A 56121-nucleotide genomic window follows, 5' to 3' on the forward strand; every position below is an offset into this window, starting at 1 on the left:
GCAGAATGCTGTTTTTACAGGTTCAGGCACGCGCCATTCGCACCCCGTCACGAAAGTTGATGCCAAGGAGTGCAAGGTTTACGGCTCCTGCCAGAAGTTCGAGTAATTGCACACCATAAAACAGTCCGTCGAATGTTTGTGCAGATGCGCGCAAGGCGAGAAAAAACGCGCAGGGAACCAGCACACAAAGACCATTGGCCCCAATGACCCGCATGCGCCTGAATTTGGCCAGTGCCAGCCCGCGCGGTGCCCCGCCTGCCATCTGGTAGCCAGAAAAATTAGTGAGTGCGAGGCAGGGAGCCAGCACAAGCAGCCCCCACAGAATGGCCAATCCCCCCGCCAGAGGGTGGATGTGGCGGAGAACCGTCTGCATGCTATCGTCCTTGCATGAATGAAGCTGAGAGATCAAATATAGCTAGCCATGAACATAGATAGCAAGCCATATAAATGGCAGCCCCGGGAACAGTCCCTTGGTTATATGATCAATTGGGCCGCACGGCTTTTTGCGCGGGAGATGGATGATGCTCTGCGGCCGTTCGGGCTTATGTCGGGGCAGTTGCCGGTATTTTTTGCTCTGGCGGATGGCAAACCACTGGCACAGCGCGACCTGGTACAGCTTGCCGCAGTAGAGCAGTCCACCATGGCCAAGACCCTCGCCCGTATGGAACGGGATGGGCTGATCCAACGCACACCAGACCCGAAGGACCGGCGCAGTGCGTTTATATCGTTATCGCCTTTGGCGGAGGAAAGACTGCCAGATATTGCGGCGGCCGTTGCGGCAATCAATGCCAGAAGTCACGCGGCTCTGGCGGGGGAAGACAGCGCACATCTGCTGGAACTGCTACGCCGCGTGATTAATGGGCTAACAGATGCCGCATGAGTCATGCGGGCAAGGGTAAAAGCAGCCCGCCCGGCGTTGATGCCTTAATTTTTTGTGGTGTATTGGCTCTGCCCCCGGGCTGCCTGCGCAAAAGGCGGGGGCAGAGTGGTCTGACTTAAGTGGTCTTGTTGCTTTTTCTGTAGTGTGCACGGCGGGATTTGGCCCATGCCGTCATCAATGGCAGGCAAAGGCGCAGGAAGCCAGGCGACCAGAGGAAAAGACTGCAAAACAGCCTGTCAAAGCTGGACGGAAAGTTCTCAACATGTTTGCGCACATGGGGGGAAAGAATCCAGGCCGCAATGGCTTCTGGCTCCTGCGGGGCAGACATGAAGTTGAGGACCGACCCGCCACGCTCCATTTCCGTCGCCAGCATGGACGTATTGACGCTGCCGGGGAATACGGAGGACACCCGGATATGGCGTGGCTTGAGCTCCTGCTCCAGTGCCAGTGCAAAACCGCGCAGGCCAAATTTGGAGGCCGTATAGGCGCTGCTGCCCGCCAGAGGAAAAATGCCCGCCATGGAGTTGGCGTAAATAATGTGGGAGTCTTTTGCCATTATTGGCAGAATGGCATTGGTCAGCAGCATAACGCCGAGCAGATTGGTCTGGATCTGCTCAATAACCGGAGCATGCTCCAAGGTCGCCACAGACTGTGGGGAAATAACACCGGCACAGAATATAAAGAGATCAACGCTGGCACTGGTCTGCCCGATTGTGCGGGCAGTTTCATTGATGGAGTGTGAATCGGTCAGGTCGCATGCCAGCATGCAGTCAACATAAGCTGTATCGGCTGCCGCAGCGTTCTGGCGTGACAGGCCAATGACCCGGTACCCACGCTGGCGCAACTGAAGGCACAAAGCACGCCCAATGCCGCCGGATGCACCGCTGACGACAGCTACTTTCTGAGGAGTTTCCTTGTTTTTTCTAAACAAAACAATTGCCTATCTCAACAATTCCCAATCCGACTTACATGCGGCAGGCCATGATGATGCCGCCAGCAATTGTGTTTTTCGTCTAACATACCTTATCAGCCTTGTCTTGCATGATCGCACGTCGCGCTAATCCAACATAGATTAGAATAACGCATGATTTATGCCCTCATAAGCGTGACAAAGTTAAGGCTAAAGGGCTTTTATCTTCAATACTGCAAAGCGTTCTGGCGCAAAGCGGAAATTATTTTTTAATTCTTTAACATTTAATCGCCATTGCGGCGGATGTCATAACCCACATCTGAGCAGGGCTTGGAGGCATGACGAGTGCCAAAGGCGGAAGGCGGCTCCCGTGTTGGGGGAGGAAGGCGTGATAAGCACTATAAGAGCACGCGCCCCCGTGGTGGAGGGCGCGTGTGCCTGTGTACTGTATGGCTTAAAAGCCGATCACTGCGTCACCACCAAAGGTGAACATGCCGTTGTTGCGGCCACCGTTAAAGGGTGAGGTGCTGTTGAGAGCGCGGTCAAACCGGATTTCAGGACGTAGCTGGAAAACGCGGATATGGTGGCCCAGATCAGGGCGATAGGCAACGTTAAGCGAGAGGTCGCCATAGGTGGTACCGTGCCCGCTTGCGCCGGTCATGGTGGTGTAGGAGCGCCCTGCAATGGCATTCATGTAAGAGTTGTTGCCGGTAAAGGTTGCCACCATCGAGTTATTGTTGTCGCGGTAGATTTCGCCACGATAGTTGAAGGTGAAGTCCTTGTTGATCTTGTAGCTGAGGAAGCTGACAAAGCTTTCGGCATCCGTGCCGGCAAACTGCCCGCGTGCACCAATACCGCGTATGCCCTCGTCATGCAGGTAGTTGAATTCGGCTGTCAGGCTTAGCTTGTCGTTAACCTGATAGGTCGCGTTAATATCGTTCCAGAAGCGCTGTGCGTGGTCTGCCTCGTAATGCCCGACACTCTGCCAGACATTCTCCGGCCCTACGCGGCTGAGTTCCACAATACGGAGTTTACCACCCAGCAGGTTGTTCAGGTTAAAGCCAAAATACCCGGCGGGACGGCTGTTGTTGTCCGATGCGCCAAAGGTGGTCTGGTTACCCGTATCAATCCCGAATGTTACGTCCAGAATAGGCGTAACATGCCAGTTGAACATGGCGCCCATATGCTGGAATGGTACGGAATATTCAGATGTATAGGCCAGCGTGTAGAATGCGCGGGAGGCGGGGTCCAGCCCCTCCACACCCATGGGGGCCTGTAGAATACCGGCCTGCATGTCCAGCCCGCCAGAGGTCAGCCAGGGCAGGTGTACATCCACATGGGCCTGTGCGGGAATAAGCTGGTAGCGGGCCTTCCATTCCTGATCGGAGATGCCGACCAGATGGTAGTAACGGGCATCCGAGCCATAAAGACCTTCCAGCGTAAAGCCGACCTGATAGGTGTTTTTGCTGGGGTCGATAGCTTTGGAGAGAGTAAACTCCGCCTGATTCAACTGGACCTGGTTGGCATGGTCGGCCAGAAAGTCGCCAAAGTTGTAACCGGAGTTGGGGCGGGCCGGGTTGGCCATGATGCCGCCTTCAATCTGACCGATCAGGGTAACGTCCGACAGCCAGTGCGACAGGTCGGAACTACCACTGGAAAAAGCTGAAAAAGGGTGAACCTGCGCCTTTGCCGATTTAAGGGGAACGGCTGCCAGAACCGATGCGACACTTAGGGCAACGGCAAGACCTGTTTTTTTTCCGGACAGATTCATTACTCAGATTCCCGCACTTTAAGTATTATATTTATATGTGCTGCTAAGGTGATTGACTACTCCGATAGGTAACATTCCGGTTTCATAATGAAACTGGAAAAACGACAAGCGGGTATCACTCTTCCGTGATACCCGCTGACCATGCGGCAGTTTTATTTATCTTTTTTAAGAATAGACTGCCTGCGCACAACTTTGTGCCGCATGAATGGATTTTTCATGCAAATTGTTCTGTAATTTCGGCAATGCGCGCACCAAATGCTGCGGCTGTGTCCAGCCCACCTTGGGGGATTTCGTCCACGCTGGCATCAGACGGGCTTTGGACGAGCAGGCCAGTGGAACCGCCCAGAGCGTTCAGGTCCGTGTTCTTGGCGGCTTTTGTGTTGGAAGGCAGCATGCCAAGGCTGATCCATATGCCGCCGTGCTGGCCTGCTAGGGTTTGCAGCCATGCCAGTGTCAGCCCTTTGTCCCCCACAGGGCTTGCGCTGTTGGTAAAGCCCGCAAACAGCTTGTTCTGCCAGCCGCGCATGAACCAGATTTTGGAAGTGGCATCGGCGAATTTTTTAAACTGCCAGCTTGCGTTGCCCATATAGGTCGGTGCGCCAAAGACAATGGTTTTGGCTTCGGCCAGCTTGTCCCAGGCGCTTTCGGGCAGCTCCCCATTGTCATCAATGGCAATCAGTTCGGCCTTGGCGCCGCGCGCAAGGTATTCGGCCACTTTGCGGGTGTGGCCATAACCTGAGTGATAAACAACAACAATTCCCGACATATCAGCAACTCCCTGTGGGTTGGGCCGGGCTGGAGCAGACCGGCTTTGAGCAAGCCGAGCATGGCGCAGTCCGCTATGGCTGATAAGTTGCTTTTGGGCAAAAGCATCTCACACTACGGGTGTGAGGCTTGCCGGGGGTATGCCCGGTAAAAACCCCGCCAGACACAGGCTGGCGGGGGAGAAGGTCAGATCTGTTCTATGGTGGAAAAGTCGAAATTTTCCCCCTTGGGGTTTTCCCCCAGCCTGATCACGGTGGCGGAAGGCATGACATAAGGTGGCACGGGCAGGTTGTACGGAGCGGGAGCACCTTTTTGCACCCGCCCTGCCAGATCAAACTTGGAGCCATGGCAGGGGCAGCCGTACCCGCCAGATGCCTCCGGCCCGGACCCCTGTGGAGGAGTGTAGGCAGGTACGCAGCCCAGATGCGTGCAGATGCCCACATAAACCCCGTATTCGGGCACAATGGAGCGGTGCCAGTTGCGGGCATAACCGGGCTGCTGGTTGGCTGTGGAGTTGGCATCCTTGAGCAGGGCACTCAATTCCGCATTCTGCAGGCTTGCCAGTTCTTCGGGTGTGCGGCGGATAATAAAGATGGGCTTGCCCTGCCATACAGCCACTATCTGCTGGCCGGGGGCCAGATGGGCAATATCCACATCAACCGGCAGGTGTGCGGCGGCGCTGTCCTGTGGTTGCAGGCTTTCCACAAACGGAATGGCGCAGGCCGCAATGCCTGTGACCGTGCCAGCCGTGGTGACCATGCCCAGAAAGTCACGGCGGCCGGGGGCCTGTTCGGGAGCTGGGGTGGTGTCAGTCTCGCGTGTCATGGTTCTTGCGTGCTTTCTGTTCTTCACTGCGTTTTCAGGCGTTTCCAGATTTTGCGCTTCCATGCAATGGCCAGCACAAGCAGCACAGCCAGATAGGCCATAACGGCCTTGCCAATGCTGTGGCGGTCATTGCGGTGCGGATCGGATGCCCAGACCAGAAAAGTGGTTATATCGCGGGCCTGCTGTTCCACCGTGGCAGGGGTGCCATCGGGGTACTGGATCATGCCGTTCATGAGCGGAGGGGGCATGCCAATCATGTGGCCTGCGGCCCAGTCATTATAAAACTTGCCGGGGACCATGGGCGCATCGGCTGGCGGGGGCATGCGGTAGCCGGTCAGGAACGCGTACAGCCAGTCCGGCCCGCCCGGATGGGTCATGGCAAGGCGGGACTGATCAGGCGGGGCTACGCCGCCCATCATGGCCGCAGCCGCCGCATCGCTGGGGAAAGGGGAGTTCAGGTGGTCATCGGGCAGCCCCGGGCGCGTGGTGGGCTGGCCCATGGCGTCCGGTGTGCCGGGCTGCGGTTTGGCTTTTGCGGTTTCTTCAATCTGCTGGCGGGTCAGGCCAATGCCTGCCAGGTCGTTATAGGTCAGGTTGCGCATGCCGTGGCATGTGGAACACACGCGCTGGAATACCAGAAAACCACGTTGCAGGCTGGGCTGGTCATACTGGCCCAATGGCCCTTCAAAGCTCCATGCCTGATGGGGTGGTGCTTTGTCTGGTTCGTGTGCCAGTGCAACACCGGACAGGCCGAGCGCCAGCAGCAGGCCAGCGGCAGGACGGGAAAAAGAACCCTGCATTACTGATCTCCTTCCGCAGCGGCTATGGAGGTGGGGAGGGGGCGTGTTTTTTCCTTGCGTGAGGCAAGGGGAAGCAGCACTACAAAGTAGCTGAAGTAATAAATACCCGCCAGACGCGCCACAATCAGCCAGCCGCCCTGTGCGTGGTGCTTGCCTGCAACCGCCAGCAGAATAAATGCGGCTACCAGCCCGAACAGGCCAATACGGCAGAGCGGGCGGAAGCGCATGGAGCGCACGGGGGAGCGGTCCAGCCATGGCAGGGCAAACAGGATCAGCAGCGATGCGGCGGAAGCCAGCAGGCCGCCAAATTTGGAGGGCACGGACTGGAGCAGGCCGTAAAATGGCAGAAAATACCATTCCGGCTCAATATCAGCCGGTGTGTGCATGGGGTCGGCGGGGGTGTAGTTGTCCGCCTCGATCAGCAGATTGGGCCAGAAGAACATGAGCGCGGCAAACACCATGGCGAACACAATAAGCCCCACCAGATCCTTGCTGATATAGTAGGGGTAGAACGGTACGGTGTCGCGCGGAGTGCGCGGTTCAATGCCCAGCGGGTTGTTGGAACCATTGACGTGCACAATGGTCACATGCAGCCCCACAACCCCAACGACCAGAAAAGCAAGCAGGAAGTGCAGCACAAAAAAGCGGTGCACAAAAACATCGCCCAGATGGTCGCCCCCGGCCATAATATGTTCAAGGCTCGGACCAATGCCCGGTACGGCACCCACGGCCTTGGTAATCACGTCCGCACCCCAGTAGGACATCTGGCCCCACGGTAGCATGTAACCGGCAAAGGCCGTGGCCATGACCATAACCAGCAGCACAAGCCCGCTCAGCCACAGCAGTTCACGCGGGGTTTTGTAGGAGCCGTAATACAATCCACGGAAAAGATGCACATAGAGTGCGGCCAAAAACAGGTTGGCCCCGGTCATATGCATGGCCCGCAGCAGCCACCCGCCGGCAAGCTGGCGGTCTATTGCCTCGACCGACAAAAAAGCCCCTGCATTGGTCGGGGTGTAGTTCATGGCCAGAAAAATGCCGGTAGCCAGCATAAGCAGCAGAACAACGGTCAGGATGGCCCCAAAATTCCACAGCCCGTTCAGGTTACGGGGCAGGCGGAAGTCTATGTATTCTGCCCGGAAGGCAGAAATAACAGGCAGGCGTGCTTCTACCCATCCGGCAAGGCCGGTCATGGCTGCGGGAGGGGGCGTGGTCTGGGGTGCCGGGTCTGGCTGGGTCATGGCTGGTCCATGGGGGTTAAAAAAACTCCAATATACAGTGCATATGCACCCGCAGGGCAGGCACTACAGGGTGCGTAAGCGTGCACCAACTGCTCCCGCAGGTTGCAAAAAGCGGCCCGGCTGGTCCGTGTCCGGGGCCAAGGCTGCCTGTCCTCTCTCATAACAGTAACGGAATGTTAGGCAAGGGGGGCGGCTTTTGGGGCCGGTCCGGAGCAAACATTAAGCAGATGTGAAAAGTTTTATCCTTGCAACACACGGGGGTTGGGGCCATCATATTAACAGAGCACCCGTTTTGTGCGGGTGTGACGTTCTCAGGGCAGGGTGTAATTCCCTACCGGCGGTAAAGGGGTGGTGCGCTACCCCAAGCCCGCGAGCGCCTGCTTCGGCAGGGTCAGCAGATCCGGTGTAACTCCGGAGCCGACGGTTATAGTCCGGATGAAAGAGAACGAGAAAGAGAGACTCGTTTTTTGTCCGTTAAGCCGGAGTCCGGCTTGCGTGCATAAAGCGTGTAACCCTTTTTGACGCCCTGGGTCCGTCTGTCATGAGCAGGTATGGACTAAAAGAGACACCAGGGTGAACAGTATTTCTCAACCTTTCCCCCACACTATGCCAGAGCATGTTGGTGCGGCCTTTGATATGGCTGTGTCCGAAGCATGGCGTTTTGCCGGGCAGACCGCGCCAAACCCCGCTGTGGGGTGTGTGCTGCTGGATGCACGGGGGGAAGTGCTGGTTATTGCCGCCCACCACAAGGCAGGCGCATTGCATGCCGAGCGTCTGGCCGTGGAGCAGGCGCTCGCACTGGGTGTGGTGGAGCGGATTCATACCGCTGTGGTTACGCTGGAGCCGTGCAATCACACCGGCCGCACCCCGCCATGCACGGAAGCGCTTTTATCCACGCCCGTACAGACGGTGTGGATTGGCTGCGCGGACCCCAACCCCCATGTGCCCGGTGGCGGTGCTGCATATTTGCAGGCCAAAGGGCTGGATGTGCGGTGGCTGGCCCATGCCGCCAACGGTGGTGCCTGTCTGGCGCGCTGCAAGGCTCTGCTGGCCCCGTTTGCATGGCGCATGGTGCATGGGCGGCCGTGGATTACGGTCAAACAGGCGGTTAATGCACAGGGCAACATGGTGCCGCCGGTTGGCAGCACAACGTTTACAACCCGGCAATCGCTCGAGTTTGCCCACGCGCTGCGGCGCGTAACCGATGGTATTGTCACAGGCACAGGCACAATACAGGCCGACCTGCCCGCCTTTACCGTGCGGCATGTGCCAGACCACGCCAACAGGCGGCGGGTGCTGGTGGTGTGTGGTGCGCCCAACAAGGTGCCCGCACACTGGCAGGAGCAGGCACAGGCACGCTTTGATGTTCTGTTCTGCCCCGACTGCGCCGATCTGCCCGCAGTGCTGGCCAGCACGCCCGCCTTGTGGGTCATGGTCGAGGCTGGTCCCACCCTGCTGCGTGCGATCAGCGCGCAGGGGTTGTGGGATGACTGGCTGCATATCCGGCAGGATGCGCAGGGCTGCGACCACTTTTCTGTTTCAACCCGACACGACATCTCCCCCCTTTCCCTTTTTCCGCAATGGGCGCGATGCACGCAGGAGCAGGCATGTTTTCCGGTATTATAGAATCTCTCGGTCAGGTCCTTGCAGTCGAGCAGGGTGCGCGCTCCCTTATGCTGGAAGTGCAGACCGGCCTGACCGACGTGGCCGAGGGCGAGAGCATTGCCGTCAATGGTGTCTGCCTGACAGCCGTGGCCCCGGCGCAGAATATGCCCGTACGCTTTTTTGTCAGCAGTGAAACACTGGACCGCACCATGCTGGGCTCCCTTGCGGCCGGGTCGCGGGTTAATCTGGAACGTGCGGTAACGCCGTCCACCCGCCTGTCCGGCCATATTGTGCAGGGGCATGTGGATGGGCTGGGCAGGTTTGTCGGGGCTACACCTTCGGGCGATGCCCGGCGCGTGGAGTTTGATATTCCCGCAGAACTGCGCCGCTACATGGTGGAAAAAGGCTCGGTCGCGCTGGACGGGATCAGCCTGACCCTGAACGAAGTGGGGCCGGTGCAGGACGGTAAGTTCCGCATCGCCCTCATGATCATTCCGCACACATGGGACCACACCACACTGGGTACGCTCAGGGTGGGGGATGCCGTGAATGTGGAAGTGGATATCATTGCAAAATATGTGGAGGCACAATGTCAGGCAAAATGACACAGGGGCAGACCGCACCGCTCCAGCCTTCCGAGCGTCTGCTGCGTGCGCTGGATGCCGTGCGGGCGGGCCGCATGGTTGTGATGGTGGATGATGAGGACCGCGAAAACGAGGGCGACCTTGTTATGGCGGCACAGTTCATGACCCCGCAGGCCATGAACTTCATGATCACCCATGCCCGTGGGCTGGTTTGCCTGCCCCTGACCGCCGAGCGCGTAGAGCAGCTTGAACTGCCCATGATGGTGCGGCAGAGCGACAACACCGCGCAGTATGGCACGGCGTTTACCGTGTCGATCGAGGCGCGTGAGGGGGTCAGTACCGGTATTTCCGCCGCCGATCGTGCCCAGACCGTGCTGGTTGCCACGGCAGATGAGGCGACGCCGGCAGATATTGCCTCTCCGGGGCATATCTTCCCCCTGCGGGCCGAACCCGGTGGCGTGCTGGCGCGTATTGGCCATACCGAAGGCTCGATTGACCTGCTGCGCCTTGCCGGGCTCAAGCCCGCCGCCGTGATCTGCGAAATTCTGAACGAGGACGGCACAATGGCCCGCCGCCCTCAGCTGGATGTGTTTGCCCGGCAGCATGACATGCCCATTATTTCCATTGCCGAACTGGTGGCATGGATTGGCGCGCATGGTCTGGCACCGCTGGAGCCACAGCCCGCACAGGCCGCAGCCCCCGCGGCGGAAGACGTTGTGCCCGATCTGGCCAAGGCCGCCCTGCCTAGCGTGTATGGTGGGAATGAGCTGGTTATTCACGCCTTCCGGGACGAAAAAGGTGTGGAGCATGTTGCGCTGGTTAAGGGGGATGTCCGCCCCAACGGCCCGGTGCCGGTGGTGCGCCTGCATTCCGAATGTGTGACCGGCGATGCGCTCGGCTCCCTGCGGTGCGATTGCGGGTCCCAGCTTCAGGCAGCGTTGCAGGCCATCGGGCAGGCCGAGTGCGGCGTGCTGGTTTACGTGCGTGGGCATGAAGGGCGCGGCATTGGCCTTGTGAACAAGATACGCGCCTACGAATTGCAAGATGCCGGGCTGGATACGGTTGAAGCCAACCACAGGCTCGGTTTTGCAACCGATGCGCGCGACTGGCGTGCAGCGGCAGGCATACTGCGCAGCCTTGGTGTGGGCCAGCTCGACCTGCTGACCAACAACCCCGAGAAGGTCCGGGCACTGGAAAGCCGGGGCTTTGTGGTGCGTAAAAGACTGGGGCTGGAAATTCCGGCCAACATGTTCAACCGTGCCTACCTGCATGCCAAACGCAAACGCATGGGCCACCACCTGAGCTGCGATGCACCGTCCCCCGTTGTGCACAAGGTTCCTGCCTGAGCTGTCTGTATTCAAGACGCAGTGATTCAAAAGGATAATACGACTTATGGGTACACGTTCCCCCGTTACTCTGCCTGACCTCAAGGCCCTTTCCCCCGCACCCCGTCTGGCACTGGTTGTCAGCCGGTTTAATGAGACGGTGACAGGTGGCCTGCGGGATGGCGCCATTGCATGGCTGGGCGAACACGGCATTGCCGTGGCTGAAGGCGATGTGTTTGCAGCCCCCGGCGCGTTTGAAATGCCGCTGCTGGCGCAGGCACTGGCCAAGACCGGGCGGTATGAAGGGGTGATCTGCCTTGGCTGCGTGGTCAAGGGCGATACCGCGCATTTTGAATTTATCAGCCTTGGGGCCACTCTGGGCATTGTGCAGGCCAGCCTTGCAACCGAGGTGCCGGTGGCCTTTGGTATTCTCACAACCTACACAGAAGAACAGGCAACTGTGCGTTCTGCGGATGATGTGCATAATAAAGGGCGTGAAGCCGCCGCCGCCTGTGTGGAATCTCTTGCCCTCCTGCGTCAGATCAGGGAGGGATAAAAGGAGCGGCATGCCGGAGTAAGCGCCAGCTCTGGCATGAAATGGGGAGACTGCATGAAGCGCATCACTCTTGTGGCCGGCATTCTGGGGCTTGGCCTGACATTATGGATGCTCTCGCGCTTTGGCGCGCAGGCCATTTTTGCGCTTGTCATGACTGGCGGCTGGGGAATCCTTGCCGCCATTGTCTTTCATGCCGTTCAGGTGTCTCTCTCCGCTCAGGCATGGCGCATTATTGCGCGCCGTGACCTGCCGCCCCATCTGCCCCTGCGTGATTTTTTCATGCTCCGCTGTGTGCGGGAGGGGGTAAACAACCTGCTCCCCGTGGCGCAGGTTGGTGGGGAGGTGGTGGCCAGCCGCCTGTTATCCCGGCGGGGGCTGGGTTTGCGCCGCGCGGCAGCGGCGACAATCTGTGACCTTACGATTGAACTGCTCAGTCAGGTTCTGTTTACGGTAGCGGGGCTGCTTTTGCTGCTTGTTCTGGTCCAGCGTTCGGCTGTGACCGACAGGCTGCTTGAAAGTGCCCTTGTTCTTGCCGTGATTGGCATAGCCGTATTTGCCAGCCAGTGGCTTGGTGCCGTTGCTCTGGTGGAAAAACTGCTGGAGCGGATTGCCGCCCATCTGGGTTGGGGCGGGGTTGAGGGTATTCGCGGGATTCATCAGGAAGTACTGGGCCTGTACAAGACCCGCAACAATGCCGTGACCAGCCTGATCCTCCAGTTTGCCGCATGGGCGCTGGGGGCGGTGGAGGTCTGCCTGATCCTGCATTTTATGGGCCATGACTGCTCTTTGGCGACCGGCTTTGTTATTGAAGGTGTGGGGGAAGCCGCCAAATCCGCAGGGTTTGCTGTGCCCGGAGCACTGGGTGTGTCGGAAGGGGGCTATATGGTGGTCGGCGGGCTGTTTGGTATTGCCCCACCCGTTGCCATTGCGCTCTCGCTGATCAAGCGCCTGCGCGAAATTGCTTGGGGCGTGCCTGCACTGGTGCTGTGGCAATGGCTGGAACACACATGGTCGGACCACCGGAATGGCCCGGAAAAATCCCATTTTCCGCATTCCGGGCGGTAAAAGAAGGGTGGCTTGCGTAGATAGTCACTTGCATCGTGCGAAGCGGTTAGGCAAACCAAGGCGGTTTTGTGCCTGACGCCATGACTTTTCTAGGATCCTGTCGTTTATCATGCTCTTTGCACCCATAGGTCGTTTTATCACCCTTTGTGCGCGCCATGCGTGGCTGGTCGTGGCACTCTTTTGCGTGCTGTCAGGCGCTGGCGTTTATGCGGGCATGACCCAGCTTGGCGTGACCACGGATACGAGCAAAATGCTCTCCCCCCGTTTGCAGTGGAAGCAGCGCTCGGATGAAATGGCCCGCCTGTTCCCGCAAAAAGAGAATCTTCTGGTCGCGGTGGTGGAAGCCGACCTGCCAGAAGAAGGGCAGGAAACAGCACGCAAACTGGCCGAAGCGCTGGCAGCGGATCACAAACACTTTGCCTTTGCCAACCGGCCGGATGCCAACCCGTACCTTGAGCGCAACGGGCTTATGTTTCTGGAGCCCAAACCGCTTGCGGGCATCCTGAACGACACGATTGCCGCGCAGCCCTTCCTGTCCGCCCTTGCGCAGGACCCTTCCGCTCGTGGGCTTTTTGGTGCGCTCTCCCTGATTGCAGAAGGGGTCAAGACCGGGCAGGCCAATCTGGCCGGTTTTCAGACACCGCTGACCGGCTTTGCCAATACGCTGGAAAAAGCGGTGGATGGTCAGGCATCCCCCCTCTCGTGGCAGCGTCTGCTTGGGGGGCAGTTGTCTGACCTTGCCGGGCGCTACCAGTTTGTCATGACCCAGCCCATTCTGGACTATGGCTCCTTCCAGCCCGGGGGGGAGGCCACGGACGCCATGCGTGCCGTAATCAAGGACCTTGAGTTCGTACGCAGCGGCCATGCCAAGGTCCACCTGACCGGGCAGGTCCAGCTGGATGATGAAGAGTTCGCAACCGTGGCCGAGGGCATGGTGGCCGGGCTTGTGGGCTCTTTGCTGCTGGTAACGCTGTGGCTTACGCTTGCCGTGCGCTCCTGGCGTGTGGTGCTGCCTATTGTGGTTACGCTGGTTGTGGGGCTGCTGCTGACCACGGGCTTTGCCGCCGTGGCGGTTGGCACGCTTAACCTGATTTCGGTCGCATTCGCCATTCTGTTTGTGGGGATTGCGGTGGATTTTGCCATCCAGTTTTCTGTCCGTTTCCGTGCACAGATCCCCACGGCCACCGGCAAGGAAGGCATGTACGAAGCCCTGCGCATGACAGGGGAGGAAACGGGGCATCAGATTCTGGTTGCTTCCCTTGCGACCTCCGCAGGCTTTCTGGCGTTTACGCCCACCGCTTTTCTGGGTGTGGCCCAGCTGGGGCTTATTGCGGGTATTGGCATGCTGGTGGCTTTTGTCTGCACCACCACCTTGCTGCCTGCGCTGCTTTGCATCTGCCACCCGCCGCTTAACTGCCCCAGCATGGGGTATGTGTGGATGAAGCCGGTGGACACCAAAATCCGCCAGCATCGCAAATGGCTGCTGGCCTTTTTTGGTGTGGTGGCCGTTATCGGGTTGGCGCTGGTGCCGGCCCTGCAGTTTGATGGCGACCCGCTGCACACCAAAAACCCCAATTCCGAAGGGATGCGCGCCCTCAGCCTGCTGATTGATAACCCGCAGACATCCCCCTACAGCGCGGAACTGCTGGTGAAGTCTCTGGATGACGCCGCAAAACAGGCCGATCGTCTGGATGAACTGCCCGATGTGCATGATGTCATGTGGCTCGGCTCATATGTGCCTACGCAACAGCCTGAAAAACTGGCCCTTATTCAGGATGCCGCATCCCTGCTGCTGCCAACGCTGATTGTGCCAAACCCCAAACCTGCGCCAGATGCCGCCGCCCTGCGTGCAGCAGCGGCCAGCACTGCAAAAGCCTTGGCCGAAGTGCAGGACAAGCTGCCTGGCAATGACCCGCTGCGCAGGATTCAGGCAGCTCTGGCCCGTCTGGCGACTGCCCCCGATGCCACGGTGGAGGCCGCCAATACTGCTCTGGTGCGGTTTTTGCCACCGGAGCTGGACCAATTGCGGACCATGCTACAGGCCGGGCCTGTTACCATGCATGACGTGCCCCCAAGCATTGCGAACGACTATCTGCTCCCCGATGGTCGCGCTCTTGTGGAAGTACACCCCAAAGGGGTGATGAGCAGCTCAGGCGCATTGCGCAAGTTTGTCGGGTCCTTGCAGAAGGTTGAGCCCGATATGGCCGGTACGGCGGTGGATATTGTGGAAAGCGCGCGCTCCATTGTGCGTGCGTTCGAACAGGCCGCCGGGGCAGCCGTGGTCATGATCGCCATTATCCTCATGATCGCTCTGCGCCGGATCAAGGATATGGCGCTTGTGCTGGCCCCGCTGCTGCTGTCTGCGCTGATGACGGTTATTCTGGTCGTGCTGCTGCCAGAAACACTCAACTTCGCCAACATTATTGCATTGCCGCTGCTGCTGGGTGTGGGCGTATCCTTCAACATCTATTTTGTCATGAACTGGCGCGATGGAGTTAAATTCCCGCTGGCATCCCCCACCGCACGAGCCGTGCTGTTTTCTGCCCTGACCACGGGCACGGCCTTTGGCTCGCTTGCCCTCTCGCACCATCCGGGCACGGCCAGCATGGGGCGCTTGCTGCTGCTCTCTCTGGCCTGCACGCTTCTGGGGACTTTGGTGTTTGTGCCAGCTCTGCTCCCCAAACGCGCTATTGATGAGGAGTGAGCCGGAAGCATTTCGGCCACATATGGCAGTTGCCCCTAGGGCATAAAAAAACCTCCCCGTAACTGGGGAGGTTTTTTTTATGGGCTTATTCACACTCTCTGCCCCACGGGTTGGAACCCGGTGGGGCAGGGGGAGATAAGTATTCAGTCCTTGGACCATTCCGGGTGGTGCGGCATTTCAATGTCGCGGCCCTTGAGCATCATGTCCCAGTAAACATGGGGGAACACGGTGGTTTTGAGGAACCATGCAAACCGGCTGGGCTTGCGCTGGTCGTAGGGGAAGCTCGGAGCAGGTTTGCCACCGTACAGGAACTCGGCCAGCACGATCTTGCCGTAAGCCACGGTCAGCGGGCATGCGCCGTACCCGTCATATTGCCCGCTCAGTGGGCGACCATCCAGAGAAGCCAGAACGTTGCGGACGACCACAGGGGTCTGTGCACGTGCGGCTGCCATGGTTTTGGCGTTGGAGGTGTTCATGACATCCCCAATACCAAAGATGGTGGGGTATTTGGCGTGCTGGAGTGTTGTGGCGTTCACATCCAGCCAGCCGGCAGCATCGGCCAGCGGGCTTTTTTTAACGAAGTCAGGCGCGCTCTGGGGCGGGGTGACGTGGAGCATGTCAAACTCACGCACCACTTTTGTCACCTTGCCATCGGGGCCGGTAACCGCAAAGGTTGCCTTGCGCTCGGGGCCGTTTACGGCAATCAGATTATGTTTGTACTGCAGGTTGATGCCGTAATAATCCACCGCCTGCTGTAGCGCGGGGCGGAAATAGGCCACGCCAAACAGCGCATCGCCCGCAAGGCAGAAGTCCACGTTTGTGCGGTTCAGTGTACCCTGCTTGCGCCAGTGATCTGCGGCCAGATAGGCAATTTTCTGCGGAGCACCAGCGCATTTGATCGGCATGGGGGGCTGGGTGAACAGGGCGGTGCCCCCGGCAAGGGACTGGATGCAGGTCCAGGTATATTCCACCGTGTCTTTGGAATAGTTGGAGCATACGCCATTGCGGCCCAGTGTTTCGCTCAGGCCTTCAATCTTGTCCCAGTCAAGCTGCAGGCCGGGGCAGACAACCAGACGGCCATAGGCAACGGTGCGTCCGTCGGCCAGGGTCAGGGTGTTGCTCTCGGGCTCAAAGGTGCTTACGGCAGCACGCAGCCATGTGCAGCCTTTGGGAATAAGCCCGCCTTCCTGCTCCAGCGTGTCGCGCAGCTTCATGACCCCGGCACCAACCAGTGTCCAGCCGGGCTGGTAGGCGTGGGTTGTCGCGGGGTCAATAATGGCCACGTCCAGCGCGGGGCGCTCACGCAGCAGCTTGGCTGCAACGGCAATGCCAGCGGACCCGCCGCCAACAATAACAATGGTGTGCCGGAGATCGGCTTCCGTGCTGGGTGCTGTCTGGGTCATGGCATGGTGTTCCTTCTGGTCTGCCTTGAACTATGCGTGACACTATTCCAAACACTGACAATTAAATAAAGTATTTAATTGTCAGTGTGCCATGTGCTGGCGGAAGGTCAGTCCTTAAGCCAGACCTCAACCGGGCCATTCAGCTTCATGGTCAGGGCGTTGCCACGGCGGTCCACGGTTTTGCCAACGGCAACGCGTACCCAGCCTTCGCTCACGCAGTATTCTTCAACATTGGTTTTTTCCACGCCTTTGAACCGCACGCCAACGCCGCGCTCAAGCAGGGCTTCGTTATAGAACTCGCTGTTGGGGTTGACGGAAAGACGGTCAGGCATTGCATCGGACATAATGGACACTTCCTTGGTAAAACGGTTGTTCAAACGGTGTTTTAAAAGCTTTTGAGCAGAAAGGCCATGCAATGCCCGCCGTGTTATGGCGCAGTATTGGGGCGGGTGCCTGCCCAGCCAGCCAGTTTGCGCTGGAGCCATGTTGCGGCTCTGCGGACAAAAGCTGCCAGCCGGTGCATGAGCAGATACACAACAGGGGTGGAATACAGGGTAAGCAACTGGCTGGTTGCCAGCCCGCCCAGAATGGCAACGCCAAGGGGCAGGCGCAGTTCCGCCCCATAACCGCGCCCTATAATCATGGGTATGGCGGCAAAGGCTGCGGCCATGGTGGTCATGAGAATGGGGCGGAAGCGGGTCAGGCAGGCTGTTTTTATGGCCTCATGCGGGGGCAGGTTCTGGGTTCGCTCGGCATGCAGGGCAAAGTCGATCATTAAGATGGCATTTTTTTTAACAATGCCTACGAGCATGATCACCGCAATCATGCTGATGAGCGAGAACGGTTGCCCGCACAGCCAGAGCGTAAGCACAGCCCCAAAGGCGGCCGAAGGCAGGGTGGAAAGAATGGTCAGGGGCTGAATGTAGCTTTCGTACAGAATACCCAGTGTGATGTACATGGTGGCAATGGCGGCAACAAACACCAGAGCTTCGTTGACCAGGTCTTTGTGCAGATCGCCCGCCTCGCCTGAAAAATCACCTTTCAGGCTTTCGGGGGCATGCAGGTTGCGCATGGTCTGGCGGATTTCGGCCTCTGCCTCGCTCAGCGAGTGGCCGGCAGCAAGGTCGAAGGAGAGTGCACCAGAGACAAAACCGTTTTCGTGGCTGACCTGTAGCGGTGTGGGGGCGCTGGCTATGCGTGCAACCGTGGGCAGGGGCACCATGGTTTCGGATGTTGCGGAAACGGCCGAACCGTTGGAAGCCCCGGCCCCACCCCCTGCCAGCCTGTTGGCAATGGCGTTGCGGAAGGACTGTTCGGAAAGGCTGTCGCTGCGGGCGGCAGGGGCATCGGCAGGTTTGCGTACCCGAATGGTGTTGGAGGCCACAGCGCCCGATGCCGTGCCACCAGCGGTGGATACCCACAAGGTTTTCAGCATTTCCGGGTTGTCACGGAACTGCTTCTGCACCTCCATGATCACGTAATAAGTGGTGAGCGGGGTGGAAATGCTGGATGCCGTGCGTTGGCCATACGCATCGTACAGGGCATTGCCAATAAGCTGGGGGGTAATCTGGTAGCGGGCGGCATTGTCGCGGTTGATCAGCACATGCAGTGCCATGCCATGCCCCACCGTATGGCTGCTAACCCCGCTTAAAACCGCACTGTTGCGCAGGGCTTCGGTTACGCGGGGCACCCACTGGTCAATATCGGCCTCGTTTTCGCTGCGGAAGACAAAGCTGTATGCGCCTTCATGCACGCGCTGGCCGCCGCCGTTAATATCACCCGCATTGGAAATGCTGGCCGTAAGCCCCGGTATGGTGCGCACGGCCTGCTGTATGGCGTCGGCAATAGCTTCTGGCGTTTGCGTCCGCTGGTTTTTGGGCTTGAGCTGGGCATAGACCTCTGCTTCGTTTGCGGCGTCTTCGCCCGTAAAGCCGATGACACCCTCCACGCCCGGAGCTGCCTGCATGGCATCAAGCACCGTGCGGGTCTTGTGCGACATGGCGGAAAAGGAGGAGGTCTGGTCCACGCTCAGATACCCCTGCAAAAGAGCAATATCCTCCGCAGGCAGAACGGTTTTGGGGATGATGAAGATCAGCCCGATGGTTGCCACAAAGCTGAGCGGGAGCGAGAGCAGCGTCAGCCACGGGTGGCGCAGGGCAACGTCCAGCGTGGAGCGGTAGAGCCGCATCATCCATGCCATGGCGTGGTCCGTGGCGTCGGCCAGCAGATGGGCGGCCCGCACAAACGGGTTGGCAGAACGCTGCGCTGGAGCCTGTGGGCCGGGGGCCACGTCCAGAAACCGCGCACACATCATGGGGGTGAGCGAGACCGCCAGAAAAAACGAGACCGAGACAGCAATGGTCAGGGTCATGGCGAATTCAAAAAATATCTTGCCCGCAATGCCTCCCATCAGCAGCAGGGGCAGAAACACCGCGATAAGGGAAATGGTGATGGACAGAATGGTAAAACCGATTTCCTGCGCACCTTGTAAGGTGGCCTGCATGCGGTCCATGCCCTCTTCCATGTGGCGGGCAATGTTTTCCACCACCACAATGGCATCATCCACCACAAAGCCGGTGGCAATGGTCAGCGCCATGAGTGAGAGCGTATCGAGTGAGAAGCCCAGCAGGTGCATGAAGGCCAGAGACCCCGCGAGCGAGACCGGCACTGTAACGGCGGGAATAAAAGTGGAGCGCCAGCTCCGCAAAAATGCCAGCACGACCAGAACTACCAGCAGGACGGAACCAAGCAGGGTTTCCTGCGTGTCCTCCAGAGCGCCACGGATGGATACGGAGCGGTCCGAGACCAGTGTAAACGCAACATCCGCAGGCAGGGCATTGCGCAGCAGGACCGCGCGCGCGCGAATGGCGTCGGTGACTTCAATAACATTTGTGCCCGGCTGTGCGCGGATAATGGCCAGCACGGCAGGCTGCTTGTTGTACCAGCCCGCCGTGCGTTCATTCTGCGGGCCGGAGCGCACTGTTGCCACGCTGCTCAGCCGCACGGGTCGGTTATTGCGGTAGCCGATTACCAGATCACGGTACTGCTCGGGGCTGTGGGCCTGATCATTGGTCTGGAGTGTTAGCCGCTGGCCCCCGGTTTCTATGAACCCTTTGGGTGTATTGGCGTTGGCTGATGCAAGGGCCGAGCGCACATCCTCAAACCCGATCCCATACTGGTAGAGGAGCTGGGGGTTAACTTCCACACGGATGGCGGGCTTGTCCGAGCCCACAACATCGACCCAGCCAACCCCCTTAACCCCGGCCAGCATGGGTTTGAGGTGTGTCTCCCCCAGATCCCGCAGGGCCGTGGCGTTGCGTGTGGCCGATGTAAGGGCCGCAACCATGATCGGGCTATCCGATGGATTGGCTTTGTAATACTGCGGCTGGTCGAGCAGCGTGTGGGGCATGTCCGCCCTTGCCGCGCGCAGGGCGGCCTCCACGTCCCGCGCGGCACCATTGATGTCACGGTTATTGTCAAAGAACAGCAGGATAAATGCGCTGGAATCCGTTGTGTCCGAGCGCATGCTGCTTACGCCCGCAATCTGGCCAAGCCTGCGCTCCAGCGGGGTGGTTACCGCACTGGCCAACTGCTGGGGAGAACTGCCGGGCTGGGAGGCAATAACGTATATGACCGGAACGGAAATATTGGGCAGGTCCGCTACCGGCATGGCGCGGTAGGCAAAAAGACCCGCCACCATAAACGCAACCGCCATAAGGGTTGTGCCAACGGGGCGCATGATGAACAGCCGACTAAAAGACACCGGCAGGGCTCCTCTGGCTTTGCGGGGTAGTTAAGGTGTGTGTTGACCCGGTCGTGCTAGTTCTGCTGCGTGGGGGAGGCATCGGGTAAGTTGACATCAATCCGCCCCTTGCCATCACGCTCCGTTGCCACGGTGCCGGTGGCTTTGTGGACACTGATGTTGCCACTTCCCTGCACATGCAGGGCGGCAACACCCGTGGTGCCGCCAAAACTGGCATTGCCCTTGCCAGCGTTGTTGATGTCCAGCGCCTTGAGTGTTCCCGCAGGTGCGCTCAGGCTGGCTGTGCCGGCCAGATAGACGGCCAGAGCCGGAGCCTTGACCTGGCGGATGGTAATGGGGGCGGAGGTGGTGGAGCGCAGGCGCGCCGAGCCTGCCAGTGTGTCAATGCGGATAGGCCCTGAGGAGTCCGATGCCAGATCAATCGGCCCGGTCCGGCCCAGCTCAATCCCCCCCGAGCCGGACTGGATGGACATGGAGCCTTTACGGCCGTCAATAACAATGCGGGTTGCCTGCGGGCTGTCTATGGCCAGCGGCATGGCCGATGGTGTGTGCAGTTCAAGGCTCTGCCCGCTGGCGCAGTCCATCTGTGTCAGGGTGATGGTGCCATCTGCCGCGGTGGAGCTTTGCAGGCCTGCGGGCCATGCCCCCGGAATGTCCACTCCGTCAGACAGGGTGTTGTCGGTTACAACATGCAGGGTGCTCAGGCAGGGAGCACTGACCTGTACGCGCTGGCCGGGTATGGTCCGCGCCTGTGCGCCCGCGCTCAGGCACAGGGCAAGGGCGCAGAACATGGCAGTACGGCAGGGCAGGGCAAAGGAATGGTACATGCCTGCGTTTGTGCCAGCATGGGGGGCGGGCGTCCATACTCTATCCTAATGCCGTGCGCCGTTCCCGCCTGTGCCGCCCATAAGGGCATCATGCAGCCTGTCCAGTGCTTCGGTCAGGGAATCATGGGCACGTTTACCCTTGCTGCCAACAATGGTGACTGTGGTGGTCATGCCTGCGGCAAGCTGGGTGCCGGGGGGGATGCTGTCGATCTGCACACGGACGGGAATACGCTGTGCCAGCCGCACCCAGGTATAAACCGGGTCCACCGATGGCAGGCCCTGTGTGGAGGGTGTTGCATTGGGGGTGGCAATCCCGCGGGTAATGCTGGTGATATGCCCCCACATGGGCTGGCGGTAGCCCATAAGGTCCAGCCGGGCGCGGTCACCAATATGGATGGAGCGGATTTTGGTTTCCTCAAAATATCCGTCCACCCAGTAGGAGGAAGCATCAATGACCTGAATGTTCGCCTTGCCTGCGGTGGCATAGTCCCCCACACGCATGATCAGGTTGTTGACGTAGCCGGTTACGGTGCTGCGCACATGGGTTCGGTCAAGGTTGATATTGGCCTGCGAAAGAGCCGCCATGGCCGAGGCATACTGTGCCTTGGCAACTTCCGCCGTGGCCTGGAACACCTGTTTTTCCTCGCGGGAGGCTGCGGCGTCGGTCAGGTTGTTGCGCCTGTATTCCTGCGCGTTTTTGAGCACCATATCCGCCTGCCGCTCATTCACCAGAGCGGTAGCGGAGGCCACATCCACCTTAAAGTCAAAGGGATCAATGTCGTACAGAACATCGCCCGCATGGACAAACTGGTTGTCGCGCACCTTTATGTCTATGATCTGCCCCGAAACACGCGGCGCAATGTCGGCCACCTGCACGCGCACCTGCCCGTTACGGGTCCAGGGCGCTGCGGTGTAGTAATCCCACAGGACAAAGCAGACCACGGCTGCAATAGCCAGAATAATGCCGGTCGTAACAAATTGCAGAAGGCGGCGCGCACGTTCAAACACGGCGGAAAAGCCCTTTCACAAAAGGATGGTGTAAAGGCCGATAAGGCCGATCAGAATACCAAATTCGGCCAAGGGCAGGTTCCATACCACGCGGCGGGCGCGCACCTTGGCCAAAAGCGGGTTAAGCGCCAGCAGGGTGGCAATGGCCAGCCCCGCATGCACCACAAAGGAGGACACCAGCAGGCCCCCAATATCCAAAACAGGTTGGAGCTGCATGTTAGCGGGCCTTCCACTGCTGGTCCGGCACGGGCAGCAGGTCATACAGGTGCAGGGCGGAGCGGTTGTGTTCAAGCAGGCGGATTGCACCCACCATGGCAGAAACCGCAGCAAGGGCAGTGGCCATCTGCCCATGGGGCAGGCCTATGGCATGGTCGAGCAGAATGCGGGCCTTGTGCCGCATACGCACCAGAGCGGCATCCACGTTGTAGATAATGGTGGCGCGGTAGGCGGATTCCGCATCCAGCCGGATAGCGGGAATGGTGGCGGCGCGTTGCAGGTGGCGGCGTGCGCGGGCCAGCTCAAGGTTGAGGGTATCCAGGCTGGCAAGGCGGGCAAAAACACGTTGGCGTGCTTTGTTGGCGGGTAGGTAACGGTTCCATTCCAGAATACGGCACAGCCGGTCGTAGTGGCGGCTGATCAGGGCGGAGCCTGCCTGTTCACCATGCCCTTCAAACTGGAGCAGCAGATCATGCCCGATGGTAATGCCCACCCTGAACCGCCTGCGGGAGGCGGAGGGCGGTAGCAGCAGCACGAGCGAGATAAAGATCATGATCGCGGCAAACAGGTACAGCACATTGCGGTCAATAAAAGCGGATGGCTCGTAATTCTGCTGGTCAGCGACCCCAAGAATAACAAAAAAGAACACCCCGGCGTTAAACCCGACCGTGGCTGTTCTGGGGTGCATGAGCAGCAGGCAGCCGCCAAAAATAACGGGAATGATGGCCATGGCCAGAAAAGGCATGTCCGCCCCGTGGGGGAGTATGCCAAAATTCAGCACCGCGGCCACAATAATGGCCAGTGGCGTGCCCAGCAGTGCCCCCATGCCAAAGCCGCGCACATTGTAGGTTGTGGCGGCAAGGGTCAGGATAATGGCCACCTGCGACAGTGCTGAATACGTTGCCGGAATATCGGAAATAATGCACAGCCCGGCAGCGACGGAAAAGCCGATAAGCGTGCGCAGGCCGTTGAGCAGTGCAGCAATTACGTCATCATGCTGTTCAATCTTGAGCTCTGGGGCCTGTGTGCGTGCGCGCTGGCCGTGCTCAAACGCATCTATGCCATCCACCGCCCAGCGTGCATCGGACAGCAGAGCCATGGAGCGTTCAATCAGCCAGGCTTCATCCAGCGTTGGGCCGAGGCTGAGCTCGTTTTTATGCGCCTCGCGCGCAAGGTCTTCCAGATCATGCACTGCCTGTGCGGGGGAATCGACTGGCGTACCATCACCAAAGGAATCACGGATGTGCTTGAGCACCGTGGCCGAAACCTCGCCCTTGCGCAGCACAAGGGCAATGGCCTGGCTGCACGAGAGCATTTCCAGCAGCGCCACCATGGCCGAATGTGCGCCTGCAAGCCGCAGCCGTGCATCGGGCAGTTCGGTCTTAGCGAAAGAGATCTGCGATGTCAGGGCAATAATTTCCCCCGCAAGGCCTGCGCAGGCCATGCTGTCGGGAATGCTGTGGCCAGCCAGTGCATCCTTGGCAATGCGGCGCACCATGTCCGATGTGCGGCGCAGGTTGGCGGTCAGTTTTTCAAACGCGGTGGGGGAGCCAAAAATGTCATTGATTGCGGCGGTGGAGGCAATGCCCACCACAATGCAGGACACGCGGTTAACCGTAACGTCAAAAATGCCTGCCGGGTTATCAATGCAGCTGATCCCCACAATGGCAACCGTATAGCCCGAGAGCATGGCCGCATAAGCCCGGAAGTCGCGCTCCAGTGTGCCCACAATGGTGCAAAGGGTTAGCCACAACGCCACATCACCCAGAAAAACCCCGCGTTCCTGATTAAAGCAGGCGGTCAGGAAAAGGGCGACAAACGCACCGATAATGGTGCCCGCCAGACGGTAAAGTGCCTTGGAAAGAACCTGCCCACGCAACGGCTGAGCCAGGATCATGACCGTAACCGCTGCCGTGCCGGGGGAGGAAAGCTGGAGCCAGAACGCCGTGCTCAATGCCAGCACGGCAGATAGCCACGTACGCAGGCAGAACAGGAACCAGCCGGGAGAAAACACGGAGGGCGGGAGCTGGAGGAACCAGCCCTTCCACCCAGGTCTGTGCATGAAAGCTGTTTTCTCAGCGGTCATTTGGGTCTGCTTTTGTTGTGGCCACTGAGGAAGGATTGCACCCGAATCCGTATTGTCAGGCGCATATTAAAATAAAATATAATGTTTGAGGGAAGTTCTGCCCATAGTCTGGCATTGCGTTCAACGCGCAGCAGACCTGAAGCATAAGCCTGCAAACTATAATGGGGCTAATCAACTCTGGGTCAGGTGCGTACAGGGCTGTTTCCGGCCGCAGGACTATGCTGGCCGTCATGCCATATTCTGTCTTGTCGAGCTATTGGTGGTGCGGGCACAACTGTGTGTATGAAAATTGTTCATACCTCCGACTGGCAGATAGGCCGGACCTTCAGCTTTGTGGATGATGATGCACTGGGCGCGCTTCAGGCCGAGCGGCTGAATGTGATCGAGCGCATAGGCATGCTTGCACGGGCGCAAGGGGCCGCCCATGTGCTGGTCGCAGGCGATGTGTATGAACACGAAACCCCATCGGGGCATACTTTGCGGCAGCCTATGGAGCGCATGCGCCAGTTTGCGGATATAAGCTGGCACCTTATTCCCGGTAACCACGATGCCCATACCCCTCAGGGCGTATGGACCCGTCTGCAACGTGATAACGCAGTGCCTGCCAATGTTAAGCTCCACCTTGCCTCCGCACCGGTTGAGCTGGATGGCACGCACAATGCCTGGCTGCTGCCTGCCGTTTTGCAGCGGCGGCACACCCTGTCGGACCTGACGGCTTACATGGATGATGCCCCCACCCCCGAAGGGGCTTTGCGCATAGGGGTTGCGCACGGCTCGGTCGTGGGGTTCGGGAATGAGGGAGAAGCCCAGAACAACCCCATAGCCATTGACCGGGCCGCCCGGGCGGGGCTCGCCTATCTGGCGTTGGGGGACTGGCACGGTTTTAACAGGATCAATGACCGCACGGTGTACGCTGGCACGCCGGAGGTGGACCGGTTTGGCACCGGGGGTAATGGTGGGGGGGAATGCGTTGTGGTGGCGTTTGATGGCCCCACAGCCCCACCACGGCTGAGCACGCACAGAACAGGCCGCTTTACGTGGTGCAAGTTTGAAAACGTGGTGCTGACCAGCAGTGCGGACATCCATGCGCTGGAAAGCCGCGTGCGTGCCATAGCCCCCGAGCAGCCCCATACCATCCTGGCATGGCTGGAGGTTAGCGGTATGCTGGGGGTGGAAGATCTGGCACTTTATGAAAGTCTGATCGACCACCGCCTGCATAGTGCACTGGCCTGCCTGCGGCTGAGTGGTGCCCCCAGCCTTGCCGCCGGGGCGGATGATCTGGATATGCTTGGCACATCCGGGCCAGTGCGTGCGGCAGCAGCTGCCCTGCTGGAACAGGTGAATGCCGGTGGGGCTGAGGCCAGTGTTGCACAGGAGGCGCTGCAAAGGCTCTTCCTGCTCTGGGGTGAAGTGCGGAGGGCAACGTCATGATCCTGACAGACATCCAGATCGAGGCCGTGCGCCGTTTTGCCTCCCCCGTGCGGGTTGAGGGGCTGGGCGCTGGACTGAATATTCTGGCCGCCCCCAATGAGGCCGGTAAATCCACCGTGCTCAAGGCGCTGCGGACCGCGCTGACCCTGCGGCACACCTCCAAAGCCCAGCCGTTCAAGGACCTGCTGCCTTATGGTGGAGGTTCACCCCATATTGGCGTGGCCTTTACATGGAAAAGCCAGTCCTGCTGGCTGGAAAAAAAGTTTGGCAGCAGCAGTCTCGCCCGGCTGGATCTGGGCGCTGAACGGTTTGATGGGGAGGAGGCGGAGGAACGCCTGCAAGCCCTGTTCGAACTGGAAAAGGTCAGTAAGTCCGAAGCGGCAGGGCTGTGGAACGCCCTGCTGGTGGAGCAGGGTGAAAGCTTTGCCCAGCCTGCGCTGCAAGGGGCCGGGCGGGCCAGCCTTCAGGCCTGTCTGCAACAGAACATACAGGGCGTAACCGGCACGGCCGAGGCCAGCGCCATGCTGGCTCTGGTCAGCAAACGGCTGGCCCAGTACCAGACTGCAACGGGCAAAACCAGCCAGCGCATGCGCCAGATACAGGAGGAGGGCGAGCAGGCCCGTGCTCTGGTGGCCACCCTTCTGGCCCGCAAGGAAGCTTTGCAGGAGGATATAAGCGGGCTGGAGCAGATCCGGCGCACGCTGGCCCAGTACAACAACCCCGAACGGCGCAGGCAGGACGAGGCAAAACTTGTGGCCTTGCGGCAGACGCGTGACCAGTTGCGCGGGCTTGTGGCGCAGGAGCAGGCAGCACAGGCGCAACTCAGTGCGGCCGAGCAAAACGTGCAGTATATTCAGGCCGAGCAGGACCGCCGCCAGACCCGCCGGGCAGATATTGCCCGGCTGGAGCAGGTTCTGGCCGATGCCCAAAGCGGGCATACCCAGCTCAGCCTTGCTGCGGGGGAGGCAGACCAGAAACTGGCTCATGCACAGGCCAGCCATAAAGCCGCTTTAAGTCGGCACCAGCAAGCCCGTACCATGGTGTCGCGCGTTATGCACAAGGCTGCTCTGGCGCATAACCAGCAGGCCATAGCGCAGGAGCGTGCCGCGTTCGAGCGGGCGAACGCCGCCTGTGCAAGGCTGGAAAAAGCACAGGCGGCCCTGCGCATCATGCCTGTGGATGCAGCTTTTATGCGCCGTCTGGCCAAGGCCGTGCAGGCGGTGCATCAGGCACAGGCCAGCATGCAGGCGCAGGCCACACGGTTTGAGGCAACCCTGCTCCCGGATGCAGCAGGCACGGTATGGCTGAATGGCAACCCCTGCCCAGTTGGCCCCCAGTCCCTGACCGATGTGAGTGAACTGGTGGTGGACGGTGTGGGCCGCTTTACCATAACCCCCTCAACCCAGCAGAGTGACGCGCTGCATGCAGCCCTTGCTACAGCCCAAAGCGCGCTGGACAGTCTGTTGCAAGAGGTCGGTTGCCACAGTGTGGAGCAGGCTGAAAGCCAGCACGAGGCCCGCAGGCAGGCCGAGCGGGAAGTGGAGCAGGCCAGTGCCGAGTGTATGGCGCTATTATGTGTACCCAAGCCCAGCGATATTACCGCTGCTCTGGACGCACTGCGCCAGAAGCTGAACGAGCGGGAAGCCCTTTTTGCCAAGGAGCAGGCCGCTCAGGCGGATTGGCCCGAAGATGAAGGCACGCCGCTGGATGTAGAGCAGGCCCGCGCGCAGGAGCAGGATGCACTTATGGCGGTGGAAGCCGCCCGAGCGCAGGAGCAGGACGAGCTTACCCTGCACCGCATGGCCCATACCCGGCTGGAGCAGGCTCTTGCCCAGTTTGCACAGCAGCAGCAGGCGCTCCAGCGCGACCGGCGTGAACTGGACGTATGGGTTGAGCGCGAGCCCGACCCGGCTTTGCAGACCCGCGCCACAAGCAGTGAGCAGGACAGGCAGCGCGCACAGGCCGAACTGGCCCGGATTGCCCATATACGCCAGCAGGAGGAACCGCTGAGCGTGGTGGAGCAGGGTATTCTCCGCCGCGAACAGGCTATGGAACACGTGCACGAGCAGATTACACGCCTGTCCGTGGACCAGACGGAGCGTGAAACACGGATCCGTCAGGCAGAAGGGGATGGGCTGGATGAACAGCTTGCCAGTGCGGAACGCCACGCAGCACAGGTGCAGGGGGAGTTGGAGGCATGGGAGCGCGAGCGTGCAGCCCTTGCGTTGCTGGAGGCTACGCTGCTTCAGGCCGAAACCACACAGACCGAGCGGTATCTGGCCCCGCTGGTGCAGGCCATGCAGCCCGCTTTTTCTGCCCTGTTCCGCGGGGCAACACTGGAGGTGGATACGCAGTTCGCCCTGACCGGCCTGACGCGCCAGCGCGCGGAGGAGGTAAAGGACCTGTCGGATGGTACAAGGGAACAGATAGCCGTGCTGGTCAGGCTCGGGTTTGCAGAATTGCTGCACAAACGCGGGGCCCCAGCCATTCTGGTGCTGGATGACGCGCTGAGTTTTTCAGACTCCCAGCGGCTGGAAACCCTGTTTGACGTGTTGTCCGATGCCGCAACGCGTTTGCAGGTCATACTACTGACCTGCCACGCGGAGCAGTTTACTCCCCTGCAGGGCAGGATGCTCAGCCTGCGCCCGATGGAGCGGTTTGTGGTTCCGAACTGATTACAGAACCGCGTTGAACTGAAGCCCCATAACGGCCGCATCGTGGAATACGGTACTGCCACCGGGGCGGTTGATGTACTGGAAGTCCGGCTGCAGTGAAATGCCGGGCGCTACGTGCGCGTTATAGAACACTTCATAAATGTTCTCGTGCGACTGAATGCCCCATACGGTACCCCACTGGTTGGAGGGGAAGGGCACACCGGCCATGCTTGCGGCTTCCTGCTGCAAGGTAGAGGCGCGGCTCATCAGCTCCCACTGGTACATGGCCCCCACGCTATCCATCGGGCGGCCCCATTTGGCCCCGGTTTCCACCATACCAGCCCAGATATGGTGAGACATGGCGGTAGTGTGCCCATCGGCCCACATCCAGCCAGCCAGAGCGATCAGGCCGTTGGTTGGGCCATCCCCATTGCGGACCAGCATCTGGTCGGCCATGACCCATGCGCTGGCACGGCCTGCGCGGTAGCGTTTGGGCATACCGGTTTCGATCCAGGCATTGCCGTGTATGTCATCGCGCAGGTCGGGGTAGCTGGAATTGTCATAGCCAAAACCGGCTTTGTAGTGCCCGTTCAGGTGGTCTTTGCCAAATTTGGGCAGCCAGCCTACTTCCACGGGGGAGGAGAACTTGCCCAGACCGTCCTGCGCCCATGCCCAGCCGGAAATACCGCCGTTAAACGCATGGGGGGAAACAGCAAACAGCCCACCCATGATATAGGTATCGCTTGTGGGCATCACGCGTGCCACAAATCCAAGGTTACCCGATGGCCAGTCACGCGCGCCTTCGGTGTATTTGGTGGGGGCGGGGTTACCGCACATGGCCACGTTCATGTACATACAGAACAGGGGGGATGCGGCAAAAAAGCTGCCCGGCGGGATCCAGCCAGCACTGATGTCCACATGGTTATGGAAAAACGAATGCTCGGCATACAGGTAAACAAGGTGGGCCACCACGTTACCACGCGCGCCATAAATCTGCTGCACGCCGCCAATGGAGTCCCCGATGTAGTCCGTGCTCAGGTTCCGCCCATGGCCGTTCACAACCATCATGTGGGTCCAGAGGTTCTTGAACAGGTCCGTATTGGTCAGCTTGCCCCAGTCCACGTCCAGTTCAACACCAACCTGCCCCGCATTGGTCACGCCCTGCTTGCGACCCCCACGGAAGTTGCCTGCCAGTTCCTCATGCACATCGGCCAGAATGTGAATACCGTGGTTGAGCAGCCATGGCTGCGCACCACCCCAGTCACCAAAAAAATGGTCCTTGCCATAGGGGGCAGAAAACAGGGGGCCGGGGTCTTCGACCAGATTGGCCTCGTTATCAACTTCCAGACTGGGTAAAAGACCAATAGAACTGTTGCCACCGGGCAGGAGTTGCGCCCGCGCGGGAAGGGCCGTGGCCAGAAGGGGGAAAAGGAAGGCAAAAAGCCAGAACGTGCGAAAAGGAAAAAAAATACGTTTGGTCATGATCCCAATTTTGTTGTCTTTGGATTGGTCTTGCGCGTGAGCGAAAAGATCAATCATGGTTTATCGGGGTGTAACAACCCCAATCCCTAAATGTTTTTTAGGGCCGATGCAGGCAAAAGGTTGCCTTTGAGGGCTTATTTTCTGCCTCAGACAGCTATTATTCATTCCCCTGATGCGTTTTTGCATCATACTTGCGGAGATATAACAGTCAGCCATGTCCAAGATAGATACGAACCGACCGTTTTTGCCTGTGCGTATTGCTGTTATGACTGTTTCGGATTCGCGCACACTGGAGACGGACACCTCCGGCGCAGCCCTTGTGGCGCGGGTTGAGGCCGCAGGGCACACCGTAGCAGCACGCACCATTGTTTCGGATGATACCGACCTGATCGCAGCGCAGCTGAGCGCCTGGATTGCAGACCCGCTGGTGGATGTGGTCATCACCAATGGTGGCACCGGTGTAACCGGCCGGGATGTGACACCAGAAGCATTCGAGCGCGTTATGGAAAAGCGCATAGAAGGCTTTGGCGAGCTGTTCCGTATGCTGTCTTACCAGAAAATCGGCACATCCACCATTCAGTCACGCGCCGTGGCGGGTGTTGCAGGCGGGACCTACCTGTTTGCGCTCCCCGGCTCCACGGGTGCGGTCAAGGATGGATGGGACGATATTCTGGTGTTCCAGCTCGATAGCCGCCACCGTCCGTGTAATTTTGTGGAACTGATGCCCCGCCTGCGCGAAGGGCTGAAGGAGACTTCTCACCATGACTGATGATGTAAAACTGCTGATGCTGGCAGGGGACTACGTAGAGGACTATGAGATTATGGTCCCGTATCAGGCCCTTTCCATGCTGGGATATACAGTGGATGTGGTCTGCCCGGACAAAAAAGCGGGGGACAAGGTTCTGACCGCCATCCATGATTTTGAAGGGGCGCAGACCTACAGCGAAAAACCCGGCCATGCCTTTACGCTGACTGCGGATTTTGATGCGATCGACACGGATGATTATCTGGGTCTTATCGTCCCCGGTGGCAGAGCGCCTGAGTATCTGCGGCTTAACCCAAGAGTGCTTGAGATTGTGCGCGCCTTTGCGGACCGGCCTCTGGCAGCGATCTGCCACGGTGCGCAGTTGCTGGCAGCGGCTGGGGTTATTAAGGGGCGCAAGGTTTCGGCCTACCCGGCATGCAAGCCGGAAGTGGAATTGGCTGGCGGTATTTATGCCGATATTGCCGTAACAGACGCCGTAACCGATGGTGAGCTGGTCAGTGCTCCCGCATGGCCTGCCCACCCGGCATGGCTGGCCCAGTTCCTGAAGGTGCTTGGCGCAAATATCAGCATTTAAGCCACGCAGCGCATGACCTGACCTGAGTTATGGGAGTGCGCTGGTCTGGCCTGCGCAGGCCCCCGGTCCCGTATGGGGTGCCGGGGGTGCTGGCAGTTTAGTAGCCGTTGACGGCGGGGCGGTTGAGAATTGCCATCAGCTCACGCCGGGTATCGGAATTGTCACGGAACACGCCCAGCATGGTGCTGGTGACCATGGACACGCCGGGCTTGTGCACGCCGCGTGTGGTCATGCACTCATGCGCGGATTCAATAATCACGGCCACGCCTTGGGGCTCAAGCACGTCATTAATGGTGTTGGCGATCTGGGCGGTCATGCGTTCCTGAATCTGGAGGCGGCGGGCATAGGCGTCCACCACGCGGGCCAGTTTGGAAATACCGACAACCCGCTGGCGCGGCAGGTAGGCAACATGGGCCCGGCCAACAATAGGGGCCAGATGGTGCTCACAGTGGCTTTCAAAGCGAATGTCACGGAGCAGAACAATCTCGTCATACCCATCGACTTCGGAAAAAGTCCGGCGGAGCAGGTTGGCCGGGTCAATGGCATAGCCTGAAAAAAAGTCGGTATAGGCACGGGCAACGCGGGCGGGTGTGTCCAGCAGACCTTCACGCGTTGGGTCATCGCCAGCCCAGCGCAGCAGAGTGCGCACTGCCTGTTCGGCTTCCTGTTGGGTGGGGCGGTCTGTGTTGTGCTCAGGCACGCTCATGCCGGTCTCCTGCTTTGGTTATTGGAGCTGGTGGTTCTGGAAAGGGCTATCCAGGCTGAAGGCGGGAATGGTCACGTCAAACCGGGTGCGGTCCGTGGTGGCTTGCAGCAGGTAGGACCCGCGCATGAACCCCCCGGGCGTGGAAAGAGACGCGCCAGATGTATATTCGTAAAGCGTACCGGGCTGGATAATGGGCTGCTCCCCTACAACACCCTGCCCATGCACATGCTCCGTGCGGCCGGATGTGTCGGTAATATGCCATGTCCGCTCAAGCAGTTGCACCGGTCTGTTGCTGTCGTTGCCAATGCGGATACGGTACACCCAGCAGTAACTGTGCTCATCCGGCTCGGACTGGTCAGACAGCCAGAAGACCTGCACCAGCACACGAATGCCATCGGTCACGGCTTCGTACACAGGGAGGGGGGAGAACAGTTCGTTCAGAGCTTCTTCCGGGGATTGTGGAAGGGGGGCAACGGCCCAGTCGGCCATGGGTCTCCATGCTCCTGCAAAATGGAAAGGGGTTCGGCCCTGATCAGCCGTTCCGTGTGCTAGGTCCGCATTGGGTGCGAGAGCGTGCCAGTATCATGAACATGGGGGTTGTGCAAAGCTGCATCCAGTACGGGGAGTGCAGGCCATGCCCCTCTGGCCATGGCCTTTGCCCCTAGGTGGATGGGGGCAGGCCATGGCCGGGCAGGCGTGTGGCGTGCTTACAGCGCCTTGAGTGCGGCAACGCCGCGCGCCAGATCGTCTATCAGGTCCGCGCTGTCTTCAAGGCCGACGGAAAAGCGGATGGCGCCATCCGTAATGCCAAGGGCTGCGCGTTCTTCGGGGCTGATCTTGGAGTGCGTGGTGGTGGCCGGGTGGGTCACCAGCGAGCGGGAATCCCCCAGATTGTTGGAAATGGCGATCAGTTGCAGAGCGTTCATGAACGCAAAGGCTTCTTTTTGTCCGCCTTCCACTGCAAAGGCGACAAGTGTGCCGTTGCCGCTCATCTGGCGCTGGGCCAGTTCGTATTGCGGGTGGTCCTTGCGGCCGGGGTAGCGCACCATCTTGATCCCCGGAGCCGATGCCAGATAATCCGCCACTGCAGCGGCATTGCGGGCCATGGCTTCCACACGCAGGGACAGGGTTTCCAGCCCCTTGAGCATGACCCATGCGTTAAAGGGAGAAAGTGCATTGCCGGTGTTGCGCGTAAAGGGCTGGAGGGTTTCGGTTATCCAGTCCTTGCGGCCCAGCACGGCGCCACCCAGCACACGGCCCTGACCATCAATGTGCTTGGTACAGGAATAAACCACCACATCCGCGCCCAGTTCGAGCGGTTTCTGGAAGATGGGGGAGGCAAACACATTGTCCACAACCACAATTGCACCCGCCTTGTGGGCACGCTCGGAAATGGCCGCAATGTCGAGAATATCGAGCATGGGGTTGGAGGGGCTTTCCAGCAGCACCGCATCCGTGGGGACAGACAGGGCCTCGTCCCATTCCGCCAGATTGCCACCATCCACAAACACGGTTTCCACGCCGTAGCGGGGCAGCAGGTGGTTTACAATCCAGTGGCAGGAGCCAAACAGCGCGCGGGAGGCCACAACACGCCCACCCGCCGTAACGTGGGAGAGCAGGGCGGAGGAAACAGCCCCCATGCCCGTTGCCGTGGTTACGCAGGCTTCTGCCCCTTCCAGATCCGCCAGACGGGCTTCAAGTGCAGCGGTGGTGGGGTTGCCAAAACGGCTGTACTGGTAGTGCGTAACCTCACCCGTAAAGGTTTTGGCAGCCTGTTCGGCGTTGTCATACACAAAGCCGGAGGTCAGGAAGAGGGCTTCGCTGGTTTCACCATATTCGGTGCGCTCCAGACCGGCATGGAGCTGGCGTGTGGCAGGGCGCCACGCCTTGGAAGGGGATGTCTGGTTATCACTCATGGGACTTGTATCCGGTTCTTTCGTGTCTGATCCACACCTTGGGGCAGGCGCAGGGCATGCGTCCATCCGCGGGGGTGCATCTCTCAAATTGACCGTGGAAACCATGACGTCGGGTTATGCGCGCCGTCAAAGCCTCTTTAGCGCGTTTCTTTTACCTCGCCGCAAGCCGGCCTAACAAATCACGAGGGAAGGTTTCGTGCAGAAACATTCTGCCTTCTGGTTAGTCCCGCTCCTTATCATTCGTCAAGAATGTATTTTAGCGTTTTTCCGCTTTATTCCACAAATCAGAGCTGTGGTTTTGGCTAGAGCAGGGCTTGCAGCAGGGGAATAAACGGCAGATCGGCCTCGGGCATGGCGTAGCTGCGCAGATCAGCCGGGGCCACCCACGCCAGTTTTTGCCCCTCACGCGCGGTGGGGGTGCCATGCCAGCGGCGGCAGATATATAGCGGCATCAGCAGGTCAAAGCCGGGGTAGGCGTGCGAGGCAAATGTAAAGGGTGCCAGGCATGCGCGCGACATATCCAGCCCCAGTTCCTCGTGCAGTTCGCGCACAAGGGCGGCCTCTGGTGTTTCTCCCGCTTCCACCTTGCCGCCGGGGAACTCCCATAGACCGGCCATGCTTTTGCCCTCCGGCCTGCGGGCGAGCAGAATACGGCCCTGTGCATCTATTAGCGCGGCGGCGGAAACCAGCACCAGCTTGCGCTGTGTGGTGGTGGGGGCTGTGCTCATGTCCAGATCAGTCCGGTTGGCTTCCATCATGGCAACAGGCAGTTCCGTGCCACGGGCGGTAAACATCTGCCGGTCAGTGCCACAATGGCGGAAGCCTGCGTGTTCAAGAACGCGGATGGAGGCAGGGTTATCCTGTGCTGCCGTTGCGCGCAGGGCGGTAATATCCAGATGGGCCAGTGCCCAACGCGTCATGCGGGTGGCGGCATGGGTGGCAATGCCCTGCCCCCAGTAGGGGCGGCCAACCCAGTAGCCCAGAATACCCACACGCCCCACCTGCGGCATGGTGTGAATGCGCACCCCAATGCAGCCCATAAAAGCCCCGTCGGGTGCGGTTATGGCAAAATGGTAGCCTTCGCCACTGGCCTGCATCTGGCAGGTGGAGGCGATCCAGCTATCTGCCAGATCCCGGGGGTAGGGGAAGGGCAGGCGGCTGAGCATACGCACCACCTCCCAGTCATTGACCAGGTGGTGCAGGGTTGTTGCATCATCAGGGTGGAGTGGGCGCAGGCGGCATGGACCCGCATCCAGTAACAGTGGTCCGGTATCAGGCATGAGACTCGCTGGCAGGGGGAATGCCACATTCAACCAGCAAAGCCCGGAGCGCGTTAATTACGGGGAAGACCTCCACATTGTGGTCCCCGCCCAGTTCGCGCCATGCGTTCTGCTCCAGTTCTACAATCTCGCGGTCTTCGGCAAAAATCCGCTCGGTAAACGCAACAAGCAACGGCCATGCCATATCCAGAATACCGGGGATTTTGGGGCGTTTGACCGAGAGCAGGCCAAAGGTCCGGTTGGTCAGTTCATCAGCACTCTGGGGGGTGTACACAATCCACAGGTCCATTACCGGGTCTTCATCCCCGGTCTGGATGCGCAGGGTCTGGTAGGGGTATTCCGTGCGGATGGTCATGACATCGCGGTGCTGGAATTTTTCTGATACGTCACGCCGCTCGCCAAAAATCAGGGCTTCGCCAAAGGGCTGTTTGCCCCCTGTGCGCGCAAAGCTGTAGCGGGCTTCCACCAGACCGGGCTCGCGCTTCTGGCCCAAAAAGCGGGGCTTCATCTGGCCCATCTGTTTGGAGTGCATGAACTGGTGGTTCATATCCATCAGGTTTTCATGCATGAAGCTGTAGTGGCAGCCAACGGTGCGGCCAAAATAGCGGGTTTTGTAGGCGGGGCTATCCGCCCTTGCCAACTGCGGGGCCAAGGGCACGCTATCGGCTTTTTCCGGGTCGCCGGGAAAAACAAAGATCATGCCGTTCTGTTCGCGGCAGGGGTAGGTACGTACCCCGTTGGGCAGCTTGCCCTTGCCCAGATAAGGTACGTCAATGCACCGGCCGGAGCGGCCATAGGCCCAGCCGTGGTAGCAGCATTTGACTGAACTGCCCGCAACAACCCCTTTGCTGAGCGGCACCTGCCGGTGGGCGCAGCGGTCTTCCAGCGCAAAAATGGGGCCGTCCACCGGGCGGACCAATGCTATGGGCTGGCCAGCGTAACGTGTGCCTATGGTTTTTCCGGGTTTGAGTTCGCGCGACCATGCAACCGGGTACCAGTAGTCCGGGTTGGAGCGTACCCTGCGTATGTCCGTTGTGTTCGGGCGTGTTTCGGCCCCAAAGGACGTATCATCAGAATTGGGCGGTACTGTCTGGTTCATGTCGCCTCGAATCAGGGGAACCCCCACGGCATCGGGCCGATGCCGCCATTTGCGAACGCTATCTCAACTCATACCCATGTTGGATGCAAGACCATTGGGGCCGGTTGCGCAAATTAATGCGCCGCCAGCTCGGCTGTCAGGGCCTCTATGAACTGGTATGCCACACGGCCCGAGCGGCTGCCACGGGTAATGGCCCATTCATTGGCGCGGGCCAGCAGCACATCGGCGGAAATAGGCAGGTTGCGCGCCTGAGCATAGGTCTGGACCATATCGGTATAGGTATCCTGCTCGCAGGCATGGAACCCAAGCCACAGGCCAAACCGGTCGGAGAGGGAGACTTTTTCTTCCGTGGCTTCGGAGGGGTTGATGGCGGTTGAGCGCTCGTTTTCTATCATGTCACGCGGCATCAGGTGGCGGCGGTTGGATGTGGCGTAGAACAGCACATTTTCCGGCCGCCCGGCAATGCCGCCATCCAGCACGGATTTGAGGGCTTTGTAATCCCGGTCTTCTTTTTCAAACGACAGGTCATCACAGAACAGAATGAAGCGGCGGTGGTTCTCACGCAGCAGGCTGAGCAGCAGGGGCAGGCTTGTCAGGTCCTCACGCTGGATTTCTATGAGTGCTACCAGCCCCTTGCCCGGCGTGCAGGGTTTGCCGTCCACCTGATTGACCAGCGCATGCGCCCCCTTGACCAGCGAGGACTTGCCCATACCGCGTGCCCCCCACAGCATGGCATTGTTGGCGGGCAGGCCGTGGGCAAAATGGCGCGTGTTTTCCAGCAGAATGCGCCGTTGCAGGTCTATGCCCTGCAACAGGTCCACGCGGACATGGGCCACATGGGGGATGGGCAGCAGCCGCCCGCGTTCTGGCAGCCAGACAAAAGCATCCGCCGTATCCACCCCTTCCAGCGTTGCGGGGGGAGGGGAAAGGCGCTCCAGAGCCGCGGCAATACGGTCCAATGCTGGCAGCAGGGTCTGGTCCATCGGCTTTTATTCCTTATTAAAGGTCTTTCTGGCGGTCTTTCGTCAGCATGGGAGCTTGACGCGGGAGGATTGAAAATTATGGTCACTTCTTCTGTTTTCGCAACCAGCCATTGTTGAAGGTCTGTACCCTTATGTCCAATTTTCTTATCCCCGCTGCTTATGCCCAGACAGCCGGAGGCTCTGGCGGTGCTTCGGGCATTATGTCCTTTTTGCCGTTCGTGGCTGTTTTTGCCATCATGTACTTTCTGCTCATCCGCCCCCAGCAGCAGCGCCAGAAGCAGCTTAAATCCGAGCTCAAGGCCCTGCGCCGTGGTGACCGGATTGTAACAGCCGGTGGTGTTATTGGTGTTGTGCAGCGCACCAAGGAAGAGTCGAACGAAGTGGAAGTGGAAATCGCACCCAACGTGCGCGTTATGGTCATGCGCGAAACCATTTCCACCGTGCTGACCAGCACAGCCAAACCCGCCAACGACTAAGCCCCAGCCGGGGCTGGTGACCGTTACAGGAACGAGACGGGGTCTATATCCACCTCAACACGCACGTGCCTGTCCAGTGGAACCAGCCCCAGCCAGCGGTGCAGAATAGGTTGCACCGCAATGCTGCGCCATGTGCGGAGCAGCAACCGGCGGCGGTGCCGCCCACGTAGGATGGCAAGCGGGGCCGGAGCTGGCCCCAGTACCTGAATACCCTCCCCATACGGGGCGGTGCGGCCAAAGCGGGCTGCGGCATCATCCGCCGCCTGAGGTGTGTCCGCGCTGATGATCAACGCCGCCAGCCGCCCATAAGGCGGCCAGAAGCCGGGGCGGCGCTGTTCGGCCTCCTGCTCCATGAACTGGTCAAAATCGCCCGAAAGCAGGGCCTGCATAACCGGGTGTTCGGGCGTGTAGCTTTGCAGCACCACGCGCCCCGGTGCGCTGGCGCGGCCCGCGCGGCCTGCAACCTGATGCAAAAGCTGGATCGTGCGCTCCCCGGCCCGCAGGTCCGCCCCCCCAAGCCCCAGATCGGCATCCACAATGCCAACCAGTGTCAGATGGGGGAAGTGCCAGCCCTTGGCCACAATCTGGGTGCCAATAATCAGGTCCACTTCACGGCGGGCAATTTTGGCAACTGCTTCTGCGGTGGCGGCAGGCCCCCCAAGCGTATCGCTCGACATGACAAGAATACGCGCATTGGGGAAGCTCTGGCGCGCCTCCTCGGTTATGCGCTCAATCCCCGGGCCAATGGCGGTCAGGCTGTGTTCGGTTTTGCAGTTCGGGCATACGGGGGGCATGGGCTCCGTATGGTCGCAGTAGTGGCAGCTAAGCACCTGCCGGTTGCGGTGTTCCACCAGCCATGCGGTACAGTGCGGGCATTCCATGCGGTGGCCACAGCTGCGGCACAGCGTAAGGGGGGCGTACCCCCGGCGGTTAAGGAACAGCATGGCCTGCTCCTCCCGCCCTAATGTGGCGGCGATGTCTTCCACCAGTCTGGGGGAGAGGAACAGCCCGCGTTCAGGCGGGGCCTCCCGCATGTCCAGCAGGTGGGTTTGCGGCAGGGATGCGCCGCCGTGGCGGGTGGGCAGCACAAGGCGCTGGTAGCGCCCGGCCTGTGCATTGGCCAGAGTTTCCAGGCTGGGGGTGGCGGACACCACTACAGCGGCAAACCCCGCCAGCCTTGCACGCACCACGGCCATGTCCCGCGCGTTGTAGATTACGCCTTCTTCCTGCTTGAACAGGGATTCGTGCTCTTCATCCACAATAATCAGGCCGAGGTTGCAAAAAGGCAGGAACAGCGCCGAGCGCGCGCCCACAACCACCGTGGCGGACCCATCGGCCGTTCCCAGCCAGGTCTGGCGGCGGGCCTTCTGCCCGATTTCGGAGTGCCAGACAGCGGGGCGCACGCCAAAGCGGCGGGTAAACCGGTCCATCCACTGGGCGGACAAGGCAATTTCGGGCAGGAGCACAAGGGCCTGTTGCCCCTGTTCCAGACAGGCGGCTATGGCTTCGAGGTAGATTTCGGTCTTGCCCGAGCCTGTTACCCCTTCGAGCAGGGTTACGGAAAATTTTTTGTCCTGCACGCTGTGGTGCAGGGCTGTAGCGGCTTCTTTTTGTGCCCCTTCCAGCACAGGTGGGTGGTGCAGCGGGTCGGGCTGAGCAAAGGGACTGGCAGGTTCAAGCAGAACCGGACGGAGTGCTCCTGCATCTGCCAGCCCTTTGACCACACCGGCACTGACCTCTGCCGCACTGGCAATATCGGTTGTGGTGCGGGGGCGGCCATCCGCCATAAGGGCCAGCACCTTCTGCCGTGCGGGGGTTATGCGCAGTTCTTCCGGTGGGGTGGGGGGAGCGATCCAGCCCATGGCGGGGGCAGGTGTGGCCCCTTTCATGTGCAGGCGCAGGGTCATGGCCAGCACCATGCCGGGGGGGGAGAGCGTATAGGCAGCCACCCAGTCCACAAACCGGCGGAGTTCGGCATTAAGCGGAGGAAGCTCCAGCCGTTCGGCCACGGCGCGCAGGCGGTTATCTGCCACTGTTTTGGCGGGCGTGGGGTGGGCAAGGTCTGCTGGCAGGGTGGTGTGTGTGTCCCAGACCACGCCGGTCTGGCGGCGGTTGCCCAAGGGTACGCTCACAATATCGCCCGGCTTGAGCGCCATGCTGGCAGGGGCTTTGTAGTCAAACGGGCCAGTAAACGGCATGGGCAGCAGGACGGGCACGCGCAGCCCACCCATTGTGGGCTGGTCCGCGCCGGAGGCATGCGTAGAAGAAGGGGGAGGAGCCACTGCCATGTCCTTATGTTTAAGCGCGCAGCAGCGCAAAGAACAGGGGTTGTCTGTTGGGCTTTTTGCCCGAACGTAGGATAGAAGGGAGCAGAAGGCAGGAGGCACATGGGCATGACGGCCGAAGACGCAGTGCAAAAATTTCTGGCATGGATGGCGGTGGAAAAACGGGCCTCCCTTTTGACCATAGATGCCTATCGGGGGGATCTGGCCCGTTTTCTGGCTTTTATGACCACACATCTGGGTGGGCCACCGGCCATGAGCGGGCTGGCCAGCATAACCCTGCGCGACCTCCGGGCATGGCTTGCGCACGAGGTGGCACAGGCGCAGGAGCAGGCCAGCCGCCCCCATGCGCGCCGGAGTACGCCAGACCAGGCTGCCCGCACCCGAGCACGCCGGGTTTCTGCCCTGCGGTCATTTTTTAAATATCTGGCACGTAGGGAAGGGGTGGAGAATCCGGCTGTCTCGCTGTTACGCCTGCCCCGTACCAAAAAAACACTGCCCCGCCCTCTGGCGCGCGAAGATGCACTGGCCGCCCCGGATGATATTGCCAGTATGGCCCACACCCCCATGGAGGAGCAGCGGAACGCCACCCTGTTCCTGCTGCTATATGGCTGTGGACTGCGGATTTCTGAAGCGCTGAACCTGAATATTGCTGACCTGCACACCATGGAAGGCAGTGGCGTCCTGCGTATTCACGGCAAAGGGGGCAAGGAGCGGCTGGTGCCCGTACTCCCTGCCGTGTGCAAGGCGCTGGAAGCATGGCGCAAACGCCACCCCGCCCCCGCGCCGGACAGCCCGTTATTTGTCGGGGTTCGTGGGGGGCGCCTGCAACCTGCTATTGCCCAGAAGGCCATGCGGGAATGGCGGGTCAGCAACGGGCTGCCCGAGCACGTAACCCCCCATGCCCTGCGCCACTCCTTTGCCACCCATTTAATGGAAGGGGGGGCAGACCTGCGCGTTATTCAGGAACTGCTGGGCCATGCCAGCCTGTCCACAACACAACGTTACACACTGGCGGATGAGGCACGGCTGCTGGATGTCTGGACGCGTGCGCATCCACGTGCGCAAATGGAGTATAACGCCCATAAAAAAGAAGGTTGAGGGTTATGATCACCACAGCACACCGCACCCCGTGGCCGGAAATAGAACCCTACGCGCAGGGGTATCTGGATACTGGAGAGGGGCATCAGGTTTACTGGGAGCAGTGTGGTAACCCCGATGGTATTCCGGTTGTGTTCCTGCATGGTGGGCCCGGTGGTGGGTGTTCGGCTGCGCAACGCCAGATGTTTGACCCAGCCCGCTACCGCATTGTGCTGTTTGACCAGCGCGGGTGTGGGCGCTCGCGCCCGCATGCCTCGCTTGAGGCCAATACAACATGGCATCTGGTGGCCGATATTGAACGCCTGCGGACCCTGTTCGGGCTGGAAAAATGGGCTGTTTTTGGCGGATCATGGGGGTCCACGCTGGCTCTGGCCTACGCCCAGACCCACCCCGAGCGCGTGAGTGCTCTTATGCTGCGCGGCATTTTTACCCTGCGTAAGGCCGAACTGCTCTGGTATTATCAGGAAGGAGCATCCTGGCTGTTCCCCGATAAATGGGAGGATTTTGTAGCCCCCATCCCTCCCGAAGAGCGGGGAGACATGATGGGCGCTTACCGCAAACGCCTGATTTCGGACAATGTTGAGGAACGGCTGGCCGCCGCGCGGGCGTGGAGCCTGTGGGAAGGGCGAACCCTGACCCTGCTCCCCTGCCCGGAAATGGAACACCAGCATGATGAAGCCGATTACGCACTGGCTTTCTCACGCATAGAAAACCATTACTTTGTTCACGGTGGCTGGCTTGAGGAAGGTCAGCTTATCGCCAATGTGGCGCGTATCCGCCATATTCCCACCGTGATCGTGCAGGGGCGGTACGATATGGCAACCCCGGTGCGCACGGCATGGGACCTGCACAGGGCATGGCCCGAGGCGGATTTTCAGCTGGTCGATGCCGCAGGTCACGCCTTGTTTGAACCCGGTATTCTTACCGCCCTGCTCAACGCCACGGACCGTTTTGCACAGGAACTGGCATGACACATCGGCACGGCAGGCATAAGAACCCGCGGGGGTGGCAGTACTGTGCCACCGTTGCGGCTGTTGTTGTGGGTATGGGGGCAGGGGCTCATGCCGCCAGTGCCCAGTCCTGCCATAAGCTGATGGCGCGTGTGGCCTTGCGCAATGATCTGGGTTTTTTGAATAGTCCGGTCAGCCTGAACGGCCATGCCGCACGCATGATTGTGGATACAGGCTCGGAAGGGAGCCTGCTCTCGCCCGAGGCCGCAGCTTTGTTTGATACGCAACTGGACCGCTCCATGCACACCATGGTGCATGGCACGGGTGGGGCTGGGCGTATTGTGCCCAATGCGGTGGTGCGGTCCTTTAAAATGGGCGGGCTGGAGTTTGGCCCTGTCTCCATCCCCGTGGATGCACTGCCTGCTGTGCCGCGCACGGAACCCGCGGTGGAAGGGCTGGTGGGGGGGGACCTGCTTTCACGCTATGATGTGGAGTTTGATGTAGCACAGGGCACGCTCTCTTTCTGGTCCGCAAGCACGGCCGGTTGTTCCGGGCCGGAGGGGTGGCGCTACATCTACCGTGCGGTTCCGTTGCAGAACGCGGGGGAGCGGGTTATTGCCCGCGTGGAACTGGATGGCCATGCCTTGCAGGCGCTGGTGGATAGTGGGGCGCGCTCGTGCATTGTCTCAACCCAGGCGGCGGAGCGTATGGGCGTAAGCGAGCACACGCTGGCTACAGACCCCGGCGGGCTGACAACCGGCGTGGACGGCCACCAGCAAACCTACCACTGGCATAAATTTGGCATGATGCAGATTGGACAGGAGCAGGAAAAATCTCCCGTGCTCACAGTTGCTCCGGTGCAGGACACGGTCGATATGCTGCTGGGGGCGGACTGGTTTGCCGCCCATAAGGTATGGATTTCATACCGCACGCATATGCTCTACGTCATGCCCGTAACAGGGCGTACCCGCTAGAGCGCCGGTCTGGCGCGTTGATCATCAGGGGCTTTGGGCGGGCAGGCTGTTATAGGCCGCCGTCAGTGTTGGGGGGATTTCTTCCCCAACACTGAACGGGGTTTGGAGGGCGTTATTCGCCCTTGAGACGCTTGTTGCAGACGCTGTAATAACCGCCGCCTTTTTCAATCCACTTCAGCCCGCCATTGGCGTTGCTGGCCTTATTGGCGTTGTACTGGTCAAGGCAGGTCTGCATACGGGCCTTGCCAGCGCTGAGCTTGGCGTATTGCGGCGCAACTGCGCTAGGCAGGGTTGCGTTGGAAGGGGCGACTTCCGTGGCGGCTACGCTTTTGGCAGGTTTGGGCGCTTCAGCACTGGCAGGTGTTGCCGGTGTGGCGGCTTTGGGGGCGGCACTTGCCGCAGTGGTGGCAACATCGCACGAACTGGCCTTGAATTCCTTGAAGGACTGTCCCTTGAGCGTGTTGGCGGTTTTGGCCTCCTTGAACTTCTCGTGGCACTCCTTCACCGTCATGGCGTGGGCGCTGGGGAGGGAAAGGGCTGTGGCACAGCCAAGCAGCAAAGCGGCCAGTCCGGTGCGGGCTACAACAGTCATGAATAGACCTCATGCAAGGAGGATAATAGCGCGGCAGCCCCATGCTGCCAGCGTTCCATCAGTATCATGAAAAATCATGCGCAAGAAATGCAAGCCTTAAGGCTTTTTGTGCGTAGCAGAAAATTAATATCAAAATGTGCTGGTGCTGGTGCTGGTGCTGGTGCTGGTGCTGGTGCTGGTGCTGGTGCTGGGTAGCCCGTGTTTGGCGCACTTGCCCGGCCAGAATGCGTGTTTAGTCCTCAAACCGGGCAGAGCGAGTGCGCTTTATGCTGGCGCGGTGGGCTTTGCCGTCCAGCCTGCGCTGGCGTGCGGCCCGGCCCGGGCGCGTGGCAACCCTGAAGGCAGGGCGGTGGGCGGCCTCGCGGATCAGGGCTACCAGCCGTTCTATGGCATCCTCACGGTTGCGTATCTGTGTTCTGAAGCGTCGGGCGGTTATGACAATAACGCCCTCCCGTGTCGCGCGGGTTCCAGCCAGTTCCAGCAGCCGCACACGGATCCGCTCGGGGAGGGAAGGGGAGCGTGCGGCATCAAAGCGTAATTGTGCAGCTGTTGCGACCTTGTTCACGTTCTGCCCGCCGGGGCCGGATGCCAGAATATAACTGACCTCCAGTTCGGATTCAGGCAGGGAAAGTGCGGGAAGGATCGGAATGGCCATAAGCGGGGCATAGCATGGTTTGCCTGCCGATGTGTGCCCTGTACCCATAAAAAAAGCCCCCATGCCAGAGCATGGAGGCTTTTTGCCCAAAAGGCGGAGAGGTTAACGGATCAGTTGTTAATCCGCTCACCATGCAAGGACATATCCAGCCCTTCCAGTTCCTGATCCGCGGTGACGCGCAGACCCATGACCAGATCAATGGCCTTGAGGATGATGAAGGAGGCAAAAGCACACCAGACAATGGTCACCAGCACCGCTTCGCTCTGCACAACAAGCTGGTGCAGTGAGCCAACAATACCCGAGGGGTTGGCATCGGTTGCGGAAAGCGGGCCATAGGCCAGCACGCCGGTCAGCAGCGCACCAACAATGCCGCCCACACCATGCACGCCAAAGGCATCCAGGCTGTCGTCATACCCCATCATGTGCTTGAGGGAGGTTGCACCCCAGTAGCAGACAACACCCGTGATCAGGCCGATAACCAGTGCGCTGCCCGGCAGCACAAAGCCAGCTGCGGGGGTAATGGCAACCAGACCGCCAACAGCGCCGGAGATTACGCCCAGAACAGTCGGTTTGCCCGAACGCAGCCACTCCGCCAGCATCCACGATACGCCAGCACCAGCGGCGGCAATCTGGGTTGCAGCCATGGCCATGCCTGCACGGCCGTTGGCACCAACAGCGGAACCTGCGTTAAAGCCAAACCAGCCAACCCACAGCAGGGCAGCACCAATGACAGCGTAGGTCAGGTTGAAGGGAGAAAGATCGTCCTGCCCGTAACCCTTGCGGCGACCAAGCACCAGAGCGCAGACCAGACCGGCAACACCGGCGTTGATATGGACAACCGTGCCACCTGCAAAGTCAGCCGTACCAAGGCCAGCCAGCCAGCCGATCGGGCTCCAGACCCAGTGCGCAATGGGGGCATACACCACCAGAGACCACAGGATGGAGAACACGCACATGGCGCTGAACTTCATGCGTTCTGCGTAAGCGCCGGAGATCAGCGCGGGGGTGATAATGGCAAAGGTCATCTGGAACATCATGAAGATGCTCTCAGGAATGGTCATGGTGGTGGCGTTGGGGCTATCCGCACCCAGTGTAAAGCCAACATCCGCACCATTATGGATATGCGCGCCAATACCGTTGAGCAGCACGCGGGAGAAGCCACCAATCCACGGAGACCCGGTTGTAAAGGCGAGGGAATACCCCGCGACCATCCATACGATGGACATGATGCAACACAGGGCAAAGGACTGCATGAGCGTTGCCAGCACGTTTTTCTTACGCACCATGCCGGCATAGAACAGGGCAAGACCGGGGATGGTCATCATAAGCACCAGTGCGGTGCTGGTGAGCATCCATGCCGTATCCCCCGTATCTATGGGTGGGGGGGCGTCTGCGGCATAAGCCTGGGAGCAGCCAAGGGCTGCTACAAGACAGGCCGACAGAACAGCCGTGGTCTTGCGAATAACTGGACCTCTCGCCGGATTGACAGCTTGGAAGGGTCGCGCTGACATGATGATGCGTTCTCCTTAAAATACGCAGCCATTGACGCTCGCCAGATTCGTGTAAGGAGCGATGGGCCTAATCTTATTGTATCTATTCCGGAATGACCGGGGTGGCAATCCAGTTTGATACCGAATTGTTTCACAATCTGATTTATGGCTGAAAAAAGCCACAAAAAAAGAGGTCGCTGCTGCGGCCAGCTCAAATAAAAAAAGGCGTGCAAACCATAATGGTCTGCACGCCCTTATACCTGTTCTGGGGGATAATGGAGGCACTGGACGGGCCAGTACCTCCAAAACCCTTAAAAACCGGTTTGGGTAACTTAGAAGTCCATGCCACCCATGCCGCCCATGTCAGGACCGCCAGCAGGGGCTGCCTTCTTTTCGGGGCGTTCAGCAACCATGGCTTCCGTGGTGATCAGCAGGCCAGCAACGGAGGCTGCATCCTGCAGAGCGGTACGGACAACCTTGGCCGGGTCAATAATACCGGCTTCAACCAGGTTCTTGTATTCGCCAGCCTGTGCGTCGAACCCGAAGTTGTAGTCAGCGTTTTCGAGCACCTTGTTGGCGACAACCGCACCATCTTCACCCGCGTTGAGGGCGATCTGGCGCAGAGGAGCCTGCAGGGCGCTGAGGATGATGTTGCCACCAACGCGCTGGTCGTCGTTGTGGTAGTGCAGGTTGGCAAGAGCCTTGGTTGCGCGGGCCAGAGCCGTACCACCACCGGGAACAATGCCTTCTTCAACTGCTGCGCGGGTTGCGTGCAGGGCGTCGTCCACGCGGTCCTTGCGTTCCTTCACTTCGATTTCCGTGGAGCCACCAACGCGGATCACGGCAACACCGCCAGCCAGTTTGGCCAGACGTTCCTGCAGCTTTTCACGGTCGTAGTCAGAGGAGGTTTCCTCGATCTGCGCACGGATCTGCTTGACGCGGCCCTTGATGTCGTCGCCGTTGCCAGCACCGTCAACAATGGTCGTGTTTTCTTTGTCGATGTGAACCTTCTTGGCGGTGCCAAGCATGTTCAGCGTAACCGTTTCGAGCTTGATGCCGAGGTCTTCGCTGATAACCTGACCACCGGTCAGGATCGCGATGTCTTCCAGCATGGCCTTGCGGCGGTCACCGAAGCCAGGAGCCTTGACAGCAGCAATCTTGAGGCCACCGCGCAGCTTGTTGACAACCAGGGTTGCCAGCGCTTCGCCATCAACATCTTCGGCAATGATCAGCAGCGGACGGCCGGACTGAACAACAGATTCCAGCAGCGGCAGGATCGGCTGAAGAGAAGAGAGCTTCTTTTCATGGATCAGGATGTAGGGGTTTTCCAGATCGGCCGTCATCTTTTCCGGGTTCGTCACGAAGTACGGAGAGATGTAGCCACGGTCGAACTGCATGCCTTCAACCACGTCCAGTTCGGTCTGGAAGTGCTTGGCTTCTTCAACGGTAATAACGCCTTCAGAGCCAACTTTCTGCATGGCTTCGGAGATCATCTTGCCGATTTCGGATTCACCGTTGGCAGAGATGGTGCCGACCTGAGCGGTTTCCGCCGGGGTGGTAACTTTTTTGGCGTTCTTCTTCAGCTCTTCAACAACCACGGCAACGGCTTTGTCCACACCGCGCTTGAGGTCCATCGGGTTCATGCCAGCGGCAACGGCCTTCAGGCCTTCGCGCACAATGGCCTGAGCCAGAACGGTTGCAGTGGTCGTGCCGTCACCAGCAACGTCGTTGGTCTTGGATGCTACTTCACGCAGCATCTGTGCACCCATGTTTTCGAACTTGTCAGCCAGTTCGATTTCCTTGGCGACGGAAACGCCGTCCTTGGTAATGCGGGGTGCGCCGAAGCTCTTGTCCAGAACAACGTTACGGCCTTTGGGGCCCAGCGTTACCTTTACGGCATCAGCCAGAATGTCCACGCCGCGCAGCATGCGCTGGCGTGCGTCTGCACCAAACTTTACGTCTTTGGCAGCCATTGAATTTCTCCTGTGAAGATCTTTTGTAAGTTTACGGTCGGATCAGTGCGGATCAGGCTGCAACAATGCCCAGAATGTCGCTTTCCTTCATGATCAGCAGCTCTTCGCCGTCGATCTTCACTTCCGTGCCGGACCACTTGCCGAACAGAACGCGGTCACCGGCCTTGACATCAAGCGCCACAATCTGACCCTGCTCGTTGCGCGCACCCGCGCCAACAGCAACCACTTCGCCTTCCATAGGCTTTTCTTTGGCCGTGTCGGGGATGATGATGCCACCGGCGGTCTTCTGTTCGCCTTCAAGGCGCCGTACAACTACCCGGTCGTGTAAGGGACGAAACTTCGTCATTATGGATCACTCCACATTCATTTGCTGTGATGACGCCCTTTGTCAGAAAGCAGCGCCACCCGTTTGAACCGCGCGTAACATAACGCCGCGTCGCGTTAGCACTCCACCATCAGGAGTGCCAAGGCAGAAAGTAGGTACGCCCCAGAGGGGAGTCAAGGAATGGGGTAAAGTTTCTTTTTGTTTTAACGTCATTCCAGACAAGGAGATTGAACATGGGACAGATACGCACATTGGAAGCCGCCGATGGCCACCAGTTTACCGCGTGGGAGACCGAGCGCGGCACACACCCCTACGCTCTGGTGGTGTTGCAGGAAATTTTTGGCGTAAACCACCACATCCGCACGGTATGCGAGCGGTTTGCCCAGGCGGGTTTTCACGTGATTGCCCCCGCGTTGTTTGACCGCGCAGAACGTGGCGTGGAACTGGAATACACAACAGATGGCGTGCAGAAGGGCCTTGCCCTGCGTGCGCAGATACCCACCGCCAAAACTCTGCTGGACGTACAGGCCGCAGCCCGTGCGCTGAAGGTCCGCAAGGTCGGGGTGATCGGGTATTGTTGGGGTGGCACTCTGGCGTGGGATGCGGCAACGGGCACGGATGATTTTGCCGCGGCCGTAAGCTGGTACGGCGGGGGCATAGCCGCCCATAGGGAGGAGACTCCACGCTGCCCCGTGCAATTACATTTTGGTGAGCGAGATACGAGTATTCCCCATGCCGACATAGCCGCCATCCGGGCTGCTCAGCCCAACGTTGAACTTTATGTTTATGACGATGCAGAACACGGTTTTGGCTGTGAGGAGCGCGCATCTTACAATGCGCAGGCCTTTGTACAGGCACAGGAACGCAGCCTTGCCTTCCTCAAAAGTACGCTCAATCCGTAAGGTGTCCGGGCGAAAGGAATTGGGGTGCGGGTTGAATTGTGATTGACAAGCGCCCCCGGTCGTGGGGGAGAATGTCATCTCTCCTCGCGGCACGTCGTGTGCAGGAGGAGTAACTGGCCGAAATAAGGATGACTTCGCTCATGTCGACAGGTACCGTTAAATGGTTCAACGCCACCAAAGGGTTTGGTTTTATTGCCCCCGATGATGGAGGGAAAGACGTGTTTGTGCATATTACCGCTGTACAGGCAGCCGGTCTGCGCGCGTTGAATGATGGACAGAAACTGTCCTACGACATGGTGGAGGAACGCGGCAAGCAGGCGGCCACCAACCTTAAGCCGCTCTAATCAGGCGGTCTGGGGCGGGCTGGTCAGTTTTGTCCGGCCTGCTCCGCCAGAAAAGCGGTGATCTGGCGTGCCGTTTGTGCAAGGCCACACCGCTCGACGGCAACCCCGTTGGGGAAGGCGCTTAAAAGCCTTGTGGGTGTGCGCCGGTCCAGCAGGACAAACACCCCACGGTCTGACTGCCGGCGAATCAGCCGCCCAAAGGCCTGCCGTAGCCTAAGCCGGGCTATGCGGTCATCAAACCCTTTTGGGTCTCCACCAGACAAATGAATCCGCCGCTCACGGTGCAGAATATCTGGCCGGGGCCAAGGCACGCGCTCAAACACAACCAGACGCAGGGCATTGCCCGGAACATCCACCCCATCCCGCATGGCATCCGTGCCGAGCAGGCAGGCATGTTCCTCGGTCCGGAAAATATCAACCAGCGTGTTGTTGTCCATGGCATCCACATGCTGGGCGTAAATGGGCAGGCCTTCTTCCTCCAGCGTGGGGGCTATGCGGTCATACACACCGCGCAGGCGGGAGATGGCGGTAAACAGACCAAGCCCGCCGCCGCCAGAGGACTGGAAAAGAGTACGAAACGCGGCAGACAGGTCCACAAGGCTGTTATTGTCCACGTCCGTTACAATAAAGGCGCGGGTCTGGCGGGCATAATCAAACGGACTGGCCAGACTGGCCCGCAGGGCAGGGGAGGGGAAATGATTGGCCCCGGTGCGGGCTTCGGCAGCCTCCCACGCGGTTTCAGCCTCGTCACTCTCGGTTCCACCGCCTTGCTGGTCACGTAGGGTGGCGGATGTCATGAGCATACCTTGCGCGGGCATGGCCATAATGCCCGCAAAGGGAATGGTCGGGTCCAGCCAGTGGCGGTAAAGCCCCACGTCCTGTTCGTTCATGCGCTGCTTGTCGCGCCGTTCAAGGCGAATGAAGTGGATATGCGCAGGTGTGCTGCCCGGCTCTGGTGGCTGGTCCAGTGCGGCCAGCATGGTAATCCATGCATCCAGCCGGGATATGGCGCGGCGGCGCAGGGCGCGGGTCATGGCCTCTATGCGGCCACGGGTTGTGGTGTCCAGCGTGTCTGCATCTTCTTCCAGCCGGGCTTGCAGGCGTTCGCTTAGTGTGCGCAGGGGCTCTACAATCCGGCTGAGCGTGCGGGCCAGTTGCTGGCCTGCCTCGGCCATGTCGGGCACAAGCGGGTGCAGGTCGCATTCCATGGCTGTGTGGATGGACTGTTTGCCCCCCTCGGCCGCACGGGCCATGGCCTGCTGGCGCAACAGGCGCAAAAAGGCTTCTGTCGGGTTTTCCATAATCGGCTGGTCTGCCGGAGGTTCGGGCGGGAACAGGGTATTCAGTTCCATGGGCTCCGGGGGCGGGGGTGTGTTTGCCGCCTCTGGCGCCAGACGTGTGGACCAGCCCGGTGCCGGTAGGGCCGTGGCCGCCAGCAAGGCGGCATCCAGCGGGTTTTCAAGCTTGGGGTGGCCGACAACCAGATCATCCAGCCTGCGCTTGAGCCCCCTTGCGCGTGAGCGTCGGCCTTCCGCCCCCAGCAGCCAGCGCCGCAGTTCGGCCGTTTCCAACCCCGAAAGCTCGGCGGAAAAAGCACTGTCTGCCGCATCGGCCAGATGGTGGCCTTCATCAAACACATAGCGTGTGGGAATGTTACCCTGTTCGCCTGCCTCGTCATCATCACTCATGCCCGCCTGAGCGTAGGCGGCCTGTGTCATGACCAGAGCGTGGTTGGCAATGACCAGTGCGGCATCGTGCGCACGGCGTATGGAGTGTTCAACAAAGCAGCGCTGATAATGCGCGCAGGCTCCGTGGATGCACTCCCCCCTGCGGTCAGCGACACCGGCAAGGTTGCCGTGGCCGAACAGGTCCCCAAACCAGCCGGGTAGGTCCCCGCCAAACAGGTCTCCGTCTGCTGTGGCCATGGCCCAGCGTGCGAGCATACACAGGGCAATGGTAATGCCTGCGGGGCGGGAGGCTGCAGAGTTGACGGCTTCCTCCATGTTCAGCAGGCACAGGTAGTTTTCACGCCCTTTGCGCAGCACCACCTTCTGGCGGTGTGTTGTGGGGTCGGGGTAGAGGCGTTTTGTTTCCTGCTCGATCTGGCGTTGCAGGTGGCGTGTATAGGTGCTGAGCCACACCGCACCGTCGTTCCGCTCTGCCCACAGGCTGGCCGGGGCTATGTAGCCCAGTGTTTTGCCGGTGCCTGTTCCGGCTTCGGCCAGCACAATGGCGGGATCACCGCGCATGGTGCGGGGGGCAAATGCCTCGGTTGAGACACTGGCAAAATCTGCCTGCCCGGACCGGACCTCAGCATCGCTCCCCAGAATGTTGACCAGCCGCTCCCGCGCTTCCGCCGGGCTGATGGGGTGGGAGGCAGGAGGAGGGCGTTGCGCGCTTTCCTCCCATTTGGGCAGGTGCCGCCATACACGCAGGGCATCTGCCGGCTGGGTGGCTTCTTCCGCCAGCCTGCCGTTGTTGGTGAGCCGGCTGTGCAGGTCTATGGTTTCCGCCACAGTGCCGGTCCATATCCAGCCAGCCTGCCCCAGCCGGACCGTAAAGGCCGCCAGAAGTTCAATCTGCCCGCTTCTGGCCTGCCGTGCCAGCTCACCTAGCAGGATGGACAAAAGGTTGGGCAGCAGGTCTGCTTCTGCCCGGTCAATATTCTGCTCGTCCAGCCCAAGGGCCAGAGCAAGGCCGCGGGGGGTGGGGGCCACCGGGCGGGCGGGATACACGAATGTAAAAAGTTCCAGCAGGTCCAGCCAGGGGGAGGGCTGGCCTGTGGGGGGGAGGTCCAGCTTACGGGCCAGTGCCGGGGCATGCACCACCAGTGGGCACGGCATGGCGTGCAGTCGCTCGCGTACCTCGGCGGCACTCAGGCTGAGCAGTTCGCCATCTTCTGTCAGGAGCGAAAACCGCCCCTGATGGGGAACAAGGGCTGGGGCTTCGTGGGCAGAGGGGAAGGATGGCTGCATGGTTTACTTTACATGAGCTATTCTTGCGGCAAATGCCAGAGCCGAGCCGTAATGGTGTGGGTCAGGAACTCTTGCGCCGGAAAATGACCGAGTGGGCTGGCGTACGGCTTTTCATGGTTTTGTGCAGGGTAAAGCCGTAGCGTTCAAAAATCAGGCAGAGATTGCGGTGGTTGAAAAACTGCAAATGTTCGGGCGGGCAAATATCCGTCCAGGAGGGAAGGTCCTGTGGCACGGCAGGGTGCCCTATATCTGGGGCCGAAATATAGACAAAGCCATTGGGGCGGGTAATTGCGGCCAGTGTCTGCATAAACTCGTTTGGCCCGGCCACATGCTCCAGCACCTCGGAGCTGAATACAAAGTCAAACGTCAGGCCACGCTGGCGGAAGGTGGTTGAATCTTCGCAGTAGAATGTGGCCTGCGGGAAGTGGCGCTTGGCGTAGGCAATGCTGTTCTGGCTGATGTCCAGACCCGCAGCGCGCGCACCCAGCCTGCTGAATGCCTCGGCCATAAAGCCGCCGCCACACCCAAAATCCAGAACATCCTTGCGCCAGACATAAGGCAGGAACTGGAGGCTCCGCCACAACGCACGCCAGCGGCGGCTGGAAGCCTTGGGATAAAAGTTGGCCGATGCACCGCGATACGTCGTTTCGTAAAACGCACGGAGTGTGGCGGCATCCGGGTAGGGATGCACGAACAGAAAATCACAGTCGGGGCAGCGGAACAGGTCGTAGCCATTTTTGCTGAATGCAAAAGCGGCCCCCTGTGCGCGGCAAAGTGGGCATTCTGTTGGGATATGGGCGGATGCCAAACCGGACTCTGGACCCGCCGAGATTGTGTGGGGAGGTAAATGCGTAGTCATGCAGTGTTACTCTCCCCAGCTCAGGTGCGGTCCGGAGGCTGGTCGGCGGGGTGTTATTCCGGGTTTTTCAGGCTGTCGGCAACAATGTCGAGCAGCTTGCCGTGCATGTTGCCATTGCCAGCAACAATCATCACATCGTCGGGCAGGTCATCCAGTTCCGTGCCGTCGGGGGCTGTAACCTGACCGCCCGCTTCACGCACGATCAGAATACCTGCGGCACAATCCCACGGCTTGATGCCGAATTCCCAATACCCTTCGTAACGGCCTGCCGCGACCCATGCGAGGTCCAGCGAAGCCGCGCCAAAGCGGCGCACGCCAGCCACGCGGGGCATAAGGTTGCCCAGCACGCGTGCAAAAGGCAGGCGCTGGCGGGCAGGCACCTTGGCAAAGGGAATGCCTGTGGCAAACAGGGATTCGGGCATTTCCCGTCGGGCGGACACACGAATGCGCCGCTCGTTCAGGAATGCGCCATTCCCCTTTTCGGCCCAGAACATTTCACCCGCTGCGGGGTTGTAGATCAGGGCCGCGGCCAGTTCCACCTTGCCATCGGGCAGGCGGCGCTGGAGACCAATGGAAATGGCCCAGTGCGGAATGCCGTGCAGGAAGTTGGAGGTGCCGTCGAGCGGGTCAACAATCCAGCGCCATGTCCAGTTATCGCTACCCGATTCCCCGGATTCTTCCATAAGGAAGGCATAGCCCGGACGGGCCCGTTCCAGTTCTTCGCGCAGGGTCTGTTCTGCACGGAGGTCCGCCTGGGAAACAAAGTCACCCGGCCCCTTGATGCTTACCTGAAGCTGCTCGACTTCGTTAAAATCGCGCAGGAGACGCTTGGCCGCCTTCTGGGCTGCGGTTTGCATCACCATCATGACGGGGGAGAGACGCATGGCCACTGTAATTAAGTCCTGCTCTGGAGAGAAAAAAACTGAAAAAATCAGTCCTTGGCGCGTTCGACGTAAGACCCGTCTTCCGTGCGGACCACAATGCGTTCACCCGCTTCAATAAACGGCGGGACCATGGTTTTGACACCATTGGACAGCATGGCGGGCTTGTAGGAGGAGCTGGCAGTCTGGCCTTTGACAACCGGATCAGCTTCAACCACTTCCAGCGTAACATGCGGGGGCAGGTCAATGCCAACCGGGTCCCCTTCAACCAGATGCAGGTTGATGGTCATGTTGTCCTGAATGAAGGGAGCCTGATCGCCCAGCAGATCGGTGGGGACGGAAAGCTGCTCAAAGGTTTCGGGGTCCATCAGAACCAGCAGTTCGCCATCTGTATAGGAATACAGATATTCACGGTCTTCGGTCATCAGCCGTTCGACCGTATCAGCCGTGCGCCAGCGTTCGTTGGTTTTGTTGCCGGTCTTGAGGTCGCGCATTTCAACCTGAATGAACGCACCGCCCTTACCCGGGGTAATAATCTGCTGTTTTAAGACCGTCCAGCGACGGCCATCATGCTCAATCACCTGACCGGCGCGGATCAGGTTTGCCTGCTGTTTCATACTTGGTTCCTGAGAGGAATGGCTATTCTGTTTGGGGCTTGTACAGTTCCAAGGCAGGAAGGGCAAGCGCTACGCGGTGAACTCCCCCGCTTTGTCCCGCTGGACAGAACCGTTGCATCCTGTTTATAAGGCTGCACCTGAACAGGTTAAGGAAGGGTGGCCGAGCGGTTTAAGGCACCGGTCTTGAAAACCGGCGTGCGTGAGAGCGTACCGTGGGTTCGAATCCCACCCCTTCCGCCATGACAGCAAATACCCGGTAGCTGTTTTGCTCAGTCTGTGGTTTTCTTGTGCCGAATGCTAAAATTACTTCCAGAGATGGCTCCCGGGGGGCGTTTGTTATGGGAGTGGTAAAGCGCGATGAAAATCAAACAATCCTTGACTATTGTTTTTTTCAACGGGTTAGATGAATTTCTCTAAGCGGAAAAATGAGGTTTAGAGTTCTGTAATTTATGCTGTTAAACCTATTGAAAATTCAACATACACCAATTCAGTCCGAGCTTGTTCCTATAAAAACCAAAGAAAAATTATTTCTTACAAATAAAAAAGAAAAATCCCAAAAAACAGGATAGTATGGATGGCCATCCTTGATGCAAAAAGAGTAATTTTCTGTAGATGAAGAAATTATTTTGGTTAGTGAGATTGTTAGGTCCCTAAGCAATGATTTGAATTTATGTGAGTTTATATTCTCTTTTGAAGGGCCTGATCCTTCGTCTCCAGCGTACATTAAAGATGACATGACCGTATGTAAAATTTCCTGTTTTTCTACGGAATGCATTTCATAAAAAGAGACATTGCTGTTTAGAGCCTTACATATAATATCTTCATTAGTGAGTGATTTTTTATGCTGTGACGTAAAAACTCCGAGAGATACAGAGTAATTGAGAGAATTTTCGTGTAATGTTTCCGCAATTTCATTAAGTAATTCTTGTTTCATTTTTAATTATCCAATTACATGAAGTGGTATTTTATAAAAAACGGCCACTTCAGGCTGGAGTGCGTTCTGTTACAAACCGCACGCCAAGCCCCATGAAGGTTATTCCGGCACAGCGGTCAATCCAGCGCCGATTCTTCAGAAAAATTGCTGAAACGCGATCAAGGCTCAAAAGCATTGCAACGCATGCGAACCAGGCAATCGCGATCATGAACATGGAGGCAACACAGGCCAGCCCCAGATAGATGGGGGCATGTTGTGGCATTGAGGCAGCAAACAGGCTGGACGTAAAAATGGGTGCCTTTGGGTTAGCCAGATTGGTGAGCAGGCCAGCAAAAAAGCTGTTGGAGCGTTGTTCCGCATGCGGTGTGGTTGCGTCTGCAGTTGCTTCCTTTTTCCAGCTGTTGATCAACAGCTTTGCACCAATGGTTATCAGGTAAAGCCCGCCACCGATTTTAAGCGTGAGATACAGCCATGGGGCGGCAATAAAGAGTGTGCGAATACCAAAAAAACCCGCAATGCCCCAAGCGGCTACGCCTGTTGCAATCCCAAGGGTTGCCTGTAGGGCA

50 protein-coding genes, 1 tRNA gene and 2 riboswitches (1 of these 53 running past the window's edge) are annotated in these 56121 nt (G+C 59.4%); of the genes, 18 read left to right on the top strand and 33 right to left on the bottom strand.

All coding sequences use genetic code 11. The annotated features are described in order from the left end of the window. Nucleotides 1-22: 22 nt before the first annotated feature. On the bottom strand, nucleotides 23-373 hold the full coding sequence (locus GOB83_RS04580) for a hypothetical protein (protein ID WP_165925367.1): 351 nt from the start codon (nucleotides 371-373) through the stop codon (nucleotides 23-25). Between the two features lie 141 nt (nucleotides 374-514). Here GOB83_RS04580 and GOB83_RS04585 point away from each other — a divergent pair, with 141 nt between their 5' ends. Further along, on the top strand, nucleotides 515-880 hold the full coding sequence (locus GOB83_RS04585; protein WP_242005729.1) for a MarR family winged helix-turn-helix transcriptional regulator: 366 nt from the start codon (nucleotides 515-517) through the stop codon (nucleotides 878-880). A gap of 115 nt (nucleotides 881-995) precedes the next feature. Here GOB83_RS04585 and GOB83_RS04590 read toward each other — a convergent pair whose 3' ends face one another. From GOB83_RS04590 to GOB83_RS04615, 6 genes are all read right to left on the bottom strand, one after another. Then, a complete protein-coding gene (locus GOB83_RS04590; RefSeq protein WP_165925369.1) occupies nucleotides 996-1811 on the bottom strand; it encodes an SDR family NAD(P)-dependent oxidoreductase in 816 nt (271 codons plus the stop codon). A 433-nt stretch (nucleotides 1812-2244) separates the two neighbouring features. Beyond that, nucleotides 2245-3561: an outer membrane beta-barrel protein gene (locus GOB83_RS04595; RefSeq protein WP_165925370.1), complete on the bottom strand. Its 1317-nt coding sequence runs from the start codon at nucleotides 3559-3561 to the stop codon at nucleotides 2245-2247. A 214-nt stretch (nucleotides 3562-3775) separates the two neighbouring features. Then, on the bottom strand, nucleotides 3776-4327 hold the full coding sequence (locus GOB83_RS04600) for a flavodoxin family protein (RefSeq protein WP_086645559.1): 552 nt from the start codon (nucleotides 4325-4327) through the stop codon (nucleotides 3776-3778). A 185-nt stretch (nucleotides 4328-4512) separates the two neighbouring features. Continuing rightward, entirely contained in the window at nucleotides 4513-5151 is a 639-nt protein-coding gene (gene petA / locus GOB83_RS04605; RefSeq protein WP_095349993.1) for a ubiquinol-cytochrome c reductase iron-sulfur subunit, read from the bottom strand. Nucleotides 5152-5174: 23 nt separating this feature from the next. After that, nucleotides 5175-5951, bottom strand: a complete 777-nt coding sequence (locus GOB83_RS04610; RefSeq protein ID WP_165925371.1) for a cytochrome c1 — start codon at nucleotides 5949-5951, stop codon at nucleotides 5175-5177. Next, nucleotides 5951-7192 carry a cytochrome b gene (locus tag GOB83_RS04615; protein WP_165925372.1) on the bottom strand — a complete coding sequence of 414 codons (1242 nt, stop codon included), beginning with the start codon at nucleotides 7190-7192 and terminating at the stop codon, nucleotides 5951-5953. The genes GOB83_RS04610 and GOB83_RS04615 overlap by 1 nt, the downstream gene beginning before the upstream one ends. Before the next feature lie 303 nt (nucleotides 7193-7495). After that, nucleotides 7496-7643, top strand: a riboswitch (FMN riboswitch). 122 nt (nucleotides 7644-7765) lie between these two features. Here GOB83_RS04615 and ribD point away from each other — a divergent pair. The 6 genes from ribD (at nucleotide 7766) to GOB83_RS04645 (ending at nucleotide 15031) form a co-directional block, all read left to right on the top strand. Next, nucleotides 7766-8818, top strand: a complete 1053-nt coding sequence (gene ribD / locus GOB83_RS04620; protein WP_373321594.1) for a bifunctional diaminohydroxyphosphoribosylaminopyrimidine deaminase/5-amino-6-(5-phosphoribosylamino)uracil reductase RibD — start codon at nucleotides 7766-7768, stop codon at nucleotides 8816-8818. Next, nucleotides 8800-9402, top strand: a complete 603-nt coding sequence (locus GOB83_RS04625; RefSeq protein WP_165925373.1) for a riboflavin synthase — start codon at nucleotides 8800-8802, stop codon at nucleotides 9400-9402. The genes ribD and GOB83_RS04625 overlap by 19 nt, the downstream gene beginning before the upstream one ends. After that, complete coding sequence (gene ribB / locus GOB83_RS04630; RefSeq protein WP_242005730.1) at nucleotides 9387-10727, top strand: 3,4-dihydroxy-2-butanone-4-phosphate synthase; 1341 nt, start codon at nucleotides 9387-9389, stop codon at nucleotides 10725-10727. Before GOB83_RS04625 ends, ribB begins: the two co-directional genes overlap by 16 nt. A 46-nt stretch (nucleotides 10728-10773) precedes the next feature. After that, complete coding sequence (gene ribH / locus GOB83_RS04635; RefSeq protein ID WP_086645552.1) at nucleotides 10774-11262, top strand: 6,7-dimethyl-8-ribityllumazine synthase; 489 nt, start codon at nucleotides 10774-10776, stop codon at nucleotides 11260-11262. Nucleotides 11263-11316: 54 nt separating this feature from the next. Continuing rightward, nucleotides 11317-12327, top strand: a complete 1011-nt coding sequence (locus tag GOB83_RS04640; RefSeq protein WP_165925374.1) for a flippase-like domain-containing protein — start codon at nucleotides 11317-11319, stop codon at nucleotides 12325-12327. Nucleotides 12328-12436: 109 nt separating this feature from the next. Then, the gene (locus GOB83_RS04645; protein WP_165925375.1) at nucleotides 12437-15031 is read left to right on the top strand and encodes an MMPL family transporter; all 2595 of its coding nucleotides are present in this window, start codon (nucleotides 12437-12439) and stop codon (nucleotides 15029-15031) included. Between the two features lie 143 nt (nucleotides 15032-15174). Here GOB83_RS04645 and GOB83_RS04650 read toward each other — a convergent pair whose 3' ends face one another. The 7 genes from GOB83_RS04650 to GOB83_RS04680 all read right to left on the bottom strand — a co-directional run bounded on the left by GOB83_RS04650 (nucleotide 15175) and on the right by GOB83_RS04680 (nucleotide 24310). After that, on the bottom strand, nucleotides 15175-16434 hold the full coding sequence (locus GOB83_RS04650) for an NAD(P)/FAD-dependent oxidoreductase (protein ID WP_165925376.1): 1260 nt from the start codon (nucleotides 16432-16434) through the stop codon (nucleotides 15175-15177). Nucleotides 16435-16541: 107 nt separating this feature from the next. Then, complete coding sequence (locus GOB83_RS04655; protein ID WP_025826566.1) at nucleotides 16542-16778, bottom strand: DUF3297 family protein; 237 nt, start codon at nucleotides 16776-16778, stop codon at nucleotides 16542-16544. Between the two features lie 83 nt (nucleotides 16779-16861). Further along, nucleotides 16862-20197: an efflux RND transporter permease subunit gene (locus GOB83_RS04660; protein ID WP_165925377.1), complete on the bottom strand. Its 3336-nt coding sequence runs from the start codon at nucleotides 20195-20197 to the stop codon at nucleotides 16862-16864. A gap of 56 nt (nucleotides 20198-20253) precedes the next feature. Further along, nucleotides 20254-21024 (bottom strand): GIN domain-containing protein, encoded by a 771-nt coding sequence (locus GOB83_RS04665; RefSeq protein WP_165925378.1) that lies wholly within the window; start codon nucleotides 21022-21024, stop codon nucleotides 20254-20256. 45 nt (nucleotides 21025-21069) lie between these two features. Further along, nucleotides 21070-22032: an efflux RND transporter periplasmic adaptor subunit gene (locus GOB83_RS04670; protein WP_095349985.1), complete on the bottom strand. Its 963-nt coding sequence runs from the start codon at nucleotides 22030-22032 to the stop codon at nucleotides 21070-21072. A gap of 15 nt (nucleotides 22033-22047) precedes the next feature. Then, nucleotides 22048-22248: a DUF1656 domain-containing protein gene (locus tag GOB83_RS04675; protein WP_086645545.1), complete on the bottom strand. Its 201-nt coding sequence runs from the start codon at nucleotides 22246-22248 to the stop codon at nucleotides 22048-22050. A 1-nt stretch (nucleotide 22249) separates the two neighbouring features. Next, the gene (locus GOB83_RS04680) at nucleotides 22250-24310 is read right to left on the bottom strand and encodes an FUSC family protein (protein WP_242005731.1); all 2061 of its coding nucleotides are present in this window, start codon (nucleotides 24308-24310) and stop codon (nucleotides 22250-22252) included. 306 nt (nucleotides 24311-24616) lie between these two features. Here GOB83_RS04680 and GOB83_RS04685 point away from each other — a divergent pair, with 306 nt between their 5' ends. Together GOB83_RS04685 and GOB83_RS04690 are read left to right on the top strand one after the other, a co-directional pair. Continuing rightward, on the top strand, nucleotides 24617-25765 hold the full coding sequence (locus tag GOB83_RS04685) for a metallophosphoesterase family protein (RefSeq protein WP_165925380.1): 1149 nt from the start codon (nucleotides 24617-24619) through the stop codon (nucleotides 25763-25765). Beyond that, nucleotides 25762-28440 carry an AAA family ATPase gene (locus tag GOB83_RS04690; protein WP_165925381.1) on the top strand — a complete coding sequence of 893 codons (2679 nt, stop codon included), beginning with the start codon at nucleotides 25762-25764 and terminating at the stop codon, nucleotides 28438-28440. The genes GOB83_RS04685 and GOB83_RS04690 overlap by 4 nt, the downstream gene beginning before the upstream one ends. On the opposite strand, the gene GOB83_RS04695 is transcribed toward GOB83_RS04690, so the two are convergent. Beyond that, entirely contained in the window at nucleotides 28441-29901 is a 1461-nt protein-coding gene (locus tag GOB83_RS04695; protein ID WP_086645692.1) for a carbohydrate porin, read from the bottom strand. A gap of 214 nt (nucleotides 29902-30115) precedes the next feature. Here GOB83_RS04695 and moaB point away from each other — a divergent pair, with 214 nt between their 5' ends. Continuing rightward, nucleotides 30116-30670 carry a molybdenum cofactor biosynthesis protein B gene (moaB, locus tag GOB83_RS04700; RefSeq protein WP_165925382.1) on the top strand — a complete coding sequence of 185 codons (555 nt, stop codon included), beginning with the start codon at nucleotides 30116-30118 and terminating at the stop codon, nucleotides 30668-30670. Further along, a complete protein-coding gene (locus GOB83_RS04705; RefSeq protein WP_095349981.1) occupies nucleotides 30663-31241 on the top strand; it encodes a DJ-1/PfpI family protein in 579 nt (192 codons plus the stop codon). The genes moaB and GOB83_RS04705 overlap by 8 nt, the downstream gene beginning before the upstream one ends. Before the next feature lie 97 nt (nucleotides 31242-31338). Here GOB83_RS04705 and folE read toward each other — a convergent pair whose 3' ends face one another. The 6 genes from folE to GOB83_RS04735 form a co-directional block, all read right to left on the bottom strand. After that, on the bottom strand, nucleotides 31339-31947 hold the full coding sequence (gene folE, locus GOB83_RS04710) for a GTP cyclohydrolase I FolE (protein WP_086645539.1): 609 nt from the start codon (nucleotides 31945-31947) through the stop codon (nucleotides 31339-31341). Between the two features lie 18 nt (nucleotides 31948-31965). After that, entirely contained in the window at nucleotides 31966-32436 is a 471-nt protein-coding gene (apaG, locus tag GOB83_RS04715) for a Co2+/Mg2+ efflux protein ApaG (protein WP_086645538.1), read from the bottom strand. Between the two features lie 218 nt (nucleotides 32437-32654). Then, nucleotides 32655-33863, bottom strand: a complete 1209-nt coding sequence (metZ, locus tag GOB83_RS04720) for an O-succinylhomoserine sulfhydrylase (RefSeq protein ID WP_086645537.1) — start codon at nucleotides 33861-33863, stop codon at nucleotides 32655-32657. Nucleotides 33864-33979: 116 nt separating this feature from the next. Continuing rightward, nucleotides 33980-34059, bottom strand: a riboswitch (SAM riboswitch). Between the two features lie 106 nt (nucleotides 34060-34165). Then, nucleotides 34166-35143 (bottom strand): 8-oxo-dGTP diphosphatase MutT, encoded by a 978-nt coding sequence (gene mutT / locus GOB83_RS15085; RefSeq protein ID WP_086645536.1) that lies wholly within the window; start codon nucleotides 35141-35143, stop codon nucleotides 34166-34168. Next, a complete protein-coding gene (locus GOB83_RS04730; protein ID WP_179290153.1) occupies nucleotides 35136-36242 on the bottom strand; it encodes an aromatic ring-hydroxylating oxygenase subunit alpha in 1107 nt (368 codons plus the stop codon). The genes mutT and GOB83_RS04730 overlap by 8 nt, the downstream gene beginning before the upstream one ends. A gap of 113 nt (nucleotides 36243-36355) precedes the next feature. Next, the gene (locus GOB83_RS04735) at nucleotides 36356-37225 is read right to left on the bottom strand and encodes an ATP-binding protein (RefSeq protein ID WP_086645535.1); all 870 of its coding nucleotides are present in this window, start codon (nucleotides 37223-37225) and stop codon (nucleotides 36356-36358) included. 131 nt (nucleotides 37226-37356) lie between these two features. On the opposite strand from GOB83_RS04735, the gene yajC reads away from it, so the two are divergent. Further along, the gene (gene yajC, locus GOB83_RS04740; protein WP_086645534.1) at nucleotides 37357-37701 is read left to right on the top strand and encodes a preprotein translocase subunit YajC; all 345 of its coding nucleotides are present in this window, start codon (nucleotides 37357-37359) and stop codon (nucleotides 37699-37701) included. A 23-nt stretch (nucleotides 37702-37724) separates the two neighbouring features. Here yajC and GOB83_RS04745 read toward each other — a convergent pair whose 3' ends face one another. After that, entirely contained in the window at nucleotides 37725-39932 is a 2208-nt protein-coding gene (locus GOB83_RS04745) for a primosomal protein N' (RefSeq protein WP_242005743.1), read from the bottom strand. A gap of 162 nt (nucleotides 39933-40094) precedes the next feature. Here GOB83_RS04745 and GOB83_RS04750 point away from each other — a divergent pair, with 162 nt between their 5' ends. The 3 genes from GOB83_RS04750 to GOB83_RS04760 are packed head-to-tail and all read left to right on the top strand — an operon-like array spanning nucleotide 40095 to nucleotide 43008. Continuing rightward, nucleotides 40095-41084 carry a tyrosine recombinase XerC gene (locus GOB83_RS04750; RefSeq protein ID WP_165925384.1) on the top strand — a complete coding sequence of 330 codons (990 nt, stop codon included), beginning with the start codon at nucleotides 40095-40097 and terminating at the stop codon, nucleotides 41082-41084. 5 nt (nucleotides 41085-41089) lie between these two features. Next, nucleotides 41090-42055 (top strand): prolyl aminopeptidase, encoded by a 966-nt coding sequence (pip, locus tag GOB83_RS04755; protein WP_086645531.1) that lies wholly within the window; start codon nucleotides 41090-41092, stop codon nucleotides 42053-42055. After that, the gene (locus GOB83_RS04760) at nucleotides 42052-43008 is read left to right on the top strand and encodes a retroviral-like aspartic protease family protein (protein WP_242005732.1); all 957 of its coding nucleotides are present in this window, start codon (nucleotides 42052-42054) and stop codon (nucleotides 43006-43008) included. The genes pip and GOB83_RS04760 overlap by 4 nt, the downstream gene beginning before the upstream one ends. Before the next feature lie 112 nt (nucleotides 43009-43120). Here the strand turns inward: GOB83_RS04760 and GOB83_RS04765 are convergent, their stop codons facing one another. The 5 genes from GOB83_RS04765 to groES form a co-directional block, all read right to left on the bottom strand. Then, on the bottom strand, nucleotides 43121-43600 hold the full coding sequence (locus GOB83_RS04765) for a hypothetical protein (protein ID WP_165925385.1): 480 nt from the start codon (nucleotides 43598-43600) through the stop codon (nucleotides 43121-43123). 232 nt (nucleotides 43601-43832) lie between these two features. Next, the gene (gene arfB / locus GOB83_RS04770) at nucleotides 43833-44255 is read right to left on the bottom strand and encodes an alternative ribosome rescue aminoacyl-tRNA hydrolase ArfB (RefSeq protein WP_086645689.1); all 423 of its coding nucleotides are present in this window, start codon (nucleotides 44253-44255) and stop codon (nucleotides 43833-43835) included. A 110-nt stretch (nucleotides 44256-44365) separates the two neighbouring features. Then, the gene (locus GOB83_RS04775; RefSeq protein ID WP_143296442.1) at nucleotides 44366-45766 is read right to left on the bottom strand and encodes an ammonium transporter; all 1401 of its coding nucleotides are present in this window, start codon (nucleotides 45764-45766) and stop codon (nucleotides 44366-44368) included. A 311-nt stretch (nucleotides 45767-46077) separates the two neighbouring features. Beyond that, nucleotides 46078-47718 carry a chaperonin GroEL gene (gene groL, locus GOB83_RS04780; RefSeq protein ID WP_086645529.1) on the bottom strand — a complete coding sequence of 547 codons (1641 nt, stop codon included), beginning with the start codon at nucleotides 47716-47718 and terminating at the stop codon, nucleotides 46078-46080. A gap of 52 nt (nucleotides 47719-47770) precedes the next feature. Then, on the bottom strand, nucleotides 47771-48064 hold the full coding sequence (gene groES / locus GOB83_RS04785; RefSeq protein ID WP_086645528.1) for a co-chaperone GroES: 294 nt from the start codon (nucleotides 48062-48064) through the stop codon (nucleotides 47771-47773). Between the two features lie 212 nt (nucleotides 48065-48276). On the opposite strand from groES, the gene GOB83_RS04790 reads away from it, so the two are divergent. Together GOB83_RS04790 and GOB83_RS04795 are read left to right on the top strand one after the other, a co-directional pair. After that, nucleotides 48277-48945 (top strand): dienelactone hydrolase family protein, encoded by a 669-nt coding sequence (locus tag GOB83_RS04790; protein WP_165925386.1) that lies wholly within the window; start codon nucleotides 48277-48279, stop codon nucleotides 48943-48945. A 140-nt stretch (nucleotides 48946-49085) separates the two neighbouring features. Then, on the top strand, nucleotides 49086-49289 hold the full coding sequence (locus GOB83_RS04795) for a cold-shock protein (RefSeq protein WP_025827469.1): 204 nt from the start codon (nucleotides 49086-49088) through the stop codon (nucleotides 49287-49289). Nucleotides 49290-49312: 23 nt separating this feature from the next. Here the strand turns inward: GOB83_RS04795 and GOB83_RS04800 are convergent, their stop codons facing one another. The 4 genes from GOB83_RS04800 to efp all read right to left on the bottom strand — a co-directional run bounded on the left by GOB83_RS04800 (nucleotide 49313) and on the right by efp (nucleotide 54621). Then, entirely contained in the window at nucleotides 49313-52264 is a 2952-nt protein-coding gene (locus GOB83_RS04800) for an ATP-dependent DNA helicase (protein WP_165925387.1), read from the bottom strand. 61 nt (nucleotides 52265-52325) lie between these two features. Further along, on the bottom strand, nucleotides 52326-53123 hold the full coding sequence (locus GOB83_RS04805) for a class I SAM-dependent methyltransferase (RefSeq protein ID WP_165925388.1): 798 nt from the start codon (nucleotides 53121-53123) through the stop codon (nucleotides 52326-52328). A 53-nt stretch (nucleotides 53124-53176) separates the two neighbouring features. Then, on the bottom strand, nucleotides 53177-54007 hold the full coding sequence (locus GOB83_RS04810; RefSeq protein WP_165925487.1) for an inositol monophosphatase family protein: 831 nt from the start codon (nucleotides 54005-54007) through the stop codon (nucleotides 53177-53179). A gap of 47 nt (nucleotides 54008-54054) precedes the next feature. After that, a complete protein-coding gene (efp, locus tag GOB83_RS04815) occupies nucleotides 54055-54621 on the bottom strand; it encodes an elongation factor P (RefSeq protein WP_048853086.1) in 567 nt (188 codons plus the stop codon). Between the two features lie 150 nt (nucleotides 54622-54771). On the opposite strand from efp, the gene GOB83_RS04820 reads away from it, so the two are divergent. Further along, nucleotides 54772-54861 (top strand) — tRNA-Ser (locus tag GOB83_RS04820). A gap of 247 nt (nucleotides 54862-55108) precedes the next feature. Here GOB83_RS04820 and GOB83_RS04825 read toward each other — a convergent pair. Both GOB83_RS04825 and GOB83_RS04830 read right to left on the bottom strand, forming a co-directional pair. Continuing rightward, nucleotides 55109-55555: a hypothetical protein gene (locus tag GOB83_RS04825; RefSeq protein WP_143296441.1), complete on the bottom strand. Its 447-nt coding sequence runs from the start codon at nucleotides 55553-55555 to the stop codon at nucleotides 55109-55111. 49 nt (nucleotides 55556-55604) lie between these two features. Beyond that, nucleotides 55605-56121 carry the 3' portion of a LysE family translocator gene (locus GOB83_RS04830; RefSeq protein WP_179290114.1) on the bottom strand. 125 nt of this gene lie beyond the right edge of the window, so only the last 517 of its 642 coding nucleotides appear in the window; its start codon lies off the right edge, out of view; the stop codon is at nucleotides 55605-55607.

It is taken from the genome of Acetobacter fabarum (assembly GCF_011516925.1).
Taxonomy (GTDB): Bacteria; Pseudomonadota; Alphaproteobacteria; order Acetobacterales; family Acetobacteraceae; genus Acetobacter; species Acetobacter fabarum.

What these genes read in the sequence shown, in the direction of transcription:
- GOB83_RS04675 (WP_086645545.1), bottom strand. Translation starts at nt 22,248, where the DNA reads ATGCAGCTCCAACCTGTTTTGGATATTGGGGGCCTGCTGGTGTCCTCC.
- GOB83_RS04580 (WP_165925367.1), bottom strand. Translation starts at nt 373, where the DNA reads ATGCAGACGGTTCTCCGCCACATCCACCCTCTGGCGGGGGGATTGGCC.
- yajC (WP_086645534.1), top strand. Translation starts at nt 37,357, where the DNA reads ATGTCCAATTTTCTTATCCCCGCTGCTTATGCCCAGACAGCCGGAGGC.
- GOB83_RS04600 (WP_086645559.1), bottom strand. Translation starts at nt 4,327, where the DNA reads ATGTCGGGAATTGTTGTTGTTTATCACTCAGGTTATGGCCACACCCGC.
- GOB83_RS04730 (WP_179290153.1), bottom strand. Translation starts at nt 36,242, where the DNA reads ATGAACCAGACAGTACCGCCCAATTCTGATGATACGTCCTTTGGGGCC.
- GOB83_RS04795 (WP_025827469.1), top strand. Translation starts at nt 49,086, where the DNA reads ATGTCGACAGGTACCGTTAAATGGTTCAACGCCACCAAAGGGTTTGGT.
- GOB83_RS04825 (WP_143296441.1), bottom strand. Translation starts at nt 55,555, where the DNA reads ATGAAACAAGAATTACTTAATGAAATTGCGGAAACATTACACGAAAAT.
- mutT (WP_086645536.1), bottom strand. Translation starts at nt 35,143, where the DNA reads ATGCCTGATACCGGACCACTGTTACTGGATGCGGGTCCATGCCGCCTG.
- GOB83_RS04695 (WP_086645692.1), bottom strand. Translation starts at nt 29,901, where the DNA reads ATGACCAAACGTATTTTTTTTCCTTTTCGCACGTTCTGGCTTTTTGCC.
- GOB83_RS04625 (WP_165925373.1), top strand. Translation starts at nt 8,800, where the DNA reads ATGTTTTCCGGTATTATAGAATCTCTCGGTCAGGTCCTTGCAGTCGAG.
- efp (WP_048853086.1), bottom strand. Translation starts at nt 54,621, where the DNA reads ATGAAACAGCAGGCAAACCTGATCCGCGCCGGTCAGGTGATTGAGCAT.
- GOB83_RS04745 (WP_242005743.1), bottom strand. Translation starts at nt 39,932, where the DNA reads ATGGGTGGGCTGCGCGTGCCCGTCCTGCTGCCCATGCCGTTTACTGGC.
- moaB (WP_165925382.1), top strand. Translation starts at nt 30,116, where the DNA reads ATGTCCAAGATAGATACGAACCGACCGTTTTTGCCTGTGCGTATTGCT.
- GOB83_RS04690 (WP_165925381.1), top strand. Translation starts at nt 25,762, where the DNA reads ATGATCCTGACAGACATCCAGATCGAGGCCGTGCGCCGTTTTGCCTCC.
- ribB (WP_242005730.1), top strand. Translation starts at nt 9,387, where the DNA reads ATGTCAGGCAAAATGACACAGGGGCAGACCGCACCGCTCCAGCCTTCC.
- GOB83_RS04595 (WP_165925370.1), bottom strand. Translation starts at nt 3,561, where the DNA reads ATGAATCTGTCCGGAAAAAAAACAGGTCTTGCCGTTGCCCTAAGTGTC.
- GOB83_RS04800 (WP_165925387.1), bottom strand. Translation starts at nt 52,264, where the DNA reads ATGCAGCCATCCTTCCCCTCTGCCCACGAAGCCCCAGCCCTTGTTCCC.
- ribH (WP_086645552.1), top strand. Translation starts at nt 10,774, where the DNA reads ATGGGTACACGTTCCCCCGTTACTCTGCCTGACCTCAAGGCCCTTTCC.
- GOB83_RS04665 (WP_165925378.1), bottom strand. Translation starts at nt 21,024, where the DNA reads ATGTACCATTCCTTTGCCCTGCCCTGCCGTACTGCCATGTTCTGCGCC.
- GOB83_RS04735 (WP_086645535.1), bottom strand. Translation starts at nt 37,225, where the DNA reads ATGGACCAGACCCTGCTGCCAGCATTGGACCGTATTGCCGCGGCTCTG.
- GOB83_RS04640 (WP_165925374.1), top strand. Translation starts at nt 11,317, where the DNA reads ATGAAGCGCATCACTCTTGTGGCCGGCATTCTGGGGCTTGGCCTGACA.
- GOB83_RS04765 (WP_165925385.1), bottom strand. Translation starts at nt 43,600, where the DNA reads ATGACTGTTGTAGCCCGCACCGGACTGGCCGCTTTGCTGCTTGGCTGT.
- GOB83_RS04655 (WP_025826566.1), bottom strand. Translation starts at nt 16,778, where the DNA reads ATGTCCGATGCAATGCCTGACCGTCTTTCCGTCAACCCCAACAGCGAG.
- folE (WP_086645539.1), bottom strand. Translation starts at nt 31,947, where the DNA reads ATGAGCGTGCCTGAGCACAACACAGACCGCCCCACCCAACAGGAAGCC.
- GOB83_RS04585 (WP_242005729.1), top strand. Translation starts at nt 515, where the DNA reads ATGGATGATGCTCTGCGGCCGTTCGGGCTTATGTCGGGGCAGTTGCCG.
- GOB83_RS04705 (WP_095349981.1), top strand. Translation starts at nt 30,663, where the DNA reads ATGACTGATGATGTAAAACTGCTGATGCTGGCAGGGGACTACGTAGAG.
- groL (WP_086645529.1), bottom strand. Translation starts at nt 47,718, where the DNA reads ATGGCTGCCAAAGACGTAAAGTTTGGTGCAGACGCACGCCAGCGCATG.
- GOB83_RS04790 (WP_165925386.1), top strand. Translation starts at nt 48,277, where the DNA reads ATGGGACAGATACGCACATTGGAAGCCGCCGATGGCCACCAGTTTACC.
- GOB83_RS04610 (WP_165925371.1), bottom strand. Translation starts at nt 5,951, where the DNA reads ATGCAGGGTTCTTTTTCCCGTCCTGCCGCTGGCCTGCTGCTGGCGCTC.
- metZ (WP_086645537.1), bottom strand. Translation starts at nt 33,863, where the DNA reads ATGAGTGATAACCAGACATCCCCTTCCAAGGCGTGGCGCCCTGCCACA.
- petA (WP_095349993.1), bottom strand. Translation starts at nt 5,151, where the DNA reads ATGACACGCGAGACTGACACCACCCCAGCTCCCGAACAGGCCCCCGGC.
- GOB83_RS04750 (WP_165925384.1), top strand. Translation starts at nt 40,095, where the DNA reads ATGACGGCCGAAGACGCAGTGCAAAAATTTCTGGCATGGATGGCGGTG.
- arfB (WP_086645689.1), bottom strand. Translation starts at nt 44,255, where the DNA reads ATGGCCATTCCGATCCTTCCCGCACTTTCCCTGCCTGAATCCGAACTG.
- GOB83_RS04805 (WP_165925388.1), bottom strand. Translation starts at nt 53,123, where the DNA reads ATGACTACGCATTTACCTCCCCACACAATCTCGGCGGGTCCAGAGTCC.
- GOB83_RS04775 (WP_143296442.1), bottom strand. Translation starts at nt 45,766, where the DNA reads ATGTCAGCGCGACCCTTCCAAGCTGTCAATCCGGCGAGAGGTCCAGTT.
- GOB83_RS04650 (WP_165925376.1), bottom strand. Translation starts at nt 16,434, where the DNA reads ATGACCCAGACAGCACCCAGCACGGAAGCCGATCTCCGGCACACCATT.
- apaG (WP_086645538.1), bottom strand. Translation starts at nt 32,436, where the DNA reads ATGGCCGACTGGGCCGTTGCCCCCCTTCCACAATCCCCGGAAGAAGCT.
- GOB83_RS04810 (WP_165925487.1), bottom strand. Translation starts at nt 54,007, where the DNA reads ATGCGTCTCTCCCCCGTCATGATGGTGATGCAAACCGCAGCCCAGAAG.
- GOB83_RS04760 (WP_242005732.1), top strand. Translation starts at nt 42,052, where the DNA reads ATGACACATCGGCACGGCAGGCATAAGAACCCGCGGGGGTGGCAGTAC.
- groES (WP_086645528.1), bottom strand. Translation starts at nt 48,064, where the DNA reads ATGACGAAGTTTCGTCCCTTACACGACCGGGTAGTTGTACGGCGCCTT.
- GOB83_RS04680 (WP_242005731.1), bottom strand. Translation starts at nt 24,310, where the DNA reads ATGCACAGACCTGGGTGGAAGGGCTGGTTCCTCCAGCTCCCGCCCTCC.
- GOB83_RS04685 (WP_165925380.1), top strand. Translation starts at nt 24,617, where the DNA reads ATGAAAATTGTTCATACCTCCGACTGGCAGATAGGCCGGACCTTCAGC.
- pip (WP_086645531.1), top strand. Translation starts at nt 41,090, where the DNA reads ATGATCACCACAGCACACCGCACCCCGTGGCCGGAAATAGAACCCTAC.
- GOB83_RS04645 (WP_165925375.1), top strand. Translation starts at nt 12,437, where the DNA reads ATGCTCTTTGCACCCATAGGTCGTTTTATCACCCTTTGTGCGCGCCAT.
- GOB83_RS04615 (WP_165925372.1), bottom strand. Translation starts at nt 7,192, where the DNA reads ATGACCCAGCCAGACCCGGCACCCCAGACCACGCCCCCTCCCGCAGCC.